The 55,890-nt window shown below is 56.8% G+C and carries 62 protein-coding genes and 1 pseudogene (1 of these 63 cut by a window edge); 40 read left to right on the top strand and 23 right to left on the bottom strand.

Features of this window, described 5'->3' with window-relative positions; genetic code table 11:
* The 5 genes in view from KZZ06_RS17400 to KZZ06_RS17380 are tightly spaced (at most 31 nt apart) and all read left to right on the top strand, a layout consistent with a single transcriptional unit that may run on beyond the window.
* Window positions 1-271, top strand: the end of a protein-coding gene (locus KZZ06_RS17400; protein WP_219581313.1) for an acyl-CoA dehydrogenase family protein. 923 nt of this gene lie to the left of the window's left edge; the window shows 271 of its 1,194 coding nt (coding positions 924-1,194); its start codon lies off the left edge, out of view; the stop codon is at window positions 269-271.
* 12 nt (window positions 272-283) lie between these two features.
* Window positions 284-1,135: an SDR family NAD(P)-dependent oxidoreductase gene (locus KZZ06_RS17395; RefSeq protein WP_138925320.1), complete on the top strand. Its 852-nt coding sequence runs from the start codon at window positions 284-286 to the stop codon at window positions 1,133-1,135.
* Window positions 1,136-1,166: 31 nt separating this feature from the next.
* Window positions 1,167-1,970 carry an enoyl-CoA hydratase-related protein gene (locus tag KZZ06_RS17390; protein WP_219581312.1) on the top strand — a complete coding sequence of 268 codons (804 nt, stop codon included), beginning with the start codon at window positions 1,167-1,169 and terminating at the stop codon, window positions 1,968-1,970.
* 11 nt (window positions 1,971-1,981) lie between these two features.
* A complete protein-coding gene (locus KZZ06_RS17385; protein ID WP_089423374.1) occupies window positions 1,982-2,470 on the top strand; it encodes a PaaI family thioesterase in 489 nt (162 codons plus the stop codon).
* Window positions 2,467-2,868 (top strand): PaaI family thioesterase, encoded by a 402-nt coding sequence (locus KZZ06_RS17380; protein ID WP_138925321.1) that lies wholly within the window; start codon window positions 2,467-2,469, stop codon window positions 2,866-2,868. The genes KZZ06_RS17385 and KZZ06_RS17380 overlap by 4 nt, the downstream gene beginning before the upstream one ends.
* Before the next feature lie 223 nt (window positions 2,869-3,091).
* Here the strand turns inward: KZZ06_RS17380 and KZZ06_RS17375 are convergent, their stop codons facing one another.
* Entirely contained in the window at window positions 3,092-3,343 is a 252-nt protein-coding gene (locus tag KZZ06_RS17375; protein WP_138925322.1) for a hypothetical protein, read from the bottom strand.
* A 352-nt stretch (window positions 3,344-3,695) separates the two neighbouring features.
* Between KZZ06_RS17375 and KZZ06_RS17370 the strand changes: the two genes are divergently transcribed.
* A complete protein-coding gene (locus KZZ06_RS17370) occupies window positions 3,696-3,908 on the top strand; it encodes a helix-turn-helix domain-containing protein (RefSeq protein ID WP_138925367.1) in 213 nt (70 codons plus the stop codon).
* Between the two features lie 33 nt (window positions 3,909-3,941).
* Here KZZ06_RS17370 and KZZ06_RS22580 read toward each other — a convergent pair whose 3' ends face one another.
* Window positions 3,942-4,181 carry a hypothetical protein gene (locus tag KZZ06_RS22580; protein ID WP_138925368.1) on the bottom strand — a complete coding sequence of 80 codons (240 nt, stop codon included), beginning with the start codon at window positions 4,179-4,181 and terminating at the stop codon, window positions 3,942-3,944.
* A gap of 222 nt (window positions 4,182-4,403) precedes the next feature.
* Here KZZ06_RS22580 and KZZ06_RS17365 point away from each other — a divergent pair, with 222 nt between their 5' ends.
* From KZZ06_RS17365 to KZZ06_RS17285, 17 genes are all read left to right on the top strand, one after another.
* Window positions 4,404-4,757, top strand: a complete 354-nt coding sequence (locus KZZ06_RS17365) for a hypothetical protein (RefSeq protein WP_138925323.1) — start codon at window positions 4,404-4,406, stop codon at window positions 4,755-4,757.
* 43 nt (window positions 4,758-4,800) lie between these two features.
* Complete coding sequence (locus KZZ06_RS17360; protein ID WP_219581311.1) at window positions 4,801-5,421, top strand: lytic transglycosylase domain-containing protein; 621 nt, start codon at window positions 4,801-4,803, stop codon at window positions 5,419-5,421.
* Window positions 5,418-5,708, top strand: a complete 291-nt coding sequence (locus KZZ06_RS17355; protein WP_219581310.1) for a TrbC/VirB2 family protein — start codon at window positions 5,418-5,420, stop codon at window positions 5,706-5,708. Before KZZ06_RS17360 ends, KZZ06_RS17355 begins: the two co-directional genes overlap by 4 nt.
* A 5-nt stretch (window positions 5,709-5,713) precedes the next feature.
* On the top strand, window positions 5,714-5,992 hold the full coding sequence (locus tag KZZ06_RS17350) for a type IV secretion system protein VirB3 (RefSeq protein WP_219581309.1): 279 nt from the start codon (window positions 5,714-5,716) through the stop codon (window positions 5,990-5,992).
* A complete protein-coding gene (locus tag KZZ06_RS17345; RefSeq protein WP_219581308.1) occupies window positions 5,982-8,357 on the top strand; it encodes a type IV secretion system protein B4 in 2,376 nt (791 codons plus the stop codon). Before KZZ06_RS17350 ends, KZZ06_RS17345 begins: the two co-directional genes overlap by 11 nt.
* On the top strand, window positions 8,354-8,539 hold the full coding sequence (locus KZZ06_RS17340; protein WP_219581307.1) for a hypothetical protein: 186 nt from the start codon (window positions 8,354-8,356) through the stop codon (window positions 8,537-8,539). The genes KZZ06_RS17345 and KZZ06_RS17340 overlap by 4 nt, the downstream gene beginning before the upstream one ends.
* A 55-nt stretch (window positions 8,540-8,594) precedes the next feature.
* Window positions 8,595-9,683 carry a lytic transglycosylase domain-containing protein gene (locus KZZ06_RS17335; protein WP_219581320.1) on the top strand — a complete coding sequence of 363 codons (1,089 nt, stop codon included), beginning with the start codon at window positions 8,595-8,597 and terminating at the stop codon, window positions 9,681-9,683.
* A 50-nt stretch (window positions 9,684-9,733) separates the two neighbouring features.
* Window positions 9,734-10,498: a type IV secretion system protein gene (locus KZZ06_RS17330; RefSeq protein ID WP_198362929.1), complete on the top strand. Its 765-nt coding sequence runs from the start codon at window positions 9,734-9,736 to the stop codon at window positions 10,496-10,498.
* Window positions 10,499-10,613: 115 nt separating this feature from the next.
* A complete protein-coding gene (locus tag KZZ06_RS17325; protein ID WP_089423396.1) occupies window positions 10,614-11,267 on the top strand; it encodes a virB8 family protein in 654 nt (217 codons plus the stop codon).
* 40 nt (window positions 11,268-11,307) lie between these two features.
* Window positions 11,308-11,964 (top strand): TrbG/VirB9 family P-type conjugative transfer protein, encoded by a 657-nt coding sequence (locus tag KZZ06_RS17320; protein WP_089423441.1) that lies wholly within the window; start codon window positions 11,308-11,310, stop codon window positions 11,962-11,964.
* A complete protein-coding gene (locus KZZ06_RS17315; protein ID WP_089423397.1) occupies window positions 11,961-13,355 on the top strand; it encodes a TrbI/VirB10 family protein in 1,395 nt (464 codons plus the stop codon). The genes KZZ06_RS17320 and KZZ06_RS17315 overlap by 4 nt, the downstream gene beginning before the upstream one ends.
* 3 nt (window positions 13,356-13,358) lie before the next feature.
* Complete coding sequence (locus KZZ06_RS17310; RefSeq protein ID WP_089423398.1) at window positions 13,359-14,345, top strand: ATPase, T2SS/T4P/T4SS family; 987 nt, start codon at window positions 13,359-13,361, stop codon at window positions 14,343-14,345.
* The gene (locus KZZ06_RS17305) at window positions 14,342-14,545 is read left to right on the top strand and encodes a hypothetical protein (RefSeq protein ID WP_037945128.1); all 204 of its coding nucleotides are present in this window, start codon (window positions 14,342-14,344) and stop codon (window positions 14,543-14,545) included. Before KZZ06_RS17310 ends, KZZ06_RS17305 begins: the two co-directional genes overlap by 4 nt.
* Window positions 14,545-14,955: a hypothetical protein gene (locus KZZ06_RS17300; protein ID WP_037945275.1), complete on the top strand. Its 411-nt coding sequence runs from the start codon at window positions 14,545-14,547 to the stop codon at window positions 14,953-14,955. The genes KZZ06_RS17305 and KZZ06_RS17300 overlap by 1 nt, the downstream gene beginning before the upstream one ends.
* A 12-nt stretch (window positions 14,956-14,967) precedes the next feature.
* Window positions 14,968-16,044, top strand: coding sequence for a type IV secretion system protein (locus tag KZZ06_RS17295; protein ID WP_089423399.1), 1,077 nt, complete (start codon window positions 14,968-14,970; stop codon window positions 16,042-16,044).
* Window positions 16,045-16,046: 2 nt separating this feature from the next.
* Window positions 16,047-16,211: a hypothetical protein gene (locus KZZ06_RS17290; RefSeq protein WP_157729107.1), complete on the top strand. Its 165-nt coding sequence runs from the start codon at window positions 16,047-16,049 to the stop codon at window positions 16,209-16,211.
* 322 nt (window positions 16,212-16,533) lie between these two features.
* Window positions 16,534-16,740, top strand: a complete 207-nt coding sequence (locus KZZ06_RS17285; protein ID WP_162797850.1) for a hypothetical protein — start codon at window positions 16,534-16,536, stop codon at window positions 16,738-16,740.
* Here KZZ06_RS17285 and KZZ06_RS22755 read toward each other — a convergent pair.
* The 3 genes from KZZ06_RS22755 to KZZ06_RS17270 form a co-directional block, all read right to left on the bottom strand.
* The gene (locus tag KZZ06_RS22755) at window positions 16,644-16,982 is read right to left on the bottom strand and encodes a cytochrome c (RefSeq protein ID WP_231036370.1); all 339 of its coding nucleotides are present in this window, start codon (window positions 16,980-16,982) and stop codon (window positions 16,644-16,646) included. The genes KZZ06_RS17285 and KZZ06_RS22755 overlap by 97 nt on opposite strands.
* 246 nt (window positions 16,983-17,228) lie before the next feature.
* A complete protein-coding gene (locus tag KZZ06_RS22710) occupies window positions 17,229-17,696 on the bottom strand; it encodes a DUF411 domain-containing protein (RefSeq protein ID WP_074637346.1) in 468 nt (155 codons plus the stop codon).
* Between the two features lie 51 nt (window positions 17,697-17,747).
* Window positions 17,748-18,104 (bottom strand): helix-turn-helix transcriptional regulator, encoded by a 357-nt coding sequence (locus KZZ06_RS17270; protein ID WP_233145769.1) that lies wholly within the window; start codon window positions 18,102-18,104, stop codon window positions 17,748-17,750.
* 44 nt (window positions 18,105-18,148) lie between these two features.
* Between KZZ06_RS17270 and KZZ06_RS17265 the strand changes: the two genes are divergently transcribed.
* The 5 genes from KZZ06_RS17265 (at window position 18,149) to KZZ06_RS17245 (ending at window position 22,211) form a co-directional block, all read left to right on the top strand.
* Entirely contained in the window at window positions 18,149-19,003 is an 855-nt protein-coding gene (locus tag KZZ06_RS17265; protein WP_028284971.1) for a cation transporter, read from the top strand.
* Entirely contained in the window at window positions 19,000-19,509 is a 510-nt protein-coding gene (lspA, locus tag KZZ06_RS17260; protein WP_219581306.1) for a signal peptidase II, read from the top strand. The genes KZZ06_RS17265 and lspA overlap by 4 nt, the downstream gene beginning before the upstream one ends.
* 102 nt (window positions 19,510-19,611) lie before the next feature.
* Window positions 19,612-20,079: a DUF411 domain-containing protein gene (locus KZZ06_RS17255; protein ID WP_112313392.1), complete on the top strand. Its 468-nt coding sequence runs from the start codon at window positions 19,612-19,614 to the stop codon at window positions 20,077-20,079.
* A 247-nt stretch (window positions 20,080-20,326) separates the two neighbouring features.
* Window positions 20,327-20,848 (top strand): TRAP transporter small permease subunit, encoded by a 522-nt coding sequence (locus KZZ06_RS17250; RefSeq protein ID WP_219581305.1) that lies wholly within the window; start codon window positions 20,327-20,329, stop codon window positions 20,846-20,848.
* Entirely contained in the window at window positions 20,838-22,211 is a 1,374-nt protein-coding gene (locus tag KZZ06_RS17245) for a TRAP transporter large permease subunit (protein WP_231036339.1), read from the top strand. Before KZZ06_RS17250 ends, KZZ06_RS17245 begins: the two co-directional genes overlap by 11 nt.
* A gap of 188 nt (window positions 22,212-22,399) precedes the next feature.
* Here the strand turns inward: KZZ06_RS17245 and KZZ06_RS17240 are convergent, their stop codons facing one another.
* From KZZ06_RS17240 to KZZ06_RS17210, 7 genes are all read right to left on the bottom strand, one after another.
* Entirely contained in the window at window positions 22,400-24,391 is a 1,992-nt protein-coding gene (locus KZZ06_RS17240) for a type IV secretory system conjugative DNA transfer family protein (RefSeq protein WP_219581304.1), read from the bottom strand.
* Between the two features lie 8 nt (window positions 24,392-24,399).
* Window positions 24,400-26,661, bottom strand: coding sequence for a relaxase/mobilization nuclease domain-containing protein (locus tag KZZ06_RS17235; RefSeq protein WP_219581303.1), 2,262 nt, complete (start codon window positions 26,659-26,661; stop codon window positions 24,400-24,402).
* On the bottom strand, window positions 26,648-27,229 hold the full coding sequence (locus KZZ06_RS17230) for a helix-turn-helix domain-containing protein (protein WP_219581302.1): 582 nt from the start codon (window positions 27,227-27,229) through the stop codon (window positions 26,648-26,650). The genes KZZ06_RS17235 and KZZ06_RS17230 overlap by 14 nt, the downstream gene beginning before the upstream one ends.
* Before the next feature lie 571 nt (window positions 27,230-27,800).
* Entirely contained in the window at window positions 27,801-28,007 is a 207-nt protein-coding gene (locus tag KZZ06_RS17225; RefSeq protein WP_089423413.1) for a hypothetical protein, read from the bottom strand.
* A gap of 360 nt (window positions 28,008-28,367) precedes the next feature.
* Complete coding sequence (locus KZZ06_RS22750; RefSeq protein ID WP_368858723.1) at window positions 28,368-29,093, bottom strand: SH3 domain-containing protein; 726 nt, start codon at window positions 29,091-29,093, stop codon at window positions 28,368-28,370.
* A gap of 585 nt (window positions 29,094-29,678) precedes the next feature.
* Entirely contained in the window at window positions 29,679-30,608 is a 930-nt protein-coding gene (locus KZZ06_RS17215; protein WP_089423415.1) for a DUF2493 domain-containing protein, read from the bottom strand.
* A 946-nt stretch (window positions 30,609-31,554) separates the two neighbouring features.
* On the bottom strand, window positions 31,555-32,238 hold the full coding sequence (locus KZZ06_RS17210) for a DUF1989 domain-containing protein (protein WP_039965787.1): 684 nt from the start codon (window positions 32,236-32,238) through the stop codon (window positions 31,555-31,557).
* Between the two features lie 306 nt (window positions 32,239-32,544).
* Between KZZ06_RS17210 and KZZ06_RS17205 the strand changes: the two genes are divergently transcribed.
* The 11 genes from KZZ06_RS17205 (at window position 32,545) to KZZ06_RS17155 (ending at window position 42,462) form a co-directional block, all read left to right on the top strand.
* The gene (locus KZZ06_RS17205; RefSeq protein ID WP_009808104.1) at window positions 32,545-33,282 is read left to right on the top strand and encodes a BtpA/SgcQ family protein; all 738 of its coding nucleotides are present in this window, start codon (window positions 32,545-32,547) and stop codon (window positions 33,280-33,282) included.
* A 12-nt stretch (window positions 33,283-33,294) separates the two neighbouring features.
* Window positions 33,295-33,915: a phosphoribosyltransferase family protein gene (locus tag KZZ06_RS17200; RefSeq protein ID WP_009808105.1), complete on the top strand. Its 621-nt coding sequence runs from the start codon at window positions 33,295-33,297 to the stop codon at window positions 33,913-33,915.
* A 52-nt stretch (window positions 33,916-33,967) separates the two neighbouring features.
* A complete protein-coding gene (locus tag KZZ06_RS17195) occupies window positions 33,968-34,900 on the top strand; it encodes a ribose-phosphate pyrophosphokinase (protein ID WP_219581301.1) in 933 nt (310 codons plus the stop codon).
* A gap of 73 nt (window positions 34,901-34,973) precedes the next feature.
* Window positions 34,974-35,858, top strand: a complete 885-nt coding sequence (locus KZZ06_RS17190; protein WP_009808107.1) for a LysR family transcriptional regulator — start codon at window positions 34,974-34,976, stop codon at window positions 35,856-35,858.
* 147 nt (window positions 35,859-36,005) lie between these two features.
* Window positions 36,006-37,145, top strand: coding sequence for a PotD/PotF family extracellular solute-binding protein (locus KZZ06_RS17185; RefSeq protein WP_219581300.1), 1,140 nt, complete (start codon window positions 36,006-36,008; stop codon window positions 37,143-37,145).
* A 71-nt stretch (window positions 37,146-37,216) separates the two neighbouring features.
* Window positions 37,217-38,080, top strand: a complete 864-nt coding sequence (locus tag KZZ06_RS17180; protein ID WP_219581299.1) for an ABC transporter permease — start codon at window positions 37,217-37,219, stop codon at window positions 38,078-38,080.
* Entirely contained in the window at window positions 38,077-38,877 is an 801-nt protein-coding gene (locus KZZ06_RS17175) for an ABC transporter permease (protein WP_219581298.1), read from the top strand. The genes KZZ06_RS17180 and KZZ06_RS17175 overlap by 4 nt, the downstream gene beginning before the upstream one ends.
* Window positions 38,874-39,959 carry an ABC transporter ATP-binding protein gene (locus KZZ06_RS17170; RefSeq protein WP_219581297.1) on the top strand — a complete coding sequence of 362 codons (1,086 nt, stop codon included), beginning with the start codon at window positions 38,874-38,876 and terminating at the stop codon, window positions 39,957-39,959. Before KZZ06_RS17175 ends, KZZ06_RS17170 begins: the two co-directional genes overlap by 4 nt.
* Window positions 39,960-39,964: 5 nt before the next feature.
* Window positions 39,965-40,858: a polysaccharide deacetylase gene (locus tag KZZ06_RS17165; RefSeq protein WP_219581296.1), complete on the top strand. Its 894-nt coding sequence runs from the start codon at window positions 39,965-39,967 to the stop codon at window positions 40,856-40,858.
* Entirely contained in the window at window positions 40,855-41,298 is a 444-nt protein-coding gene (locus KZZ06_RS17160; protein ID WP_009808113.1) for a nucleoside deaminase, read from the top strand. The genes KZZ06_RS17165 and KZZ06_RS17160 overlap by 4 nt, the downstream gene beginning before the upstream one ends.
* Window positions 41,299-41,415: 117 nt before the next feature.
* Window positions 41,416-42,462 carry a GlxA family transcriptional regulator gene (locus KZZ06_RS17155; protein ID WP_308340036.1) on the top strand — a complete coding sequence of 349 codons (1,047 nt, stop codon included), beginning with the start codon at window positions 41,416-41,418 and terminating at the stop codon, window positions 42,460-42,462.
* A gap of 58 nt (window positions 42,463-42,520) precedes the next feature.
* Here KZZ06_RS17155 and KZZ06_RS17150 read toward each other — a convergent pair whose 3' ends face one another.
* The gene (locus KZZ06_RS17150) at window positions 42,521-43,753 is read right to left on the bottom strand and encodes an aminopeptidase P family protein (protein WP_219581295.1); all 1,233 of its coding nucleotides are present in this window, start codon (window positions 43,751-43,753) and stop codon (window positions 42,521-42,523) included.
* A gap of 203 nt (window positions 43,754-43,956) precedes the next feature.
* Here KZZ06_RS17150 and KZZ06_RS17145 point away from each other — a divergent pair, with 203 nt between their 5' ends.
* Entirely contained in the window at window positions 43,957-44,133 is a 177-nt protein-coding gene (locus KZZ06_RS17145; protein ID WP_177170719.1) for a hypothetical protein, read from the top strand.
* A gap of 87 nt (window positions 44,134-44,220) precedes the next feature.
* Here the strand turns inward: KZZ06_RS17145 and KZZ06_RS17140 are convergent, their stop codons facing one another.
* From KZZ06_RS17140 to KZZ06_RS17095, 10 genes and pseudogenes are all read right to left on the bottom strand, one after another.
* On the bottom strand, window positions 44,221-44,853 hold the full coding sequence (locus KZZ06_RS17140; RefSeq protein WP_219581294.1) for a tyrosine-type recombinase/integrase: 633 nt from the start codon (window positions 44,851-44,853) through the stop codon (window positions 44,221-44,223).
* 352 nt (window positions 44,854-45,205) lie between these two features.
* Window positions 45,206-45,745, bottom strand: a complete 540-nt coding sequence (locus tag KZZ06_RS17135) for a hypothetical protein (protein ID WP_240311211.1) — start codon at window positions 45,743-45,745, stop codon at window positions 45,206-45,208.
* Window positions 45,746-45,952: 207 nt separating this feature from the next.
* Window positions 45,953-46,681, bottom strand: coding sequence for a DUF736 family protein (locus tag KZZ06_RS17130; RefSeq protein ID WP_089423417.1), 729 nt, complete (start codon window positions 46,679-46,681; stop codon window positions 45,953-45,955).
* Between the two features lie 219 nt (window positions 46,682-46,900).
* Window positions 46,901-47,092 (bottom strand): annotated as a pseudogene (locus KZZ06_RS17125) (hypothetical protein); the annotation flags it as partial.
* Window positions 47,093-47,198: 106 nt separating this feature from the next.
* The gene (locus KZZ06_RS17120; protein WP_219581293.1) at window positions 47,199-51,455 is read right to left on the bottom strand and encodes a strawberry notch family protein; all 4,257 of its coding nucleotides are present in this window, start codon (window positions 51,453-51,455) and stop codon (window positions 47,199-47,201) included.
* A 113-nt stretch (window positions 51,456-51,568) separates the two neighbouring features.
* A complete protein-coding gene (locus KZZ06_RS17115; protein WP_089423419.1) occupies window positions 51,569-51,844 on the bottom strand; it encodes a type II toxin-antitoxin system RelE/ParE family toxin in 276 nt (91 codons plus the stop codon).
* On the bottom strand, window positions 51,837-52,130 hold the full coding sequence (locus tag KZZ06_RS17110; protein ID WP_089423420.1) for a type II toxin-antitoxin system RelB/DinJ family antitoxin: 294 nt from the start codon (window positions 52,128-52,130) through the stop codon (window positions 51,837-51,839). The genes KZZ06_RS17115 and KZZ06_RS17110 overlap by 8 nt, the downstream gene beginning before the upstream one ends.
* Window positions 52,131-52,198: 68 nt before the next feature.
* Entirely contained in the window at window positions 52,199-52,855 is a 657-nt protein-coding gene (locus tag KZZ06_RS17105; RefSeq protein WP_089423421.1) for a hypothetical protein, read from the bottom strand.
* Window positions 52,855-53,448: a regulator gene (locus tag KZZ06_RS17100; protein WP_089423422.1), complete on the bottom strand. Its 594-nt coding sequence runs from the start codon at window positions 53,446-53,448 to the stop codon at window positions 52,855-52,857. Before KZZ06_RS17100 ends, KZZ06_RS17105 begins: the two co-directional genes overlap by 1 nt.
* A gap of 107 nt (window positions 53,449-53,555) precedes the next feature.
* Window positions 53,556-55,538 carry a ParB/RepB/Spo0J family partition protein gene (locus KZZ06_RS17095; RefSeq protein WP_089423423.1) on the bottom strand — a complete coding sequence of 661 codons (1,983 nt, stop codon included), beginning with the start codon at window positions 55,536-55,538 and terminating at the stop codon, window positions 53,556-53,558.
* Window positions 55,539-55,890 lie beyond the last annotated feature (352 nt).

Below are 55,890 nucleotides of genomic sequence, written 5' to 3'. Positions count from 1 at the left end.
GTCCTTTCGTACTGCGGCAATGTGCGAGGGTCTCGAAGAGGGCGCAGGTGGGCGCGGCGAGATTCACAAATTGACCGCCGCTGCGGTTTTTAAAGCCGCTGCGGCGACATCGTTTGTGCTGGACAGGGCGGTGCAAATTCACGGTGGCGCGGGCTATATGCGCGACACCGAGGTGAACCGGCTCTACCGCACTGGCCGGGTTCTCGAGGTCGGTGCAGGCACGCAGGAAGTGCGCAAGCTGATCATCTCTGGCGAACTTCTGAAAAACTGACGGGCTAGCAACATGATTTCACAGACACACCCACGTTATGCGCCCGACCTGATGGCCGGTCAGGTGGCGCTTGTCACCGGATCGGGCTCTGGCATGGGGCGGGCAACCGCGCTGGAAATGGCCGGTTGCGGGGCGCGACTGGCCCTGTTCGCACGCCGGTCGGAACCATTGGAAGAAACCGCCAAAATGATCCGCGCGCGTGGCGGCGACGCCTTTGTCGTGCCCGGCGACACCCGCGACGAGGACACCATCGAAGCCGCCATGCTGAAGATCAAGGACCACTACGGACAGCTGGACGTGCTGGTCAACAATGCGGGCGGCCAATATATCGCCGCAGCACGTGACATTACCAACAAAGGGTTCGAGGCGGTGATCCGCAACAACCTCATCGGTTCGTGGCAGATGACGCGTGCGGCGGCCGATCATTTCATGTTTGAACGCGGCGGGTCGGTGGTGTTCGTCACAGCGATTTCCGCACGCACGGCACTAACCGGATTTACCCACACCGTTGCGGCGCGTGCCGGTGTCACCGGCATGATGAAAACGCTGGCGGCCGAATGGGGCGAATATGGCATCCGGCTGAACTGTGTCGCTCCCGGCACAATCAAGACCGACGCCCTTGGCCGCTATCCGATTACGTCCGAGCAGTGGCAAATGCTGAACCGCTCGGTCCTGAACAGGATGGGCACAGCCGAAGATATATCGGGCATGATCATCTATCTTGCCTCCAGGTTGGGTGGCTTCATCACTGGCGAGGATGTTTACGTCGATGGCGGTGAAACGCTTCACCTGGGCCACGACGCCCGCGATATGATCAACCCTGAACTGTTTGAACAAAGAAAACGCGGCGACGGCAAAGAATAACTGCCCCACCCCACACTGAAAAGGAACGCAGATGACCGATCCGATCGTCCTGCTAGACATTAAAGACCGTATTGCAACGGTCACCCTGAACGACCCCGACCGGCGCAACCCGATCACCGGCAATAACATGATCGAGGCTATGCTGGACGTCTTTGATCAGGTGCAGCGCAACCCGGATGTCAGCGTGATGGTCCTGACCGGGGCGGGGTCCGCCTTTTGCGCCGGTGGCGACATTAAGGCCATGCACAACAAAACCGATCAATTTGGTCTACCGCCTCTTGACGTCGCGGAGAGCTATATCAATGGAATTCAGCGTATCCTGATCGCGCTTTATAATCTGGATGTTCCGACAATCGCTGCTGTGAACGGCGCGGCGGTCGGTGCCGGGTGTGACCTGACCATGATGTGCGACATGCGGATCGCCTCGGAGAAGGCAAAGTTCGGTGAAGTCTTCCTCAACCTGGGGATTATCCCCGGCGATGCGGGCAGTTGGTTTCTGATCCGTCGGCTGGGCTATCAGATGGCAGCCGAACTGACGTTTTCGGCGCGGATGATAGACGCGGCCGAAGCGCTGGACCTTGATATGGTGCTAGAGGTTGTGCCCCACAACGATCTGATGGCCAGGGCGCGCGCAAAAGCCGCCGTCATTGCCGCCAAGCCGCCGCGCACGGTGCGCACCGCCAAAAGGTTGTTGCGTAATGCCGAGCGCATGGATCTGCCTGATTTTCTGAACACCGCTGCCGCCTATCAGGCACTCATGCACCAAACCGGTGACCATCACGAAGCACTGTCGGCTTTCCTGGAAAAGCGTCAGCCGACATATTCGGGGAAATAGGGCATGCTGCAATGAGTGATACCAAAGATGCAGAACGGTTTGCGATGATCGCAAGCGTCTGGAATTCGAGGGCCAAGGGCCTGATCGCCGAGATGGACTTAAAGATCGAACGCGCCGACCGGCAAGGCGTTGAAATACGGATGCCATTCAACCCAGATTTCTGTTTGGATGAAGAAGGCACAATGTTGCACGGCGGTGTCCTGACAGCACTCCTGGACAGCGCCTTTGGGCTAGCCAACTTTCTGGCGATCGACGACGTCCAGACAATGGCAACCCTCGATCTGCGTGTCGACTATCTGCGCCCGGCAAGTTCGCGTGCCGACGTCATTGTGTTTGCCGATTGCTATCGGCAGACCCGACACATCGCATTCGGAACCGGAAAAATCTGGTTTGACACCGCTGATTGCGAAGAGGTCGCCCGAGGATCGGCAACCTTTGCCCTGACACGCGGAAAGGGCAGTTTGTTGGATAAAATGAATACAGGAGGCCCAGGCGGATGAAGCTCAGCGACATACAGGCGCGATGTGATCGTGTGCCGTTCTTCCGTCACTTGGGTTTTTCAGTAACTGAAGCCAACGACACGCATTTTGTGGCACGTATGCCATTCGAACAGCGACACATAGGCAACCCCGTACTTGATACATATCATGGCGGGATAATTGCAAGTTTTATGGAAGCAATTGCCTCGTTGACCGTGTTGGATGATCTAGAATCACCTCCATCGAAACCGATCAATCTGACCGTTGACTATCTTCGACCCGGGCTGCCGGGCACGTTGAACACACGCGCCACGGTCTCGCGTAAAGGTCGGCGAATGGCAAGCGTCGAAACCATTGCCTGGCTCGAAGATGAGGGAAAGCCAGTCGCAAAGGGCCTATTCCACTTTCTGTTGGTCTGATTCCAATGGACCCTCAAAAGGGCACCTCTAAAAATTGCCCCGGCCTTGGCGCTCCGACATGATGGGACAGTGAACAGGCAGATGGAGATGCATTGATGGCACAGACGGCACTTGCCGATCTTTCTGACCGTTACCCATGCTTGTTTACGAGGACCTCCGCCAGCAAACCTAACATGTGTGCGCTTTTGCGAATTTGGTTCTCTTTCAATCAGCTAGCCCACTATCAGCTGCTATTGCTTGACGGCTTTCGAAGAACGCCAAGAAGGGCAATCACATCTACTGGTGACGTTTTTTTGGCCCTCGCTATCACCTCTGGGCATAATTCAGGATCAATGAACGCGGCGGCGCCTTTCTTGCCAATCCAAAGGATCGACAGCTCAGAAATCTCCCAGGCGTACACCCAACCAACCGTGTGCTTGCCATCGGGTCCAATCAGCCGAGCAATGGGTGATGCTTCTTCGTTAAAATGGGTCACTATCTAATTCACTTTGGACTTGCTGGCCGGATGTCGGGATGCCAGAAAACTGCTTGGTTTCGTGGGTTTGAGAGGTTACCTAAGAGCGGTGGCGCGAGAAATTCGCTGGCTGGAGACCGCCTCGACTTGAATGCTTTTGATCATGAATCCTGAGAGGTACTTCGGCCTCGTTTGATAAAATGGCGTTGTCAAAATTCATGCCCAACCCTCACGTGCAATCTCCACTTTGTACTCGCCTATCATGGCGCTGGACCCCTATTCGGGAAATTACCAGCCGAAGACAATAGTCTACCATACGAATGTAGAATATATTGCGTGGTTAAATACTCTACATCCGGGCTCTGCCTTTGGCATGAAGCTACGGATACAACTTGGTCTAAATATTCAGGAGGCGCGCCGATCCAAGGGGTTCAGCCAAGAAACCCTTGCACATCGCGCAGACATTGATCGCGGCTATATTGGCAAGATCGAGAACGCAAAGCATGCCGCGTCGATCGATATGGTCGAAGCGATTGCGGAGGCATTGGATATTGAGGCGCAAGAACTTCTTAAGCCTAGAATTTGATTGCGTGCCATTTCCACCGCCGGGCGGGCAAGGCTAACGTTCAACCAACCCCAAGAACCGCCCATATTCTTCGCTAACTTCACGCGCTTCCTGAAACGCGCGTGCCCTTTCGCTGTCAAGGCAGCGGAAATAGCTCTGAATGTCCTGAATGTAGGCCTCAAAGTCGTTCCGGATGAGGTCTGCGTATTCTTGAGCAGCTTGCGGGTCGTTCGGCACGAAAGGCCGTGAGGGCGCAAAACAGGTTTCTGCTAACGCACTATCGGCTAGAAACATGAGAGACACGATAACGAGCACACAGCGATTTTGCTGCATACGACTGCGCCAAAACGACCATGTAACCTTGAAAGAATCCACTCTGCATGCCTAATGGGTGCGCAACCACAGTACAGCCGCAACACATAAATATATCTTGCGGATTATAATATACTATCGTACCTCTGGGCTTCAAGTAGAAATGCCCAGCGTTACGCCTTTTGAGAAAGCGTGAGCCGAGCCATGAACTGGGAAGTCGAAGCACCAAATGTGGTCACGGAGGCTAGATTCCGCGAACTTGTGGAAAGCGGCTATAGCGCCGAAATCTTGTGCCAGGAATCTGCGCACAAGAAAGGTCCGAGCTATTACGGCATCTGGATTATGCGTGCCGTTTCTGACGACGGTGTGGAAAAGCTATTGGTCACGGCTCGGACCCGCACAACTCACAACGATATCAAAATCCGCGAATTCAAAACCATCACGGGTGTTGTGTCTTTCCTTGTTGGTATCGGCTTCTCGCATGCCGATGTCCCGCTCGAAGAAGGGCAGCGGACCACGCATAAGCTCAATGCACCCGTTAAAGGCGGCAGCGACTAGCCTTCTCTTCATTTGGCTGCTTGCACCACCTGCTTCAGCCCAAATGGTTCTGGTCATGGAGAGCGACGGCTCACTGACCGCCACGCAATCCCAAAACAGCTTTGCACGGAATTACAACGACGGCGTAGGCCAAGGCTCGGCGGCCGATGCGCTGGCTATATTTGATGAACCTGATGTTGTCCCAACAACAGAAGAAATCCGCATAGCCGCCATCGCGCCGCGTGCTCCCCTGCCCCGTGCGGATGTTCTTACGGCGATTGAGGCCACAGCGCTACGTTATGGCAGCCATACCGGTTTGCGCAGCGCGGGACTTTCGGTTTCAGACTGGCTCGTTCTCTTCCGCGCCAACATAGAAATCGAAAGCGCTTACCGTCAGAGTGCCGTTTCCAGCGCTAGTGCCATTGGCCTTGGACAGCTGATGCCTGCAACCGCCCGCGATCTTGGTGTCGATCCGCGTGATCCGCTGCAGAACCTCGATGGTTCCGCCCGCTATCTTGCCATGATGCTGGAGCTATTCGGCGATCCGCGTCTTGCATTGGCAGCCTACAACGCCGGCCCCGACGCCGTGCGGCAGTACAACGGCATCCCCCCTTACCGAGAAACCCAAAATCATGTGGCCCGCGTCATGGCGGTGGTCGCTCGACTGGAAGGAACAAACCCATGAGACATGTTACACGCGCTTTCGCGGCATCATTGGCGCTTTTCTTACTGATCGCAGACCCTGCAATTGCGCAAAGCATCGACCTCTCCCCAATTCAAAGTTTGCTACAGGGCATCGTCGATGCTCTGACCGGCCCACTTGGCGTCGTGATCGCCACGCTGGCCGTCTTAGGGGTGTTCCTCAGCTGGTTCTTCAACATCATCGATCTGCGGCAAGCGCTTTGGGTTCTGGTTGGCATCGCTGGTGTTGCGGCAGCCCCCACAATCGTCGCAGCCGTATTTGCAGGATAGCAACAATGGCTGAGCGCTCTCCTCTCTTCCTCGGCCTCGTGCGTCCGCCCAAGCTTTTGGGCCTGCCCATCATGTATGCGATGGTCTGGCTCTTTGGATCGGTGCTGCTGTTCGTATGGGTCCAGCACATCGTGATCCTTGGGGTTGCGATCGTGCTCTATCCCCTCCTATGGAAAGCGGCCGATTGGGATCCCCGCTTCATCGACGTGATGATGACGGCGCTGCAGGAAACACCCCCCACCCGAAACAGGCAAATTCATGGCGGCGACAGCTATGCCCCGTGATGAAACCAGCGACGAAGCCCTCGATACCCGCACTTTGACGCCGACCTGGTTCGCGCGTGAAACGCGCCTCGCGCATATGCTGCCCTATGTCAGCTTGGTCGATGACCAAACGGTGCGCACGCGGGTGAACGAATTGTTCCAATGTATACGACTGGACGGGGTCAACAGTTATACAACCGATGATGCCTACCTCGACAAGGTCACCTCCCTGTTTGCCCGTATCGTCGCGCAGCTGGGTCCAGAATTCAGCTATTATGTCCATAAGGTCTCAAAGGCGATTGCGCCGGAGCTTGAACCCGTGCGCGCCGAGAGCTTTGCAGGCGAAGTGGATCGCCAGTGGCGCAAGAAGCTGGCAACCAGCGGGCTGCGCGACAAAACACTGACGCTCACAGTCATGCACCGTCCGCCATCCAAGAGTTTTCTTCCGTTTCTCAATCGCAGCGCACCTGAGCGCTTCAAAGAAGAAACACAAAAACGCCTTCGACGGCTGAACGAGGCCGTGAATGTCTTTGCCTCGGGGCTGGCCGATCTCAAACCGCGCGTGTTGCCTGCGAAGTCTGGTGAACTGGTTGGGTTCCTCGGGGCGCTCAATACCGGTCAGGAACTGCCGCTCTTTCCAGCCAGCACCTACGGTTTCCTATCGTTCAACGTGGCCAACACCCGTGTGACGTTTTTAGAGGATCACTTCGAGCTATCCGAAGGCGTCGTTGGCCATCGCTACGGCAAAAGTTTCACCATCGGCGAATATTCCGAGGCCACATCCTGCACGATGTTCGACATGCTGAACCTGCCAGTCGACATGATCGTCACCCATTCATTCACACCAATCAATTCCAACCTTATGGCGGGCCGGATCAAGCGCCAGAAACGGCAGATGCAGGCGTCACAGGACGCCGCCTTGTCACTGATGGAAGCGCTGGACATCGCCGCTGATGATCTTGAAGCCAAACGCCAAAGCTTCGGCGAGCACCACATGGTCGTGACGATCTTCTGCGACACGCTTGATGAGCTGCAGACCCTGAGCGCCGAGATCGTCAACGCCGCCGCTGCTGAAGGCGTGAAGATGATGGGCGAGCGGGTCGCGGCAAAAGCGCATTATCTCAGCCAACACCCCGGCAACCAACCCAAGCGCGTGCGCGCCAGTGCCATCACCAACCGCAACTTTGCAGATTTTGCAGCGTTTCATCGCACGCAACTCGGGAAAGAGGCGGGCGACGTGCCTTGGGGCAAAGTCATCACCATGCTGCCGACGCCCGAGCAAAGTGCCTATCGGTTCTCCTATCATGAGCAAGGCAGCCCAGACAAAGAACCTACCAGTGGACACACCTTAATCATGGGACGGCCGGGATCGGGCAAATCCGTCCTTTCCGCCTTCCTCATGACCCAAGCCCGTCGAGCAGGCGCGCGGATCTTCGTCTTTGATTACCGACTTGGTATGGAGATGGCTGTCCGCGCCAACGGGGGCAGCTATGCGGCTTTGAAAGCTGGACAAGCCTCCGGCCTCAATCCGCTTTGGACAGAAGTTGACGATCGCGGCACGGCTTGGCTCTCGGACTGGCTGGCCACCCTACTCTACCGTGCGGACAAGCCGCTAACGCCCGTTCAAACCAACCGTATCCAAGAGGTTGTGCGCCAGAACGCGAACGCCACAGATCCAGCTTTGCGCAATTGGAAGGACTTTGCCTCGCTCTTTGTCTCCACCGATGATGGCGGCGATTTGCACCAACGCCTGCTCGAGTGGACCAGCGATGGTCGCTATGGCTGGATATTTGGCCAATCCTTGGAAGATACGTTTTCTCTCGAGGGAGATGTGGTCGGGTTTGATCTTACTGGCATTCTCGACTCTGAGTCTGAGAAGGAACGCATGGCCGTCCTCAGCTATCTGTTCCGCCGCGTTGAGCGTGAGATTGAAGACCGCCGACCCACGATCATCATCATCGATGAGGCCTGGAAAGCCCTCGACAACGCCTACTTTGCCGAACGGCTTTCGAATTGGCTGGTGACGGCGCGCAAGCAAAACACCGTAGCTGTGATGATGACGCAGTATGCCAGCCAGTTGGAACGCACGCGCACCGGCAAGACCATCGTTGAAGCGGTGCCGACGCAAATCCTGCTACCCAACATCCGCGCCCATGCGTCTGACTACGCCATGCTGAACCTATTTGAGAAAGAACTCGACGTGTTGCTGAACACAGGCAGCAATTCACGACTTGCGCTTATTCGCGACGATCAAGGGTCCATCGTTGTTGATGCCGACCTCAGCGCACTCGGCCACAACCTCACCATCCTTGGCGGCATGGAAAAAGGCGAAGCCCTTGTTGGTGCTGACTACCGCGAACGTCCAGATTTTTGGAGACTCACATGACACGCATATTAATCCTTTTCACCGCACTCGGTATGCTCGCCTCCTGCGCACAGTATCAAGAACCTCAAGCCGATTGCTTTACGTTCCGCGCTGCTGTCGCCCCGGCCGAGCCGGTTGCTCCGGTCACACCAGATTGCATCTTTACCCCTATGAACGGGTCGGAGGGTGACGTTGAAGTCTAGTTTTGCCCTTCTGTTCTTGCTCTCAACCGCAGTCAGCTTCGCGCATGCCCAAGGTGTGCCGACGAATGATAGTGGGCTGACGGTACGCGATATTGTAGAGACGGGCGATCGAGACGTCGATCTTGCGATCCAAGCCGACAAACTTACTGTGCAGGAACTCATTGCCGAGATCGAACGCGAACAGTTGGAAACGCTGGCGCGTATCCTCGATGCACAATCAAGCTTTGGCGGCCAAGGCCTGCCCGCAATGGTGTCCGGTTTGGAATCTGGCAGTGGTGATCCTGCCCGGTCGGTGGAGGCCGTCTACGGCTCAGGCGAGGTTGATCCCAATCCCGCAGGGACGCAGATGTTTGGCGATGCAGCCCAGAATATCGAACACCTCATTATCCGCGTTGCGCAAGAGACCAGCGGCTTTGCAGGCGTCGGGCGCGCCGGTCTCTCTCCCGTCCAATGGCGCGCCCTTCTTCAAGCACTGATTTGGCAGGAAAGTCGTTTTACCATCGGTGCGCGTTCTCCCGTTGGCGCATTTGGCCTGACCCAAATCATGCCGGGCACTGCGAGCGACCTCGGGATCAATCCTGCATACTATGACAGCCCCTATTTGCAGGTACATGGCGGCGCGCGGTACTTGGCCACGCAGCTCAACACCTTTGACGGCAACATCATCAACGCGCTTGCCGCCTACAATGCAGGGCCGGGCCGCGTGTTTGAATACAGCGGCGTGCCCCCGTTCCGCGAAACACAACACTACGTCACAGTCATCCCCGAACGCTACAATCTCTATCTCAGCCGGATCGGCGGTATCGAAGCCTTGGGAACAATCGATCCAGCGCTACTGGCCAATGCCAACCTCTCGATCACAGGGCATGGCGCTGCTTTCTACGGAAACAATTCCCCTGCCGCCATCAGACAGGCCGCCTTGCGGATCCGTGACATCGTGGAGCGCATTTCCGAGACAGAGGACGTGTCGGAAAGCATGGCGCTTAACACCTACGCCCGCGCTGAACTCGTGCGCCTCGTCGCTGCCCGCATTCGCCTGCAAGCGGCAAGAACACGGGCCTTGAGCGCGGTTGAATTGGCCCAAGCCTCCGCCCGCATGGCCGAAGGCAACTTTATGAACTTTACAATCGAGGAGTTGGACTAATGCTTAGATCCAAATGGCTTTTGAAGACTGCTTTGGTTGGCACGCTTGCCATGGGGTTCCACGCGGCGTCGCCTACCTCGGTCTTCGCGCAAGGCGTTCCTGTGGTCGACACCCAGAATATCGCCCAAAATATCCAACAGCTTCGGCAGATGATCGAAGACGAGATCCTGCAAAACGAGCAGCTGACGCAGCTGCGCGAACAGCTTGCCACACTCACGGACCAACTCGCAGAGCTGCAACGCACCTATGAGGCCCTGACCCGTCTTGCCGAACTGCCGGAAATAATCCGCACTCAAATGGAGGACGAGCTTAACGGCCTCCTCGACCAAGAGTTCGGCGATATCATCGCGACCATCGAGGCTATCAAGAACGGGGACTTTTCTGGTTTGTCCGGGTCGGGCGCAGGCGAGATCGAAACCCAGATGGACCGCGTTCTGGCCGATCTTGGGTTTGATGACGATACACTATCGGAAATGGCCAGCAGCGGGAACGCAAGTGCCAATCGGATTGCGACCCAAGCCACAACTGGCGCGCTGGTCTCGGCAGCCGCCCAAAATAGCTATGGCGATGCAGGTCAATCGCTTGAGCGCGTGGACCGGCTCGTTGGCCTTATCGACGACATGGATGAGTTAAAAGAAAGCGTCGATCTCAATACGCGCGTGACGGCAGAACTTGCGATTGCGCTTGTTGCCATGTGGCAGCTTGAAGCCATTCAAACCGTCGGCGACGGCACCGGTGGTGTGATCGATGCCGCCACCATTGCCGAAGAGCAGCGGTTCATGGATTTCACCTTGCCCGATCTCAGTGCTGATTAAGGCGTTTCGAAATTGACCAGCAATATCAAATATCGGTTTTCGCGTTCGAGCGAAGCGAGAGGCAGCGAAGAACCGATTCAGTTTATTTCGAAACGCCAAGACCGAGGCGTGATGCATGGCGAGTGAACAAGACATTATTGAAGAAGAACTGGTTTACGGTGCGCTGCGTCGTGAACGTCTTTGGCAGCGGCTTGGCTTGATCGGGCTGATCTTTGGCATTCTGGGGTGTCTGAGTGCTGCGGCTGTCTCGATCCTCGATATTGATCCGCCGCCTGTCGTGGTGCCTTATGATCCCGCGACCGGCTTTGCCCTGCCGGAGGCTTCTGTCGGGGCAACGACCGTCACAGAAAACCAAGCCATTATCGAGGCGGAAGTCTTCCGCTACATTAGCGATCGCGAAGTCTACAACCAACTCGACAATGATGTTCGGGTCCGAAGTGTACTGCGCCGCTCTGATGGCGCGGCCGAAGCATCTTTGCGCCAAATCTGGAACAGTGCGAATGCAGACTATCCGCCCACGCTCTATGGCACGAGCGGCCGCTTGGATGTCGAAGTCTTAAGCATCAACCGGATCGGCACCAATCGCGCCACAGTCCGCCTGCGCAAGCGCCTGAACTCAATCAATGGCGTCCAGACCGGTCTCTTCACAGCAACCCTGCTCTTCGAGTTCCGCCCCGAGACCAGCCGCTCCATCGATCAGGTTTGGTCCAACCCCTTCGGCTTCACCGTCTTGGAATATTCCATCCGCTCCGACAGATTGGAGAACTAGTTTGCTTACAAAGTTGTTCAGTATTCTCGTGCTTGCCGTGATGCCGGGTTTGGCCATCGCTGAAGCCATTCCGCGTGGCGGACCCAATGACAGTCGCGTTCGGTTGGCGACATATCAAGAAGCGCAGGTCTACCGTCTCAGTGTGTCCCTCACACATGTGACAACAGTCGAATTCGGTGAGGGCGAGAGCATTCGCTCGGTCATTGCAGGCGACACCGAGGGTTTTGAAATCGATGGTGTGCCGGGCGGTCAGGCCTTTGCGATCAAGCCAGTTGCGCGCGGCGTCCATACCAATGTGACGGTCTATACCAACCGGCGCAGCTACTACTTCAACGTCCAAGAGGTCCAAAGCCCCACCTTCTATGTGGTCCAGTTTCGCTATCCTGATGATGACGCGAGATCGGCCCGCACAATTGCCCAGCAAGCCCCCAACTATAATTATGGAGCTAGCACGCAGGTCCAGTTCACTCCGACACGCGTCTGGGATGACGGGACGTTTACGTATTTCGCGTTTCCCCGAAATGCGCCTGTGCCAGCCATCTTCCGATACTCCAGTAGCCGTGAGCGCACGGTAAACACGCAAGCCGTCGAGGACGGTGTGATCCGCGTCTCAGGCCTGAACACGCAGTGGGTGTTGCGCCTCGGGGATGAGGTGGTTTGCATTCAAGCAACCCCACCCGCAGGGGCGTCATCATGAGCGATACAGGGGACGCAGAGCTCGAGAAACGCCTCGCCGCACTAGAACAGGGCGGAAATCGCGGGGATTCACCTAAAGCCAGACGCTCGCCCCTTCTGGCCGTCATCGTCGTCGCACTCGTTGGTGCAGGTGGCGCCGTCCTCTACATGATCTCCGGATCAGACGAAGAAACGGCGTTGCCAACAGCCACACCTGATGTGTTTCAAAATGAGGGTGACGGCTTTGGTGCGATCGAAGCCATTCCGCCGCCCCCTGCCCCGGAAACGCAAATTGTCGTAGCCCCCGCCGCACCTTCTGAGCCCAACGCAGAACTTCTTGGTCAACTGGCTGCCCTTCAGGCCCAGATCGAGGAATTGCGCAATGCGCCGGAACCGGTGGTAGAAGAAGATACGGCCGCCGCAGACGCCATTGATGGGCTAACAGCTCAGATCGCGACCTTGCAAACCGCATCGCAGGCAGCCCAACAGCTGTTTCAGGACGAACTGGCGGCGCGTGATCGCGAATTGGAACAAATCCGTATGGACTTGGAGTTGGCCCGACTTGAGGCCAATCGGCCAGTGCCTGCGCCGGTTCCTATTGGACCGTCTGAAGAAGACCTCCTTGCGCGCGAGGCAGAACGGTTGCGCCGCGAAGAGGAGGCACGTCGCATGGCTGATCTGGAGCGCCGCGCGGCAGAAGAACGTGCGTTTCAGGATCGTCGCGTTACCTCCCCTACAATTGCATTTGGCGGCACGTCAGGAGCGAACGAAACACCGCTTACCGAGCGCACATTCGGCGAAGTGACAGACTTTGTGTTGAACGGCGCGTTGCCGACCACCGTCACACAAGCCGAAGTCATCGCCAATCCTTCCAACACCATCATTCAAGGGACTATGATCCAAGCCGTGATGGAAACGGCTCTCGACAGCTCCCTGCCCGGCCAAACCCGCGCGGTCGTCTCCGAAGATGTCTTCAGCTTTGACGGATCGCGCCTTCTTATCCCACGCGGGTCGCGGCTGATCGGGCGCTATCGCTCGGGGCTAGATATTGCACAGCAGCGCGTCACCATCGCCTGGGACCGGATTATCCTGCCAGACAATCAAACCATCCGGATCAGTTCCTTTGGTGGTGATGAGCTGGGCCGTTCGGGTGTTACGGGTTTTGTCGACACCCGCTTTGATGAACGTTTCGGCTCCGCAGCACTGATTTCTCTCATCTCTGCAGCCCCGAGTGCTGCTGCGGCCTCTGTTGAAGATGAAGCCGCCGCAGATGTGCTCGAGGATGTTGGCGATGACCTGGCCGATGCCACAGACAGCGTCATTGGCGACTACCTCTCTATCGGCCCCGTTATCTATGTCGATCAAGGCGCACGTGTCACCGTCATGGTTGACCGTGATCTAGAGATCTTTTGATCCATGTCACTGAGCTATCTCCAGACCTCGCTTGATAAGCTGGACGCCGCATCCCGCAACGATGTCATCGAGATTTGTATCAATCCGGACGGCACCTGCTGGGGAGAATTTCAGGGCGATCATTTTATGCGGTTGCTGGACCAGCGGCTGTCAGAAACGGAGGTCAAAGATCTGGGCAATCAGATTGCCTCCAGTGCAAACACCACCATGAGTAAGGACAGGCCCATCGTATCGGTCTCGATTGCCTACAAAGATCGCCCGATCCGCGCACAGGTCATCACGCCGCCCGCCGTCATGTCGGCCATGTCGATCAGCTTGCGGTTCTTCTCAAGCCTTTCCCTCGAAAAAATTGAGCTGTCGTTTCTGTTTGGCAAGGAACGCAAGCTTGAAGAGGTGCGGCAAGAGAAAACCCAAGAATTGCGCGCAGTCGTGGAAGCCGGCGTGATCGACGATGCGCTGGCCTTTTGCGTTGAGAATAGGCTCAACATGATCGTCTCGGGTGGTACCTCGACAGGCAAGACCGTGGCAGCCCGCAAGATACTTTCGTATGTCGGCGCTGAGGAGCGGATCATCACGATCGAGGAGGCTGCCGAGCTTCTGCCCGCTCAACCAAACGTGGTGACGCTGATCGCAAACCGTGATGCAGCGTTCCAAACCGCAGACGTTCTCCTCACCGCGACGCTGCGCATGCGGCCGGACCGGATCATTCTTGGCGAGGTCCGCGGTAAAGAGGCCATGACCTTCCTGGAAGCCATCAACACGGGTCACGGCGGATCAATGACCACGCTACATGCCGAAACCCCGCAACTGGCGGTGCAGCGATTGGCGATCGCCGCCCTCAAAACAGAAATCCCGATGACCTATGCGGACATGGTTCGATACATCGAGAATTCCATCGACGTGATTATCCAAACCGGGCGTCACAACGGTGCGCGCGGCATCACCGAATTTTACCTCCCTGGCATGGAGCAGATTGGAGCAACCGGATGAAAACCTATGAATACGAGATCCTGTCGTTCCCGATGGATCGCAAAAATAGTCTGATTGAAATGCAGGCCGCGTTGAATGCGAAGGGCCAGATCGGGTGGGAGGTTGTCTCAATCAGCTCGTCCGAGTTTGCCAATATCGGGCACACAGCTTTCCTGAAACGTGAATCCTTCGAAGGCGCAGATGTTGGTGGTACCCGATGATGCATCGTACTATCCGTCTCACTTGGCTCACGATTGTTTTGGGGCTGACTGCACCGCCCTTGGTGGCGGAGCGTAATCTAATCCCCAGCCTCGAGAGCATTCCGGATGTCTGCTCTGAGCGCCCAAACGAACCCAATTGGATGGAGAACATCGCGCTGCGAGACGCCTACCAGCGTGTCTTGGTCCAAGACATCTATCGAGCACAGAGCATGGAGCGGGTCGTTGAGACGGGATCCTGCGACTGCGCCGCGCGCTTCCCAACTTGGGATTCAGCCGAAGGCACCTTCCGAGAAAACCATGCCGGAGCGAACCGTTCAGAAATGCTGCAAGCCTCGGACATCTACAACCGCCGCGCAAATGAACTTCGGCCTCAAGCCAAAACGATCTGCGAAGCCGCAGGCAATTGGTAGGGACATCCTGAAATGAGCGTCGTCACCTACTTCGTTGAAACCTCCCAAGGCTATCTCGACACCGCCGCCGAAACGCAATTCGGATCTGTTGCCGCTACAGTGGGTACGCTGCTCGTCCTTGGAACAACGGTCGTCGTGATCTTCGTCTTCCTGAACATGATCTACCAATACAAAGCGATGGACGGACGAACGGCGTTCTGGCTTGCGGTGAAGATCGGGTTGATTGGAATATTTGCGACCAATTGGGTGCAGTTTAATGCACTGTCATCAGCCATACTAGCTGGCATCGATAGCATCGCTGGCGCGCTTGTTGCTTCGGTTGGTGGCGGCGTGCCCGGCCCCTCCGGCACCTTCGCCGAAGAGTTTGACAGGCTCATTGCCGAGCTCGGGGAGTATCTGAATGCGGCGGGGTCGGAGCTCAACTGGATGGCGGGCGCGATGCTCGATATCGTCGGGGTCCTGATGCTGTCGATTTTAGGTGGGCTTGCGGCGTTCATTTTGGTGGCTTCGCGTCTGATGATCGCCCTGCTTATTGGCATCGCGCCGGTGATGATGTTCCTGACGCTGTTTGACGTCACCAAAGACTACTTTGCTCGGTGGCTCTCCGCGCTGATCTCTTTTGCCATTTATCCCATTGTCGTGGCAGGTGTATTTGCAACGATCACAGGTGTTGCCTCCGCATTGATCGGGGAACTTGGTGATCCTGAAGGAGCGACGAACATCGGCGCGCTCATCCCGTTTTTTATGATGGTTCTCATGGCCAAAGGATTTATCGTCGCAACGCCATTCATCGTGCGGGCGATATCGGGGAATATCATGATGCCTGCGCTGTCGGGTGGCCTGAGTGGAAGCTATGGATTTGCCCGTGCGGCCATGGGCAATCAACAGGCTTACAATCGCTATCTCGTTGGAGGTGCCAGCGGGGCAGAATACGCCGCACTCAGAGCGCGTCAGATGTTTGGAGTACAACAAATGCCACAACGGCCGGGGATGGCAAATGTGACACCCACAGGAAGCAGTCCATCGACCGGAACTGGATCGCAAATGCTGGCTCAGCTTGCGAGGCTTGGCAGATTGGGGAGACGATGAGCATGCCCGACCCAGACGCGGAAATTGTAATTAAGGAGCAGGCCGACCTATGGGCCATGTCGCATGGGTTTTCTGATGCAGACGAAATGAAGCAGTGGGGCGAGCAAATGGAACGTGAGCGCCTTGCAAAATTTGCCTTAAAAGAGGTGACTGAGAATGAACAATAGTAGAGTAGCAGATCGCCTGGGTGGCTTTATCATCGGGCTTCCAACAGTGGCATTTCCCATATGGATTGCGGGTTGGTCGCCGTGGCTGGGCGTAATTACGACGACCCTGTTTTTGGTTGTAGCCGTGTCTTACGTTTGCGGCGCTACGCCTAAATGGTTTCAACATGGAACTGCGAAGTAAGCGCAGCTTAGACAACACTTTCCGATGACGCGTTTACCTCAATATGTTGCTGATATGGGGTTCTCTGGTAGGGGCAGGACCATATATTAGTGAAACCAGCCGTTCGTGCGTGATGCAGCGAAAGAGGAAAACGAGCCCAGAGTGAGCGATGCTGCGCGCTCCACCAATGTCAGTTTTGGTGGTGATCGGCGAAATTGTGTATTTTTGGAAGCACCGCCAAAAGCTCTACAAAGTGTTCGCGGTGCGCGGTATCACGGGAACCCCGCACGCATGTATGCGATGATTTTCCAGATTTCTTCTTCAGTCAGCGCTTCCCTGAAGGCTGGCATTTCTGTTCCGAAGCGCTGACCGCCCTCAGAAATTGCCCAGAGCAGATACTCGTCTCCCGACATCGGCATCTGAACAAACCATCTAAGGAGAGCCGGAGAAGGCACGAGAGACCGACCGGCCTCACCATCCCCGAGACCCTCGGCTCCATGACAACTTGCGCAGTTCGCTGTGTATAGCGTCTGGCCTTCCGCGATAACTTCAGGCGTCGCGCGAATAGTGCTCCGAGCGCCCCGATAAGCTGCGGGCACGCACTCGTTCATGTAAGTCCAATGTCGTTGCATGCGCTGTTGCTGGCCCGGACCCATGTTGCCGTGTCCCCAGCCAGGCATGCGTTCAGACCACATGTGGTTCGGTCCCATTGGCCCGTGACCCCACCCAATCGCCTCGCTGCTGCTGTGCGAAGGCTACAGTAGCAGAGATCATACACACCGCAACCATACCAAAATAGCGTGATTTATGCTGCTTCATAGTCTTCTCCTTATGGTTTCCGATCAATGAAATTGCCGTCAGGCTGCTTCGTAACTCGTGAACACTTCGGTGTTACCGTCGCGCCGGATCAGAAATACATCGTAGGCTTCACGCTGATCTTCTGGCCCCATTCCGTGTGATCCATAGGGCATGCCGGGAACGGCGAGACCGACTGCGTCTCGGCGTTCGTCCAGAAGGCGACGAATGTCTGCTGCGGGCACATGGCCCTCGATCATATAGCCTTCGATCTCGCCTGTGTGGCACGATATCATCTCTTGGGGGATGCCATTGTCCAACTTGTGTCGGACCAGCAGTGTTCCAAAGCTGCGCTCCTCGGTCACACGGAAGCCTTCAGCCCGAAGAATATCAGCCCAAACCCGGCAACAGCTGCAATTCGGGTCCTTAAGAACGTGGATCGACGGAGCTCCCTGCGCAATCGCGGCGAAGGGTGCAATGCTGGTAAGACCTACAGCGGCTATAATAATTTGACGGCGCGTTACATCAATATCAGTCGTCCTTTAGCTCTGTCCTAGTCTATTTCATCGCTTAGTGGCTGCTTATCTCCCGCGATAGTTGTCGCAGGCCTCAACGCCCCCTGCGACCACATCGAGAAGTGCGTCCACATCGCTCAACAGCGTTGCGATACGTGCGCTACTGATACGGTAGCGGATGAAGCGCCCATCTCGGTCGCTGTTAACTAGCCCGCACTCCAACAAGCATCGCAAGTGGTTGGATACGTTTGGTTGTGATAGTCCCGTACGCTCGACGAGTTCGTGAACAACCAGCGGCTCCCCGCACAGCGCGCCGAGAATAGACAAGCGGCTTGGGTCGGCAAAGCCGCGAAATAGTTTTGCGCGTTGTTCAATGGTACCGACCTTGCGGTCCACAACGATCTGCGTCATATCATTGCTCACTGATATATTATCCTTTGATCCACTTTAGCAGGAGAACTGCGATCATGGCCAACGCTGATAGCACCGGTTCGGCGGCAGATATCCCATCCTTCCGTTACCGCGTTTCCGGTATGGATTGCGCCAAGGATGCCGCCCAGATCGAGCGGGCGGCGCAATCTGCAGGTATCGCGCCTGACGCCGTGAAAGTGTCTACTGCAACGCACATAATGACTTTGACAGCTCCCGAAGCGCGCTTGCCGGAAATTGAAAAAGCCGTCGAGACAACAGGGTATGGGTTTGACCGCATCGAGAGCGACGAAGATATTCAGCAAGGTGCGGCCCATCAGGACCCTGGCTATCGCCGCGCGCTCTGGATCGTTGTGATCCTGAATGTTGGTTATGGCGTTCTTGAAATGATCGGCGGGTTCATTGCCGGGTCACAGGCCGTGAAGGCCGACGCGTTGGATTTCATCGGCGACGGCGCAATCACCTTCCTCGGCCTGTTGGCCATCGGCTGGAGCCTCGCTTGGCGAGCGCGGTCGGCTCTGATCCAGGGCATCTTCCTCGGCCTGCTTGGTCTTGGAGTCTTTGGCACGACCATCATAAGGGCATTCGAGCCGACAACCCCAGACGCCACTTTGATGGGGATTCTGGGCCTGATTGCTCTTGTGATAAATGTCATCTCCGTGCTGCCGTTGCTGCGGTACCGCAAGGGCGACGCGAACATGCGCGCTGTCTGGCTGTTCTCGCGCAACGACGCCATCGGCAACGCCGCAGTCGTTATCGCCGCCGGGCTGGTGGTTTGGCTAGGCAGCGCATGGCCCGATCTCATCGTAGCCTTCGGGATCGCCGGACTGTTCCTGCACTCGTCATGGGCGATCATCCGCGACGCGCGGGCCGATCTGAAGGCGGTGGCATGAACAGCCGCGTTCTCGGTGGGCTTTGCGCCATCGCCGCGTTTGGTGTTGATCAGGGCACCAAGGCTCTTGCCCTGAACTCCCCGGCGCTTGAGAACGGGGTCGAGGTTCTGCCCTTTCTCAACCTCGTGCGGGTTTTGAACGATGGGGTCAGCTTCGGTATGCTCGGCGGGGTCGTACCCTGGTGGGGTCTGGTCGCACTTGCTGCCGTGGTCGTGGCATGGCTGCTGATCTGGCTGTGGAAGGCTCCGGACAGGCTGACAGGTGCGGCGCTCGGTCTGATCATCGGAGGCGCGCTTGGCAATATCCTTGACCGTCTGCGCTATCAGGCCGTCCCTGACTTTCTCGACTTCCACTACGGGTCATACCACTGGCCGTCCTTCAACTTGGCTGACGTGGCGATCTTTTGTGGGGCAGCATTGCTGTTCTGGGACAGCTTTCGCGCGACGAAAGGTAAGCCGGGACATCAGGTACAAGACCAACGCGAGGGAAATATCACGGGGAGATAAACGATGTCCGGCATACCATCCGCAAAGGGCTTCGACAGCACGTTCGCCCAACTGCGCAACCCAAGGCCCGCACAAGACATGCCATCCAAAAGGAGAAATGCGATGCACATAACGCGCCGCCAAATTTTGACCGCCGTCGCTGGCATTGCCAGCGCCGCGCCGCTTGCGGCATTTGCGCAAGTTGCACCAACAATCCACGTTCTCAAAGACCCTAATTGCGGCTGCTGTCGCGCCTGGGTCGCCATTCTTAGGCAGGAGGGCTTTCGCGTCACCGAGGAGCGGAGCTTTGGGACTCTTATGATGCGTCACAAGCTGGACAACGGCATCCCGCAAAGAATGATATCGTGCCACACGGGCGAGATTGAGGGTTACATGATCGAAGGGCACGTGCCGGTCGCCGACATCCGCCGCCTGTTGGCTGAACGGCCAGATGCTGTCGGTCTCGCTGTTCCTGGCATGCCCTATGGGTCGCCTGGAATGGGCCCAGAAGATCAGCGTGAAGCTTATGATGTGTTCTTGATCCGCCGGGATGGTAGCAGCGAGGTCTTTACGAGCTATTCCGCAGCTTAGAACTCGAATGAACTCTGGGCCAGAGGCTTTATGAGAAATGACCGTTTTGATTGTGTCCTTCTGATGGAACTTATCCAAAAACGGTGATGCACGTTCCGATCTGAAGGCGGCGGCATGAACAGCCACATTCTGGGTGGGTTCCGCGCAACGGAAGACACACCGGAAAAGCCCGAACAAAGGCCACCGCAAGGGGAATATCAAGGCAGATAACAGCTAACAGGCAAAGTATTTTGGGAAAGGACTAGGCTTGAGATTTTGGGATTGGATTGACCTTGGCATTCGCGGCATCGGCGTCGTGACTGCATGGCTGACCGTTGTTTCGATTGCCGCTTATGGCGCGCTTCAGATGCTGGATCGCAAGCTACACCTTGGCGTGTCGAGCTATTTGCCGGACCTGTCCACGTCACTGCTGTTCATCCTGATTTTCTTGACCTTTGGGTATACCTATCTGCGCGACGGTCACGTGCGCGTTGATGTTCTTCGCAGACATTGGTCCGCCCGCCGCATTGCTTGGATCGAACTGATTGGCGGCCTTTTTGTCCTTCTGCCGCTTGCTGCCATCCTGACCTACTACGGATGGGACGGTTTGATGCGCACCACGAAATACGCGGAAACCCAGTTGTGGGCACAACGCATTGCCGGGGTCATCGGCCCCATCTTGCTGGCTCTTGCCGGGATGATCGTAGCCCTTCGCAACATCGCCTTTCTGACAGGGAGACGTGCGCAAGGTGCACCGGAACAAGCAAGCGGCCTGCACAATGGTGAATGAGGTCTTCACGGTTGCCATGCTTGTCGTGATGGCCATCGGGGTCTTCAGCGGCTTTCCGGTGGCTCTGGTGCTCGCGGGGACAGGCTTCTTGGGGTTTGTGGCTGCGGTTTGGGTGGGGATCACTGATTTTCAGCATCTGGGGCTGATCTACCTGCGAGCCCGTGGTGTACTGACCAATGAATCCGTCCAATTCACCAGCGTTCCAATGCTGATTTTTCTTGGCCTGATCCTGAATGCCAGCGGCGTTGCCGAAACCATGTTTCGCTTGCTGGGGCGTCTTCTGACAGGCGTTCCCGGTCGCTACGCCATTGCGACTTTGCTGATCGGCCTCGTTCTTGCGCCCGCCGCCGGGGTGATCGGTGCTTCCGTCATAACTGTGGCGTTGGTGGCCTATGCCCCGATGATGGCGTCGGGCTACGCACCGCGAACCGCAGGAGGCGCTGTCGCAGCTTCTGGAGCATTGGGTGTCGTGTTCCCGCCAGCCGTGATGCTGTTCTTCATCTCGAACGTGTTCTATCTGCGCATCGGATTGATGTATGTGGCCCTCATCGTACCTGTGCTTCTGATGGTCATGGCCTTCGCGGTCTACTTTGCGGTCACCTTGAGAAAAACGGTCGAAATCCCGCTGGACGCACCCAAGACCAATCTTGTGTCAGACCTCTTGTTTGTACTCGCGTCTGTCGCGGTTATCGCATCCATTCCGCTCAGCATCATTCTGGGCTTTGCGACACTAACAGAGGCGGCTGGAGTAGGGGTGTTTGGCGCGCTTTTGGTTGCTCTGGCGCGAAAGCGTCTGTCTTTCTCGTCGTTAAACTCTGTCACGGTGCAGACAAGCACGATGACGTCGATGGTCTTCTTCATCGTACTTGGCGCATCGGTGTTTTCGCTCAGTTTCCACCTCGTTGGTGGACCAAATGTGATCTTCGACTGGATATCCGCATTCGATCTCACCCGGTGGGAACTGTTGGCCATGCTCCTTGGCGTGATCATCATACTTGGGTTTGTTTTTGACTGGATCGAGGTGCTGCTGGTCTTTGTACCCGTACTGATGCCGATTATTTCAGAGCTCGACTTCGCAGATCACGTCGGCTCTGCCTACTTTGCACAAATCTGGATCGCTGGCCTGATAGCCTTGGCGTTGCAGACGTCTTTTCTGACGCCCCCTTTCGGTTATGCCCTGTTCTTTGCCAAGATGGCCGCACCGAAGGGTATCAATCTGTCTGATATCTATCGCGGAGCGGTACCCCTTGTTGCCATTGAGATTGCATTGATCGCGGCGCTGATCTCGTTTCCTCAGCTTATCACTTGGCTGCCCGAAATGGCCCTTGGGGATGCCGATGCGCCGCAATTGATACAGCGGTGAGTGATGTAGCCTGCAGCGGGGGAAAGCATTCCCTTGTGGGTTCTCTAGGTTTAACCGTTTTTTCGGATTGAGCTGAAGCGGCCACTGGCGCAGCCGCAGCGAAATGGTGCTTAGTCCCGCTCTGCCGTCCTTCAAATCTGGTGCGGCGAACGACTGGTTCGGTGAATTACGCGCGCTCAATGGTTGCGTTACTCCTGATCCATCTCCGCCTGCTTCAACTGGTCTTCCAGCCCTCCCAGATCATCCACCGCCAGATCGAGACGATCTCGGTCGCCACCGTCGCGTTCCTCAAGTTGCATTTCGCCTTGATCGGCAAAGTTCATTTCCTGCTGTCGTTGCCCTTCTTCGACAACGACTTGAACAGCCCACGAACGTTTTTTGAGGCGAGAGGCCGATTTAGCAGCACTCATCTCCTGCGGGCCATTTGAGCGCTCCCCAGGCCTATGAGGCTGAGCGCCAATGCCGTCTCGTTTCGAACTCTGCCCTGAACCTCCCGATTCAGAGCCTGATCCATCTGCCCCACCTCCTCCCATCACTGGAAAAGGCAGCTCCCCCCTCTGCGCCCCATGGATCGCCGCAAACAGCCGATCATCAAAATACTGGATCCGTTTCGCCCGCACTGGCATCTGCGCATCCACAACCATAATAATTTCATCGAGCGGCAACCGGCGCGCTTCATCTTCGGGCAATAGAGAAGTTTCTTCTGTCCGTGTGGACTGACTCCGCCCCTCGAACGGGTTCTTACCGATGGATCGCGACCGCGTGATGACCGTCTTTGTCGTCTTGCCCACGGCTTTACTCAACTCCTCAATGGTCTTTTCATCCGAAGGGGTGAGATAGAGCTTTACGCCTGCGTTGCCCTGCAACGCGCGGCGGGTATTTTCACCATAGATCTCATCGAGGGCGGGGATGGTTTGAGTCACAACCGCCAAGTGACCACGGTAAGTGCGCAGGGTTTCAATGCTCTCGACCACAATCGGCATTTTGCCAAGACGGTTGAACTCATCGAGCATGATCATCACGGGCCAGGGCTCATCTTTGCTCGGTTCCTTCTCTTGCATCGCCGAGAGAAGGTCTGAGAAAAACAATCGGATCAGCGGCGCGAGTGGCTTCACCATCAGAGGCTGCACGACCAAATACACAGTGAATGGCTTTTTGCGGATCGTGCGGAAATCAAAGTCGGAAACCTGCGTTGCCTCGTCAATCGCGGGGTTCTGCCATTGATCCAGACCTGACGTCATCAGAAGCGAGACATAAGACGTCAGCGTATCGTTGTTGGTGGACGCCAGCCGCGTAAAGATCAGCTTTGCAGCTTTGTTGTCAATCTCGTGGCTCCGCGCCACATATTCTTTCTGCTTGTTGCCACCCGAGGCCGCGATCCGGTAGATCTCGCCCAGGTTCGGCTTCTTGCGCTGGAAGGCCAGCAAGCCTGCCGCCACGAAGAGATCGATACCGCCCTTCAGAAGACCCTGCACACGGTCATTGTCGCTTTGCAGGAACAGGGTCGCCAGTAACTGCAATTCCATCTGCTGACGTGCGGGGTCTTTCAGTTCATAGATGCGCAAAAGCGGATTGTAGCGATGCGCCCGCTTGCCTTCCCAGTCCGTGGGCGCAAAGCGGTAGACCTTGTCGCCCTGGGCGGCACGGTGACGCGCCGTGGCTTCAAAACACTCGCCCTTTACATCCAACGTGACGGCAGACCCCTGCCATGTGAGCAGGTTCGGGATCACAAAGCCGCTGGTTTTACCGCGCCCCGTTGGTGCCACGATCAGGGCATGGGGAAAAACCTTAGAGGTGATGTAGCGGGCCCGCGACTTTGGGCTGCCCAATTTGCCCAGAATAAACCCGGTGCCGGGCTTTCCAAAGAACCCGTTGGCTTTCATCTCGCCGCGCTTTTGCCAATGGGTCTGGCCAAAGCGTGTGAGGGCGGAGCCGGACATCGCAAGGCTCATCATCAGCCCGGCGACGGCAGCACCGCCGATGATCAAGTTGATCAACTGGAAATCATCCGGCCGTCTGTCTCTGATCCAGAGGTAGTTCTGCGCGATATATCCAAAATCGATATCGGCGCTGAACCCAAGTGCCTTAAAGGTCAGCACAGCCGAGGCAATGGTGTAGCCCATCGCGCCTGCCACCAAAGTCACGAGAACCACCCCGATGGCTATCCGCAGCCTGCCCATGGATCCACTCAATGGACCTGGCCCCGCTCCGTCTCGCCGTCCACGTCTGCCGCGCGGTGTCTCTCGACTTCAACGTCTGCCAACTCGTCGACAACCTGTCGCAACGCCTCCGAGTTTGCCGTCGCCGCATCCGATTGCAAATAGACCTTTGCGGCATAGAGCCGGTCGAGGCGATCTTCGATGACATTTTCCAAAGCGTCGCTGTCGCCCTCCTTCAGACGATCCAGATGCCCATCATCAAGAACCCGCGCTATCTCTTTGCGGAACCCCTCGCGATCAGACTGGGTTTCGAAGGGCGATGACAGCTCTCCCGCCAGTTCATGGGCGAGAACACGGGACAGTTCGGGCGTCTCATCCCGGTCCGTCTCGCGCTCCGTGAGGTTTTCCTCCCGTTCAGCGTCGCGCGCTTCATAGACACGCGCGTATGTGTCGCCGAGGCCCTCCGCCAGCTGCTCGGGCATATCAGGATACCGGACCTGCAGATCGCGGGCCACGGAAACTGAGATTGGCGTCCTGCTGTGTGCGCCCAAACGCGCAGCTTCAACCTCAACGATAACCCGCTCTGCAGCGGCCCGATCTACGATCACCGCCCTGCCCTCCTCATCCGTGCGGATCACATCGGTCGGGCGTGCAATCAGCTCTGGATGGTCGCGCAGATAGTCCCGCTGTTCGTCCTCCAAACGCTCTACGGCACGGCTTTCGATCACCGCTTCGTCCCGATCTTTAGTCCCGGCTTCAATTCGAGTCTCGATGCGAACGGCATTGGCAGTCGTTTCAATCTGGGCCTCAGTCACATGCGCCTGCACCTCTCGGGCGTCTTCAATGACCCCGTCACGGCGCAGAACGCCCTCCCGCTCCAACATGGTCCCCAGCTGCACATGCACATCATTGAGAACATCCCGCGCCTGTTCCAAATCCGCACGGCGCTCAAGGTTCAGATCCTTCGCCTCGGCCACCTTGGACAGGTCATCCGCGATCCATTGATGCTCAAGGGCCGCGTTTTGCGCTCCTGTTTCTATGCGAGCCACAACTTGCGCTGTGCTGATCCCCGTGCCGCGCAACGCCGCATCGACGCGGGCGCACACCCGTGGGTCAGATAGACGCTCCAACTGGCCTTGTTGAATATTGGCCTCAGAATAGACTCCACCTTCTGACGGGACCTCCGAGAGGGAATTGGACCGTAGCCCGAGCGGCTGCATATGCTGCACCCGCCCTTGAATTGCGTTGAGGGACTTCTCCAGCGCGGGCCGCTCCGCATCCGGCTTTGCCGCGATCAGGTTTGTGATGTTGGCGACCTTTTCCGCGTAACGGCTGCGCAGATACTCGAATGACTCATCTTCGGCCATGTAAATGCCTCCTGCGGTTTCAACGTGACCACCCTTTGCCAAAACCTCCCCCGCACGGAACAGCACTTCGGCAATATCCTCGCGGTTCTCAGAGGACGCCTCGGCAGCCAGCGAGTGGAACATGATTTTGGTGTTTGCTATCTCGGCAAGCGTGCGGGTCAGATCTTTGCCCACACGTTCACGCTCCATTGGCGTCCTGCCTTCTTCCTTGGCGGCATAAATCTCGCGAGTGCGGGGAGGGTAATGTACCTCGCCGCGATCAACCCGCCGCGTGGCTTCCAGCCGCACGCCATACTTTTCCGCTTCCTCGACCATCGCCAAGCGAAAGTCGTCGTAGTTGAACCGGTGGTTGCGCGCCAAATAGAAGAACTCACCCTCTTGCGAGCGGCGGTTCAAAACGAGGTGCGCATGCGGGTGGTCGCGGTCCTCATGCACCGCAATGATGTAATCGAAGTGCCCCTCATCGGTTTGGAAGAACCGCTCGGCCACGTCGGTCGCGATGTCGCGCACATCCTCTCCGCGCGTGCCAATCGGGAAGGACATTAGCAGATGCGTGGTCTGCCCGAGCTTGGGTTTGAAGCCGCCGTCCCACCGCTTGGCAAAACGCTCTGTCAGGTCTTTGATCTCGCCGCGATCAAGCTTGGATTTGCCATCCAGGAACCCGCTGCTGTCGACGATGTGGGTGGACTTCGTCGTGAGATATTCGAGCTGGTTGGACAGCTGGGATTTGTTCTGCGTCCCACCCCCCCGGATCGCCTTGAACACGGCTGCCCGATGTCCCGCAGCGGCGCGCACCATCTGCTTTTGCTTGGAGACATGCAGACCTTGCATCGAGCCTCGGATCCGGCTCCACCCATCGCGGAACACCTCACCCGTAACAGCGTCTACCGCAGCGGCGGCCCGTGTCGCATCATTCAGCCGCATGCGCAAACTCCCTCAAAGCGGCTGTCGCTTCCAGCTGCATCGCATCCCGACGGCGGCGCACAAGCAGGTCAATCTCGTCTGCACTGTCGAGGATGAAGCGCGCCAACCCGCGCATCTGCGCAAGCCGCAACTCGGAGAATTCGGGGCCAGATCCCTGCCCCGCCCGATTGGCCTTTTGCATCTGCTTGGCAATCTGGGCGACACCGTTTCCAACGTCATTCAAGGAGGCGCGATAGCGCGCCATCTCTGCCGCCAACGATGTGTCCGCCACAAAGGTGCCACCTGCCGCTTGCATCAAACGGCGCAGCCCTTCCGAGCGCGTCTCGATCCCCGCTGACGCAAGCACCGCATCGAATGCATCCATCTCCTCAGATGTCACTTTCACACTCACCGCCAAGACCGGCACGGCGGTATCGCGCTGGCGCTCTGCGTCACTCTTCACTGCGTATTGAACCGCCCGGGGCGTCACCCCGAACCGCTGTGCAAGCACGGACGTTGGCACTCCGTCCGCAGCTTCACGCACGATCTCCATGCGTTGCGCATCCGTGAGACGTTTTGAGCGAGACATGCGAAGAAAGACCCCCTATTTCCTGCCACCTTCATACAAGGCTGCACCTACCATACGAAACTATACTAATCTGTCAATAATATACTTACGGTGATTAAGGGCGCAGGCAGCCTTGTATTCCGTTTAACGCCGAGCACCGCAGGTGCGAGGCCGCGCCCGAGAGGGCGCCAACCAACACCAGCCACAGGCTCTAACATGGGCCGCTCTCAACAGTGTCCGCGCCTGATGTCTGTCTGAACATGTAATGTTCGGACGGAAACGAAGGGGCGGGACAAACCCCCAGCGACGGGGCTGACAGACAGGGTCAAGGGAGGCCAGAATTGGCGTGCCAATTCTCTGCCGCAAAAACCTGAAGGCATCGCCGATCGGTTTTTGGGGATGGCCCCCTTGAGGCTGGCTGGCGGCTCTGTCACCGCGCAGGGTCAAATACAACAGGAACCATCAGGACTGCATTGCAGTCCTGTCACCCGGAACCGTGACCGCGGCCTATGGCAGAGGTCTCAACGGACCGCACAGCGATCTCTGGAACAGAGATAGGGCCGCCTAACGGCGACCCATCCTCGGGGAGGATTTACTCTTGGGGTTCCTTTGAGCTTGGTGGGAACATCACCAGCTCTTGGACGCCGACGGGGAAGTCGAGCTTGAGGCTGAAGAACTCCGAGCCATCCCCGTTGCGGGTGTTGCGAAACATGGCGCCGACGCGTTGGAAGCGGGTGCGCTCCTGGCCTTCGCCATCGGTGTATTTGACGGGAACTGTTGCGACGTAGTGGTTGGTCATTTTAGTCTCTCCTTTTTGCGATGAGGATCAAAAAGCACGGGGCATCAGGACCGGTCGCAAGCGCAAATGCGGAGGGTCCGCGCCACAGGCGTGGAAGCCGTATTTGTGCTTGCCGGAGCGCAGCGTAGGGAACGGCCGGTCCGACCCCATGCGATCCACATCAATGAGCAAAAAGAAGAGACCAAAATGTTTGCCCCCACATCGCAGTCGCCACGGTTCTCGTTGATCTCGATGGAGGTGAAAGTCGGGTGCGCTCTGATGCAACGTGTTGAGGTTTGGTCTGTCGCGCGCATCGAAAGGCAGGGCGGTTGTTCAGCCTCGGGCGAAGATCAATTTCTCGGTGTTGAGATGGTTGTGATGTTATCCGCACCAAGCTTGAGGACGCGGAGGACAGCTGGTCCGGCCGCACCGGTATGGCACGGCCAGTCCTTCCCCAACTAGAGTGCGTCCAACATCCTGACCGTCTACGAACAGCGATCCACATAGGCGTCCAAAGTTACAACGGTCAGTACCTTCGGTTCCGGGCCTGCACGAACATGCCACGCGTTCAAATTCTATCGATACCGCATTCCGCACCAGTTGGCTCAAACGCGCCGTTGCGCGTTCCCCGACCTGACGCTCTGCAGCGCAGGAAGGCCGCCACGTCTCAGGAGCATTGAATCCGACAAGGCGTACGTTCGCCGGCAGCCCGCGAATATCGACGGTATCACCGTCGATGATCCGCACATCGCTTGAACGGAGGGTCCGATCCTGTGCTGTAGGTTGCGCCACGGCCGGCCCATTGAGAGACAAGAAGCTGGAGGACATCCAGCCGGTTCCCAAGTCAGACCTAATTTGCGCCCATTGTCCTTGGTCACGAAGCAGTTGAACCTGTGTGCCTTCAACCAGAACGCCCATGACCCGATCAGACGTGGACGGCCCGTCCCGTTGATTGACCCGTGTCCCCGTCACATAGACGTAAGTTCCGCTCGTCGTTTGCGGTGCGGACGTCGCTAGTGGGCTGTAGGATGTGGATCGCGATGATGTTGTATCGGACAAAGATCCAATCAGCGCGAAGAACGCCACCGCAATAACGAGCGGCACCATGATTTGTCGCTGAGCCCTACGGACCGCCCGCCGCGGTGCAGTGATTGCACGGGTTACAGACATCGGTCGGGTTTTTGGTTGGTAAGATTTGGTGCTGCGCTTCGGAGCCGGACGCGGAGGGCGTTCGTTGGCCTGAGATGAGGTCCGCGATGATGGCTCACGTTCCAACTTCAGGGCTTTATGCAGGCTGGCATATTGGGCCTTACTCAGACGTGTTTCGGTTCCGTACTGCTGAAACCGCGCGGCCATGTTCGTGAGAAACGACACCTCCCAATCGTTCGCCTGCCCAGACTGCAAACGCGCATCAATGCGCGATTGAATCTCTTTGGTGCGGTCTGGAGAAAAGGGCATCGACTGAAAAACCTGCGCGCATGATATGCTGTCCAACAAAAGTCATTTGTGGCGCGGACACAATAGACAGGGATTACATTGAGATAAGGTCAAGCTAATCGCAAAACGGGAAAATCGCACATCCACCGTCATGACCTAAATGAACCCTTGCTGCAGACCATCAACGTGAATCTGAACTTGGACCCATGCTTTTGAGAACGAAGGAAGGGCCACCCGAAGGTGACCCTCTCTGACTTATGCTTCTGCCTTCTCCTTCGCTGGATCCGCGACTCGCATCACCGTCAGACCCTTCGCTTCGGCTTTCTGGCCGAGGTTCAGTGCGACCCCGTTGCCTCCAAAGAGGACAACTCCCGTAGCGGCGAACTTATCGTCCAGCATCTCATCGTTGCACTTGAAGGGTGCCGCGCGTCCGTGTGCGGACCAGCGCGGATCAAAGCGCGCTTGATTGATACCCCGCGCACGTGCCCACCGGGCCGCGATCATTTCCGCCCCATGCTTGCCGCCTTTGTGGCAGAGGAAGATATCTTGATTGCGGTTTTGCTTAATGCGGTCGCGCACCTTATCGAGTGTCTGGAAGATGACATCGATATCTGTCCAATCGGTTGCACCAGAGACGATCAGCGGCACACCTTCGACTTTCGACTTGGCGGCAGTTTCCCGATCATGCTGCTCCAGAAGCTGCTTGGCCTCGAAGACGGCTCCCGTCTCTTGCGCCCGAACGCTGGCGCGCGATCCCGCTGCCGGGATGAAGGCATTTCCTGTCTCTACCTCGTAGCACTCTGCAGCGGCCTCCCCCATCGTCTCGATGGCATCCACGATCTCGCGCAATTGCACGAAGCGCGCTTGCGCCTCTTCCAGTGCGGTCTCTGCGATCTCTGATCCATCGTGGCATTTTGCCAATGCGCCGATCTTATCGGCTGTGCGGTCGACTTCCTTACCGAGGGCAACCTTGCGGCGCTGCAGGATTGTCGCCAACCCGTGCGCGAGAGGTTCGATCTCTCCTTCAAGTCCGGTATTCCGCAATTGCCCGAGCAGGGTCTCGAAGGCTTCGCGGATGATGCTGTCTTTCAGGATATCGTCCTGCGGGATTGGCAGGTGTGCATCTTTCTCCGTCAGGCCGAAGAGTTCGATTGTCTCGTATGTTGTCGCTTGATCGTAGGCCATGGGTTCATCTCCAATGTTTGAGTTTGATGACCACCACGTGAGTGTGGGGGCATGGCCGATTTCTGGTTCACCGAATCTGTTCGGGTCAGGGACGGCGTAGCCGCCAGCTTGCTGGGCGCAAAAGTTTTCCAAGCGCCGCTGCTCACAACAAGCGCACCCTCACGCGCGCGACTGACCCCCCCACACAGCCAACTCTCGCCGAAAAGTTTTGCGATCCTTGAGGCGGGCTGATTTGGGGGCCATCCGGAGGATATGCTTCCATACTCATGTGTGTGTGTTTTGACGCAAGGTTTGCCCGACGCGAGCAGGCAAGCGGTGGGAGTGGGACACGCAGGCGGGTGCAGCGGCGGGATCGTTTTGCCTCGGCAAAACAGACCAGAGCGAAGACCGCAGGCGTGGCCGAGACCCGCCGTGCTCGCGAGACGGGCAAACCGGGACCCACAGTGCGACATCGCGGTAAGGCCGCATGGCCGCATGCGCGACGGACCGCAGGGCCGTTCTCACCTGTGACACGCGAAGCCGAGCAGGTGAGGCCGTTAGGTATTGCGTCAGGGGTTCAGTTGATTGGCGAGCACGTCGGAGCGGACTTTGAAATTCTATCGCTAAAGGTCAACAGCGCGGGACTTTGCCGACATTGATGTTTAGCCATGTTGCTGGCGCAGCATTCATTCGCTCTTGCAGCACAGCCATCGCTGCGTTGCGGCCCAAGCCGCCAGAGCGGACATTCAGAATGCGTCAAGCTCCAGGAGTCTGCTACACTGCTGCATGACCGAGGTGAGCCCATCGTTCCAAGTGCTGAACCTTGCGCGAGCAACCTCTAAGCGTCGCCTGTTCCAGCTATGCAAGCGCCATCGGAGCTGAGATCTATCGCCGTAAGCTCTTGACACAATGACAGCGCAACTTCAGCGACGGCATTAATCAACTCCTTTTGAATTGGTCGGATGCGTTAGGTGCCTGTGACGTAGAACTCCAGAATGTCTGGCGCGACACCCACGCCGTTGACCGGCGTGACATCTTGAGGGCAAGCCGACATCACGGCGATGACGTCCATATCGGCGCGAAAGGCCATTTGATCACCCGGCTTTGACACTGGCGGCGCGAAACTGGTGCTTCCGTCAGCCTTCACAGGTACGTTCATCCAAAGATTGAAAGGGGCGGGAATAGCAGGCGCTTTGAGGCCGATGGCCATCAGCGCCTGTCGAAGATTATCAGCACAATTATCGTGATATACCGTACAGCCCAATTGCTGGTACCGGGCATGATCGCAGCACGCAATGATCGTGTCGTGCACACCAACCGATGTGTCTTCCATGATTGTCATCAATGGGCGACGCAGGTTGGAGGTCACACCGTCACCTACTTTAGGGAAGATCGAGCCTAATGCGGTGTGCAAATGCTCCATCGAAGAATACTCGCCCACATCATCTGCTGCAAATACCCAGAAATCGCACACTTGATGGCCGCTGGGGTTTATTACTGCCAGCTGCTGCCCTGCGCGGACACGCACCGCCACACCGCATCGCGCGTCGATCGTGTAGGTGTGGTTCATTTTAGGTGTACCGTCAGCGGAAATAGCAATCTCAAGACTGCGGTTCGTACCATCAGGACTAGAGGGGTCGAACGATGCCATTGGCAGGGGCTTTCATGGATTATGTATAGACACTTGCATTGCGTCGGCGAGGGACCATGCACAAAGGAGAATAGACAACTCTCAGCACATTGGAATGAACCAAACGCGCACCTTCACTAAGACGTTCTGGCGATCAGCCCCCTTGCGTGGTCCAGTTTGATATTCCTTGGTTTGCAGGACCGCCGGCGGTCTCTTAGCAATTCACTTTCTTCATTTCCAAATCATATGAACGAATAAGCACAATAAATTTTCTAAATCCCACTGCCAATGGTAGCGTCCCAGCAACAACCGAGATTGAGAATTGAGATGGATCGAAACGACTTTAAACAGAATTTTGGCGCAACTGGTCCAGTTATCCTTCCTGTAATTCATGTCCTTGACAGCGAACAGGCAGAGCAAAACATCAAAACAGCGGTTGCTGGCGGTTGCTCGGGCGTTTTTCTGATCAACCATGACTTCGAGAAGGAGAAGCTGGTCCCAATCATCAAGGAGATGCGGCAGGCGTTCCCCGATATCTGGCTTGGCGTAAATTTCCTCGCCGTGACCGGCAAATACGCCTTCCCCATTCTCGGGGAACTGCAAAAAAATGGGTGCAAGGTCGATGGCTACTGGGCCGACGACGCACGTATGGATGAACGCCGCGCGGAGCATGATCAGCCCGAAGCAGATGAGATCGACGCAATCCGCGACTCCAGCGGTTGGACCGGGCTCTATATCGGCGGCACCGCGTTCAAAAAGCAGCGAGACGTCGATCCAGCACAGTATGGCAAAAGCGCGCGCATCGCGACGAATTACATGGACGTCGTTGTAACCTCCGGCGTGGCGACCGGTCATGCAGCCGACGTGAGCAAGATCGACACATTCCGCGAGCATTGCGGCGACACTGCGCTTGGCCTTGCATCCGGCATCACACCTGAAAACGCAGCACAATACGCAGATGCGGTAGACCTTTTCATGGTCGCGACCGGCATCAACCATGACGGCGATTTCTACAATATCGATCCTGAGCGCCTGAAGCGGCTCATGGACCTCACACAGACATAAGGGAGAGAAAAGATGGCTCAAGACAAAGGACCCAGATACGATCGTTGGTACTTTTCGCTGATGGCACCGAACACCAAAGGCGACAAGTTTGCATGGCTCGATCCGACTTCGATCTACATCAATGGCAAAGCGTATCATGATTTGCTTGACGACCTTGTTGCCGATCTAGATGCCGATGAGATTGACGTCATCGCTGGCCTCGATGCGATGGGCTTCGTCTTGGCGGCGGGCATTGCGGCCCGTATCGGAAAAGGATTTCTGCCCATTCGCAAACCCGGAAAGCTCTGCGTGGACACAGACAGCGCGTCTATGACCAACTACTCGGGTCAAACCCAGTCGATGGAAATGCGCCTGCCGGCCTTTGCACCGGGAACGCGGGTGTTGTTGGTGGATCAGTGGGTCGAAACGGGCGGCACGATGCATGGTGCTGTCCAGCTGGTTGAGCAGCAAAAGGGCACGGTTGCAGGCATGGTGGCGATTGTCATGGAAGAGAATGACAACACAAAGTCCTACCGGGAAAAATACAAGGTCGTCACCGCGATCCAGCCCGGCACCGAATGGCAGCGTCAGGCAAACGCGCAATACCTTGAAAGCTTCAAGACTTACAAACCCGAGATGGCGTTCCCAATTTAGGGGACTTATCTGGCGCACATCATCACACACTCACTCACGAGGGGCTCGACAGATGAAATTGATCTGTGGAAATAGTAACCGTCCGCTTGCCGAAGCGATTGCCGCGCATATGCGTGTCCCTCTGGCAGAGTGCAATGTGCGCCGGTTTGCTGATGAAGAAGTCTTTGTTGAAGTACAGGAAAACGTGCGGGGAGATGATGTCTATGTCATTCAATCCACCTCCTATCCCGCCAACGACAACCTGATGGAACTGCTGGTGCTTATCGACGCGCTGCGCCGATCCTCCGCCGGGCGCATCACCGCTGTGATCCCTTATTTTGGCTACGCACGACAGGATCGCAAATCAGCACCCAGAACGCCGATCACAGCGAAGCTGGTTGCGAATATGATAACTCAGGCGGGTGCACATCGGGTTCTGACAATGGATCTGCACGCAGGGCAAATTCAGGGATTTTTCGACATCCCTACGGACAATCTTTATGCGGTGCCGGAAATCGTCCGGGATATCGAAAAGCAGAAGGACCGAGACAATGTGATGGTCGTCTCACCAGACGTGGGGGGCGTAGTGCGCGCCCGCGCCTTGGCGAAACGTATCTCGACTGGCCTGGCAATCGTGGACAAGCGCCGCGACAAGCCCGGCTCGTCTGAGGTGATGAACATCATCGGGGACGTTTCAGGCAAGTCATGTATGTTGGTCGACGACATCATCGACTCTGGCGGTACACTTTGTAGTGCTGCAACGGCCCTTTTGGAAAGCGGAGCCGCAGAGGTTTCTGCCTATATCACCCATGGTGTTTTATCCGGCAAAGCAGTCGACAGGATCAACGCTTCTGATCTATCGTCCTTGGTTATCACCGACACAATTGGCGCAACCGACACGGTCACTGCATCATCGAAAATCCGCGAGATTTCAATTGCGCCGATGTTCGCCAAGGCCATCACGCGTATCGCCAATGGAGAATCTGTCAGCGTGTTGTTCGAATAGAGGGTGACCAAGCGGATTACATAAAGCAAATTTATCGTTGCCCGCGCCTGATTTTCAGCACTAATGTTTTTGTATGGGCGCGGTCAACCTTTCAACAGAGCTCCTGAGAGCCTTCATCACCGTGATTGAAGTGGCAAGCTTCACGCGCGCGGCCGAGATACTCGGCCGGACACAACCGGCGATCAGCCTTCAAGTGAAGCGCTTGGAAGAAGCTGTTGGCTATCCGCTTATTGCGCGGAAAGGCAAAGAGATCTCGCTGACGGAACGGGGTGAGGCCCTGGCAATACATGCGCGTCAGATCCTCCGCCTGAACGATCTGGCGATGGCAGAATTTGAGCAACGTGATCCTGCTGCAAGATTGCGGGTCGGGTTGCCTGTGGACTATGCAGTAAACACCCTGCAAGCCTGCCTGACAGATGTCGTCCGACAATTCCCGGATACACAGATCGAAATTCGATGTGACCTGTCAAAGCATCTGCTGATGGCAATGCGCAGCAACGAAATCGACATCGCCGTGGCGCTGTTTGACGGTGACGACCAACAGTTTTTGTTCCGCAACTGGAAGGAACAACCAACATGGGTTGGTGCCAACGCATTCGAAATCCCGGAAAACACCGATATCCCTCTCGTCGCTCATCCCTATGGCTGTGTTTACCGCGATCGCATGGCCACTGCTTTGAAGTTGGCAGGAAAGAGTTGGCGCATAGCCTACTCCAGCCCCGGCATTGGCGGCGTTCAACGTGCGGTCCAGGATGGCCTTGGCCTTTCTTGCCTCACCGCTCCGACGGTCCAAAGCGGTATGCGCACGTTCTCTGAACAAGACGGCCTGCCGGTTCTCGCCCCTTTGCACATCGGGCTTTTCGCACGACAGGCTCAGTTGGGCGCAGGCGGATACGCTGCCATGGATGCCATGATCAACACCTTGGAGCAGCGTTCTTCGAGTGCCGTTGATGCATAACCGCTCATTATATGAGCATATCAACGATAAATTTCCCAGAAGTCCTGTTTTACCATACCATTTAAAAAAAATCGGACTGAACACTATGGTTCAGCGAAAAATCAAATGCTCTTTTGCTGGGAAAGAGCGACCAAATGGGAGACACAAATGTACAGACCGACCGTAACTTCATCACTATTTGGCTTGAACCGCCGCCAGCTTCTGAAAGCCGGCGGTGCAGCCGTTTTGACAACACCTTTTGTCAGCCGCGCTTGGGCTGCGACGACTGAGATCAACATGCTCGCCTGGTACGGTCATGGTGAGCCAGACGTTGTTGCCGAATACGAAGAAGCCAACAATGTGAAGTTCGTGCCAAAGTACTACGCTGGTGGCGACAACATGCTGGCACTGATCGCGCAATCGCCTCCTGGTACCTACGATCTGATCCTGTCGGACGCTGAATTTGTGCAGCAATTGAACGCAGCTGGCTACATCGAAGAAATGAACGCGGCAGATTATCCGCTGGATGACATGCTGCATGAAGACTTCTCGCAGTTCCCCGGCCACTGGGCAGACGGCAAGATGTACTCCATGATCCTGCGCGGTGGCCATCTGGGCGTGTCCTACAACAAGAATTCCGTGACCGAGGAAGAAGCCCAAAGCTATGCCTGCTTCTGGAAGCCAGAACTTGAAGGCAAAGTGGGCCATTTCGACTGGCATCTGCCCACGCTGGGCATGATGAGCCTTTATGACGGCAACGGCGCAGGCCTTTGGGACCTGAACGACGACCAATGGGCGAAGGTGCAAGAAACCACGATGAGCCTGCGCAAACAGGTTGGCGGCTTCTTTGACTATGGCGGCACGTTCAACGGCCTCAAGAACGGTGAGATGCAGGCGATGTGCGGCATCGGCGACTGGATCACCGGCGTTCTGGAAAAAGACGGCGCGCCCGTGGCCTCCGTGATCCCGAAGGAGGGCGGCATCCAGTTCACCGAAAGCTATTCCATCGGCAAGGGCAGCGAAAAAGCGGATGAAGCCAAGAAGTTCATCCAGTACATGATGTCTCCTGCTGGTCAGGTGAAGTCTGCTCAGATGGCAGCCTACCCTGGTTTCTGCGTCACCAAAGCGGGCCGCGCGGCCCTGATCGAGGCGGATATGGCGGAAGCCAAGCGTTCGCATCAGATTGATGGTGATTCGCAGGATCCGATCACGCTGATCAAGGAAGGCCGGATTCACTACCGCGACATCCCCCAGCAGCAGACGCTGGAGGACTGGAACGACTTCTGGTCCGAGTACAAGAGCGCCTGATCTGACGGCCTAAAGACACCAAAGCGGGCGGCCCTGTGGCCGCCCCTTTTTCCCAGACACGCGAAAGTCCCATGTCATCCAATCCTGAACAACGCCCAAACCTTTATGCGCTGACCTGGCGGCTGCCGATCATCTTCTGGCAGCTGATCTTCTTTGTCGGGCCGGTCCTGTTCATGGTCGCGATGTCGTTCTTCCTGGTAAAGAACTACCGCATGACCGAAGCGTTCGAGTTCGTGAACTGGTCACGGATGCTGACGCGAGGCTTCTTCTGGGACAGCTATTGGTACACGATAGGCATCGCCACGCTGTCCACTGTCTGCGCGATGTGCATCGCCTTTCCCGCTGCCTTTGCACTGGCCTTCCGCGCTTCTGAAAGCACCCAACGCTGGGCGATTTTCCTGCTGATCATTCCGTTTTTCACCAGCTATCTGGTACGCACCTTTTCATGGTTCGTTATCCTGTCCGAAAGCGGCGTGGTCAATGCCATGTTGGGTTATGTCGGCCTGGGCCCCTACACGATGCTGAACACGAACTTCGGCACGCTGGTGGGCTACATGACCCTGACGCTGCCTCTGGTCGTCATCCTGCAAACCGTCACGATGGCGAACATCGACAAGAACCTGATTGAGGCCGCGCGCAATCTGGGCTGTTCGCCCCTGCGCACGATCTGGCAAGTGATCATTCCGCTGTCCAAGACCGGGCTGATTATCGCCGCGATCTTCTGCTTTATTCTGTCCTTTGGTGACTTTGTCGCACCCTTCTATCTGGGCGGATCGCAGGAACCGACCCTGCCGATCTTGATCCTTGATACCACCAAGTCCGGCCAGCAATGGCCTCGCGCGGCCGTTGTTGCGATCATGATGATGGTCACGCTCTTCGCCATCGCGTTCACCGGCATTGCTTTGGCCTACCGCAAAGGGAAGGGCGCCAAATGAAACAGAGCCGCACCCTGAACGTGATCCTTGGTCTTTACGTTGTCCTGATCTTTGCCTTCGTGTTCGCGCCGATCATCTTCAGCATGATCTTCTCATTCAACTCGCAGCGCTTCCCAACAATCCCGTTAGGTGAGTTTTCAACCGAATGGTATGCAAAGGTACTTGCCGATCCCGACATCTGGAAAGCGGCCCGCAACAGCCTGATCGTCTCCTGCTCAACAGCCGTGATCGCGACATTTCTGGGGTTCTGCACCGCCTATTCCGACTTTCGCTACAATTTTCGCTTCAAGGGCCCCTACCTTGCGCTGATCCTGCTGCCGCCCACGATTCCATTGATCATCATGGCGCTGGCGATGCTTGCCTGGTTGTCCAAGATCGGCATGTCCGGGCAGCTTTATTCGATCATCATCGCGCACAGCGTGCTAACCGCCCCTTTCGCGATGGCCGTGATCCGGTTGCGCCTGAACCAGATGGACCCGGACCTAGAATCAGCCGCATGGAACCTTGGCGGCTCTGAATGGCAGACCATGCGGCATGTGATTGTGCCGTTCTGCAAGCCTGCCATTTTCTCAAGCCTATTCTTGACGGCGGCCGTATCTTTCGACGAATTTGCCGTTTCCTGGTTTGTCTCCGGGCTGAACTCTACGTTACCCGTAGTCGTTTTGGAAATTGTTCAGGGCAATATTGACCCTCAGGTCAATGCCATCGGGACTTTCGTATTCCTTACCTCAATGACGCTGGTTGTGCTGGCACAGCTCTTCTTCGCCAGCCGCCAAATTAAGGGCATGCACGCATGAGCAAACCGTTGGTCGTCTTTGACAAAGTCCAAAAGCACTTCGGCGATTTCGTCGCCGTAAAAGAGCTGGATTTCGAAATCCGCGAAGGCGAGTTTCTGGCGATCATGGGGCCGTCCGGCTGCGGCAAAACTACGACCTTGCGCATGCTGGCCGGTCTAGAGGCACCAACCTTCGGTGAAATCCGATTGAACGACCGCGTGATGAATGACGTTGCCCCCCATGAGCGCGACACGCCGCTGGTCTGGCAATCGCTGGCGCTGTTTCCGTTCCTGACGGCGCGCGAAAACGTCGAATTTGGTCTCAAAATGCGCGGCGTTGACAAGGCGGAACGCAAAGAGCGTGCGTTCAAATGGCTCGACAAGATGGGAATTCTCGAATTTGAGAACCGCCATATTTCGACCTTGTCAGGTGGTCAAAAGCAGCGCGTCGCATTGGCCCGTTCACTGGTGATGGAGCCACAAATCCTGCTTCTGGACGAACCGCTATCAGCTCTGGATGCGCATTTGGTCATCCGCATGCAGGCTGTGCTCACTGACCTTCAGCGCGAGTTGGGGATTACATTCGTCTATGTGACCCACTCGCAATCCGAAGCCTTTGCCATGGCAGACCGCGTCATCATTATGGGCAAGGGCGAGATCGGCCAAATCGGCACACCCAAGGAAATCTATCGTGCGCCTGCGAACCAGTTTGTCGCCGAGTTTGTGGGTCGCAACAATATTCTGGCGGGCAAAGTCAAATCTGTTGACGGCGGCACGGCCCGGATCACGACACCTTCTGGTGAATTCACCGTGCCCACGAACGAGGTGAATTTGGTCAAAGACCACAACGCCAGCTTCGTGATCTCCGCCGATCTGGTGCACATCGCAACCGAGGAACCCGACGGTGGGAACAAGGCCTATTGCAAGCTGATCTCTGAGGAATTTGTCGGCTCCATGGTCACCCTGTTTCTGGAAGACGCGCAGGGCCACGAGTTCAAGGTCCAGATGCAGGAACGCGAATTGTCCAAGTTCGATCTGCATTCGGGCGATGAGATCTGGCTGTCCTGGGACACCCAAAGCGCCCATGTGTTGAACGAAAGCTGACCGAGGTGCTTCGAAACCCCATTCCTTGGCCAAATGGCGCCAAATGTGCCGTGGCAATCACCTTTGACATGGATGCGGACAGCCTGATCCATATCGCTAAGCCTGAGGACAGCCATGACCGGCTCTATCCCATCTCGATGGGCCGCTATGGTCCTTTGGTTGCACTGCCCCGCATCCTCGACACCTATCGTCGTTTGGGGCTGAAACAATCGTTCTTCATCCCTGGCTGGTGCCTTGAAACCTACCCGGATGTGGCCGAGGCGATCCTGAAAGATGGCCATGAGATCGGGCATCACGGCTACTTGCACGAGGATCCTATCAAGACACGAGGAGAGCAGCGCGAGTGGTTCGAGCGCACGCTCGATGCGCATTTGCGCATTTGCGGGCAAAAGCCTCGTGGCTACCGTGCACCGGTCTACAATATCACTCACGAAGTCGTCGATCTGATGATCGAGCACGGAATGCGCTATGACAGTTCAATGATGGCTGACGACATCCCCTATCGTTTGGATACCGAGGGCGGGTCTCTCTACGAAATGCCCGTACATTGGGGGACCGACGATTGGCCACCTTTCGCACATTACGACGAGATTGGGTACATGATGCCGGTGCGCGGGCCGTCTCAGGGCTTGGCCGGGTTCTGGGAGGAGTTCGAGGCGCAGTACGACGCCGGTGGTTTCTTCATGCTGATCATCCACCCATTCCTGACCGGGCGATTGGCCCGTTGGAAACAGGTCGAAGCATGGATTGCCAAAACACAGGAAACCAAAGACGTCTGGTTTGCCACCCTTGACGAAATTGCCGATCATATGGACCATTTGCAGAAGGACGGCATCTGGACGCCAAGCGTTGAGCGGCTGCCCTATTATGACGGGCCAATCCTGGGGGACACCACATGAACGCTGACGACACACGCCTGCTGCGCATTGCTTACGAGGAGGCCAAAGCCGGGTTTGACGAAGGCGGGTGCCCGATAGGTTCAGTGCTGGCGCGCGGTGGAGAGGTTGTAGCACAGGGGCGCAATCAGCGGGTGCAAAAAGGCGACCCGATTGCCCACGGCGAGATGGATGCATTGCGCAAGGCCGGCCGCCAGAAGACTTATCGCGACACCACGCTCTATACCTCGCTTAGCCCATGCATGATGTGCACCGGGACAATCATTCAGTTCGGTATCCCGCGCGTGGTGATCGGTGAAAACAAAAACTTTGGTGGCAACGAAGAGTTCTTGCGCTCGAAGGGCGTTGAAGTGATCGTCGCAGATGACCCGGATTGCATCGCTCTGATGCGTAGGTTTATCGATGAAGAGCCGGAACTATGGGCTGAGGACATCGCAGAGTAATTGCGTCCTGCACGCAACCTCCCTGGTCAATAAGTCTTGGAAATTCGATGTGCCGGGCCCGCCTTCGGACAGATTGGTTCCCGATACTGTTGGAGAAAGCGAGCTAAGAGGGCAGGTGTGATCAAAAACGAGAGCAAGACTGTGGATCGACCGGATCTCGTGCCATCTGGGGCGTTCAGCTATCCTGTCAAAGACCCTCAGGAAACCCGGTGGTTCGGATTCCTGCTGTTGCCCCAATTCACTTTGCTTGCTTTCAGCGCTGCTTTGGATCCATTGCGTATCGCGAACCAGCTTGCCCAAAAACCACTCTATGGATGGCTGGCCATCTCAGATAACGGCAAGGCTGTTTCGTCATCCTCCGGCATCGATATTGATGTGCATGGCAGCCTGAACGATCTGAACCCTGATACCTACCTTTTTGTCTGTTCCGGCAACAACGGTGTTCAGGCGGCCTCAAGCGACGTTTTGGGGGGCATCCGCCGCCACGCCCGGTTTGGCGGTAAACTCGGCGGCATTTGCACCGGTGCTGCGACCCTCGCACGCGCGGGTTTTCTCACGGATAAGACCTTTACACTTCATTGGGAAAACCAGCCCGGCTTCGTCGAGGAATTTCCGGATTTGGAACCCACACGACAGAGGTTCGAAAGGGACGGAAGTCTGCTGACATGCGGCGGCGGTGTGGCGGCAACTGAAATGATGATTTCGATCATCGCCGAAGACTATGGCGAAGATTTTGCAATCGCTGTTTCGGATATGTGTTTGAACGGTCCTGATGTCGCGACCCGCAGCGAACAGCGCTCCTCAATCGCCAAAGCCATCAGCTCGCGCAATCCACGTATCCTTGCGGTTCTGCGGGCCATGTATGACAATATCGAAGATCCACTGACACTCGATGAACTTGCCAAAAGCGCGGGTATTTCGCGCCGCCAGATTGAACGCCAATTCAGACAATTGCTGAACGAGGCCCCGGCGCAAACCTATCGCAACATCAGATTGGAGCGTGCGCGCACGTTGCTGATAGAAACCAACCTGAGTGTCATGGAAGTTACCATGGCATCAGGGTTCAATTCGAACAACGTATTCTCACGACACTACAAAGAAAGATATGGCGAAACACCATATGGGCACCGAGGGCGGCTCAAAACAATGGATAGCAACAGATAGTGTCGCGCTAGAGCCGGTATGAGCAGCCGTAGCCGCTCACACCATGGAACAGGGCTGGTTATCCGACGACGTTGTGCTCCGGTCCGTAGGGGAAACCGGTGATGTTCTCGTTACCGTCTTCGGTGATGACCAGAATGTCATGCTCGCGGTAGCCGCCTGCACCCAGCTGGCCATCGGGGATCGTCAACATTGGCTCCATCGAAATCACCATGCCGGGCTTAAGCACCGTGTCGATGTCTTCGCGCAATTCAAGACCTGCCTCACGACCGTAATAATGCGACAGCACACCAAAAGAGTGGCCGTAGCCAAAGGTCCGGTATTGCAGCATGTCACGTTCCGCAAAGAAATCGTTGATCTTATGCGTGACCTCGGCGCAGGACGCGCCGGGCTTGAGCAGGCTCATTCCATATTCATGGGCAGCGACGTTCGCTTCCCAGACCTTGAGGCTCGCACCATCCACCTCCTCGACGAAGAGCGTGCGCTCCAGAGCCGTGTAGTAACCTGAGATCATAGGGAAGGTATTGAGGCTCAAGATATCTCCGCGTTCAAGTTTGCGACAGGTCACAGGGTTGTGTGCGCCATCGGTATTGATGCCGGATTGGAACCAGACCCACGTGTCGCGGATCTCAGAGTCTGGGAAACGCTTGGAAATCTCCAGCTCCATCGCGTCACGGCCCGCCATGGCCACGTCGACCTCGCGCGCGCCTACCTTGATCGCTTCCTTGATGGCATAGCCACCCACATCCGCAGTCGCAGCACCGGCACGGATCAGCTCAATTTCTGCGGCAGATTTGTGCATGCGCAGACGCATCGTGGCGGGCGCAATGTCCTTCTTGGCCGAGGGTGTCAGGAATTCATCCATCAGGCCCAGTTGCGTGTAAGAGATGTGATCCCCTTCGAAACCGATCACCTTGCCCGACCCTGTCACGGAGTGGATCGCCCGCCAGTAGTTGTTCCGCTGCCAGTCGGTGTAGGTGATGTTGTCACCGTACCCGCGACGCCAAGGCTGTGCCGCGTCGATGCCTGCGCTGAACGTGACGGTTTCGGTCGCCGTGACGACCTGCGCATAAGGCCGCCCGAAGGCACAATACAGAAAACCCGAGTAGTAGGAGACGTTGTGCATAGACGTCATCACAACGGCGTCAATGCCCTCGTCCACCATGACCGCACGCAGCTTGGTCAGACGTGCTTCGTATTCGGCGTCTGCAAAAGGCAGCACCTTTTCGCCTTGGTGAAAACGGTAAAAATCGGGGCGCTGTCCTGCAACGCCAAACTCGGATATTCCGGCCATCGGACTACTCCTGTTCAGGCCGAGTGTGCTGAGGTGGAGTGCCAAACATACCGGTTGCACCTTCCCTCACCACACAGCGGCAAAGCAAGATCCCGGCGTTCAGGATGGTTGGGTAGGGATGCTCTAATCGGATGTCGACTAGTGACGACGCCATCGTCAATCCCACGATCCGTCAATAGACGAAAAGCATCATCCGATCAAGAATGGTCACCGCCGAACTTTTGAAAAAACGCAAGCTGTTAGCTGCCTTTGGACGCGTCCTCTTTCGCGCTCACCCTGACGACGACGGGAAAGTCCCGCAACTCTGTGAATTCAACCAAACCCAGATTTTGCAGCCGCTGGGAAAAGCGCAAAGCGGGCTGCGACCGCAGCATCCGTGAATATGGGCTTGCATTTCGTTTTCGCCGCCACGTGATCTCAAATCTCTTGTGATCTGGCGAACGGCAAGCACCGTTCGCCAACATTGCCTAGATATCTATGCGCTCCGCAATACTCAGAGCATCTTCCAACTCAACGCCTAAATATCGCACCGTACTATCAACTTTTGTGTGACCAAGTAGAAGCTGCACCGCGCGAAGGTTGCCCGTCTTGCGGTATATCTCGGCAGCTTTGGTCCGGCGGAGCGAATGAGTGCCGTAACCGCTCGGTTCCAGTCCAATTGCAGTCACCCAATCACGAACAAGTCGACCATATTGCCGCGTGGAGATGTGCAGACGGTCGTGAAAGCGGCTGGGAAACATGAAAAGGCAGCCGATCATTTCAGGCGACCTAACCCAAGCAGTAATCGTTTCTCTCGTGTTTCCGGTCAGTTCAAACCGAACCGGTTTTTTGGTTTTGCTCTGGATCACCGAAACTCGTTCGCGAACGCGATCATCTTTGACCAAATCGGTCACGGCGAGTTTGACTAAGTCGCACCCTCGCAACTTGCTATCAATCGCAACGTTGAACAGTGCGAGGTCGCGAAGGTAGCCTGCAATCTCGAGCCGAGCGCGGATTGCCCAAACCTGTTTGGGAAACAGCGGTCGTTTCTGGCCGATGATCCGCCCTTTGTTCCAAGCTTTGCGTTTTGGGGTGACTGCGGGAAGTTGGACTCGTGGCATAACATGCCCTCCAATCCTCCCTCCAAACCCTGACGTCAGCACCGCGCTGACGTCTGGAGCATAGCATCGGGTCGACACACTGTGGCCCGTCAATGGTGCTTAGGTTTTTTTGCTTGGGATTTATGCGGCGGGAAAGCTCCGCGACTTGATCTTTAACTGCCATATCCATGCTCCGGGTTGTGCGAATGGCTGCTTCTTACGCCGTATTGCAGCATCAAAACCTTCGCAAATGCAGCACATTCCGTGCTGCAAGCGCACGCAGCACAAAATAAGGACTTCCGCTGTGGGCTCCGAGCAGTCATTTGCCGCAGATTTAATGAATGTCCGCTGTTGGCCAGACAACGTCGGCAGCTTAGACAATTCGACCCAGCCGCAATGGAACGCGCTCACGCTCCGGACGCTTCAGTGCTTCCGCATACTTTCTGGCATTGCCGTCGATCCCGTCATGCCAAAGCTTCGATACAAAGTCGCGGGCATCCTGCACCGTCATATCTTTGAGTATGGGAGAGAGGGCCATAAAGAGCTCGTCCTCGGTGAGGGATGCCGCGCGACACATCGCGTCCTGATAATAGGATGGATCGTTCAGGACATATTCGCTCAACGGCATCAACGCGACATTCTCTGCCGGAATCGCCAAGAAGATCGTATCCTGAATCGTTTCTAAGAAGTCGCGACGGGACGTGGAAACCGGTTTGCCCTTATTTTTCGCGTCGGCGTAGGCCTCTTTCGTTTGACCCAACTTCGACGCCGCATAAGAAAACACCATATCCCGCTTTTTGTCTGGTAGCTCAAACTTGGTACATGTCTCAATGCGCGTGATCAGCGCAGTGATTTCCGCTTCGAGGTCAAAGTTTTCGAACCAAACCCGGTCCATTTTCGGTTTTCTAGCCATCCGCCCTCTCAAAAACCACGCTACGATAGTATATCCTTGTAGCATAATGGGGTTCTTCGACAAGTCCGGAGATCACAAGCGATGGTGTTGTGGGTGCCAATCAAAGCACCGGGTTAGGCACGGGTGTCTTTCAAGCACACTCACACAAAAAAGGGGAACCGCGTTGCCGCAGCTCCCCTGCACTGTCTGTCGATGGTCACGATCTGATCAGGCAACCAGTGACAATCCACTGCTTGCGTCCGGCTGCTCATCCCCGCTCTGCACAAACGGAATGATCGAGAACGTCTGGCCACCCCGTTGCTCTTCGTTCTGCACGGCATTGACGCGCAGATCACCATCAGGCGTGTTGATCAGCAGCGACAGATAATCGTTGCCGGTCCGGGTGCTTTTCGCCATCCAAGCAGAACCGACGCGGATCGCTTTGCCTTTTGGCGAGCTCACTTCGATGCGGTAATCTGGGTGCGTCTCTTCCGTCTTGTAGTCATTCTCAATCAGCATGAAATCCAGATCGAACATCATGTTGGCGATGTAACCCGCAAATGCGTTGTCAGCATCCATTGCCGTCAGTTCGCCGGAGATTGAGCCGGATTTCATCGTGCCGTTTGAGACCAACGGGATGATCTCGAAGTCTTCACTCTTGGCTTTGCGGGCTTCCTGCGTTTGCACCGCATTAACGCGGAACGGGCCAAGTCCAACATCGATCTGCATCGAAATGTAGGGATTACCACTGGTATGGCCTGTCTCGTTCCAAGCCGTGCCGATACGCACCTTGCGACCAGATTTGTTGACGGCGGTAACGTCGAAGTCCGGGCTGCGCTCGGACATCTTCGGGCGCGTCTCCAGCTGGATCGCGATGTCGAACTTGGTGTTGTGGATTGTGCCGGTGAAGACTGCGGCTGCGGTGTCGGCGGTTTTGGTAAGGGTTCCTGCGAACATGGGTCTTATCCTTCTTGGGTTATCGGGGCCCGACATCTTGCCAGACCATCCGAGATTGCTTTTCGACCCCTCATGGAGTCACAAAACAGAAAGCCTGCTTTCAACTTTCTCCCGGCCCCTCAGACGGTGCAGAGCCCTAAATGGACGCACGTCGCCACAACACCAGCGCGACCCATTCTTTGCCCAATGGTCTGTTGGGATGTTTCAGACATCACGATCGGAAAGGAAGAACTCCTCTTCCTGACCATTCAGCCGGCAACCGCTTTGGTCGGTCAGACCAATGGCACTGCCGTTGTGCTCAAAGACGATGAGATACTGGCCCAGTGTATCCTTGCGGACCACATATCCCTCGTTTGACCAGTGAACGGACTTCCCTGCGTCCGCAGCTGTTTTGATTTCTGCGATGTTCATGTGTCTTTCCATCTAGATTGAGTAATGCCTGCCGCGCACCCGCCTCTTTGGGCCGGTGCTTGCTTTGGTGCGTTTGAAGAATTGTGATTACAGTCAACACTTTGGGTCAGGCTGCGTCGCGGATACGCGCATGCTCATCGCCAACGATGCGGGTCAAGATCGTTTCCGTATCGACCCCTTCACCGTGCGGGACAAAAACCCGCAGCTGGAAAGCGATGATTTCCGTGAAACATCCGAGAGCTTTGAGACACTCAATCGTGCCCTTATCCGCCCCATTGATCTCCAGGCGCACATCGCCAGCAACGCGGCGGCGCGTGAGCGTCAAGCCGCGCCCCAGATCGACTGGTGCTGTCGTGCCAAGAACAGCTGTCAGCATCTCCCCCGGTGTTTCAGGAGTCCCCGTCATGAACCGCGCCCGAAGGGCTGCGGCCCCCTCTTCACTAAGTGTGCGTCCGATCATGCTCGCACAGCCCTCGGGCGTGACCCGATAGATACGCTCGTTGCTTGTGGGGATGGTCTTCCAGATCGGCAGCAGGAGACCCGTGAGCAGGTAGAGTTTTGTCCTGGTGGTTTTGGGCAAGCTGTCGGCCTCATCGTCCCAGAGCCGGATGAACTCTGATTGATCAACCGCCTCCCAGGCCGAGGTTTTGAGCTTGCCCTCCTCCAGGTAGGATTTGCCAGATGGTCTGACGACCTTGCGCATGAGAGTGACGATGTCTTCATCATACATCTGCATCGGGCGTTTTGAGATGAGCCCTACCCGCCCAGAGGCCCGATTGACCATCGGGACTTTGTCAAAGTTGTTGCCGAGTGTATCATCGGCGCGCGCAATGTGAACAGGATCTGTCACCTCCAATCCGATGATACGTGTCACCGCGCCAGATTGCGGGCAGGTCCAGAGATCTTCCGCCGAAACCTGTTTGATTGTCTCGCCCCGCAGCGTTTCCACCCCGAGATCGAGCGTACCTGCGTCCCTTGCACGTTCAGTTTGGTCCGCGATGCGCTGCATAAACTCAGCAAAGAGTGCGTTCTGCATATGGATCGGTAACGCCAGCACCCGGTTGAGGAACCGCTGGATGGGCGGCAGTTCTTCCAGCAGCACGCCATCCTTGTCGATTAGCCTCAAAGCCGTCCAATCGGTAAAGGTCTCATAACCCATCGCCTCAGCTCGCCCCGCGGCAAGATCGGCGTAATATCCGCGCAGCGCGGATCGCGCGATAGGGCTTTCAAGATTGTCCTCTTCGCGGAACATGCCTTGCGAGCCTGTCTCACGTTGGCCTTTGGTGAGCGCACCAAGCTGATCAAGACGTTTGCTGATTGTTGACGTGAAGCGTTTTTCACCGTGCACATCCGAGGTGCAGACCCGGAAGAACGGCGCGCTGACCTGCGCGGAGCGATGCGTGCGCCCAAGTCCCTGAATGGCTGCGTCCGCGCGCCAGCCGGGCTCCAACAGGTAGTGCCGCCGACGCTTTTGATTTTTTGCTGTTTGCGCCGCGTGATAGGATCGTCCAGTGCCACCCGCATCCGAGAATATCAGGATGTTTTTCTCCCCATCCATAAACGCCTGCGTCTCGGACGAATTGCTACTCGCGGCGCGCTTTTCGATAAAGAGCGCGCCGTCGCTGGATTTGAGCGGGCGAATAGATCGCCCTGTGACCTCAGCGACTGCCTCATCCCCGAACGCCCAGAGGATTTGATCCAGTGCCGCAGGGATCGGGGCCAGCGCCATCAGGTCCATCATCGCCTCGTCGCGCAGGGCAAGCGCTTCGCGAGAGACAACCAAGGCCCCGGTTTCATCCCGCAGTGGCTCTGCGACGACATTGCCGTCAATCTCGACCAGCTTCTGGTTGTGGATCGGAAAGGCTTGTTCGAGGTAGCCGAGCAAGTAGTCGCGCGGCGTCAGCGCGCCTTCGACCAGCTCATCATCGGGGTCCATCACCTCCAGGCGCCGTTTCAAAAGGCTTTCGCCCGTCGAGACCACTTGGACGACGCAGGCATAGCCGTCGGATAGGTCCTGCTGAATCGCCCTGACAATCGACGGGGCCTTCATGCCCATCAGCAGATGATTGAAGAAGCGCTGCTTTGTGCTCTCAAATCGCGACTTGGCGGATGCTTTTGCGGCAGAGGCATTTGACTCTCCCGAGGCATCATTGACGCCTGTCGCGGTCAGTGCAGCCTCTAAGTTATGGTGAATCGTGCGGAACGCGCCCGCATAGGCGTCGTAGATCTCTGTTTGGGCAGACGTCAGTGCATGTTCCAGCACATCGTATTCGACCCCGTCAAAACTCAGCGCCCGCGCGGTGTAGAACCCGAGTGTTTTGAGATCGCGGGCCACAACTTCCATGGCGGCCACACCACCCGCCTCCATCGCTGAAACGAAACTCTCGCGGCTGGGGAAGGGATATTCAGGTCCTTGGCCCCAGAGCCCGAGCCGGGAGGCATAGGCGAGGTTGTGAACGGATGTGGCCCCCGTCGCCGAGACATAGAAGACGCGAGCACGTGGTGTGGCGAGTTGCAGGCGCAGACCCGCAAGACCCTGCTGGGATGGTTTTGCCCCCCTGCCCTGCTCCGATCCAGCCGCATTTTGCATCGCGTGGGCCTCGTCAAAAGCGAGCACGCCATCGAAGTCGTCTCCCATCCAGTCGAGAAGCTGGTTCAGGCGCGTAGTGCCGCATTTGCCGGCGGAGCGCAGTGTGGCGTAGGTCACGAACAGGATGCCATCGCCCATGGTGACTGGTTGGTCTGGCTTCCATTTCGAGAGTGGCTGGATATCTGCGGGCGAACCACCAAGATCGGTCCAGTCGCGCACGGCGTCCTCAATCAAAGTTGCGGATTTTGACACCCAAACGGCCTTGCGCCGACCGCTGAGCCAATTGACCAGAATAAGGCCGGCGCACTCGCGGCCCTTGCCGCAGCCAGTGCCGTCTCCAAGGAAATATCCCAAGCGGTAGGCACGTGCCTCCGCATCCTCATCACTGCGCAGCATCTTGGTCTGATCCTCATCGATAGTGAACTTGCCGGGCAAGTCCCGCGCATGGGCATCGTTGGCCATGATGATGGTTTCCAGCTGGGCCTCTGAGAGATGACCCTCTGCGATCAGGCGGTTCGGCAAGCGCAGCCCCTCGGCGGCGTGCAAGGACGGCAAAGGCGGCGCGACCGAGGCCATGGCAATGCTTTCAACCAGCGGCGTTGGGTGTTCCTGTGCACCCGCAATGTCGATCCGCTGCGGGCGGTAGCGGGCGTAGATCTCGGAAATGGGGGTGTTTTCGCGCGGTGTCACAAACGTGGTGAACGATAGCGGTGTTGCTGCGTGTTTAGGTGTTTTGGCGTTTGATGCGATAGGCTTGCGCGCCTTGTCAGGCGCAGATCGCGTCAGAGGGCGCCCGACATGCAATGAGCGTGCGGCCGTCACCGGCGCTACAATCGGGCGCGCCCTGGCGACCCCGTCCACGATGTTGACCGCTGCATCCAGATCATCAACGGAGGTGCGGATCAACTCGACGTCATTATCGACCTTATCAAAGACCATCAATTGCGTATCCACGCTGGTGCCAAGCTTGCGATAGACATGGCCGGGGATGGTCAGGGCCAACCGCGGAGCTAAAAGACTCATCGCGCGGGCCCAATGTGCTGCGTCGCGCTCGGGGGTGAAGCCCATCGGCATGATCGCAACAAGACGTCCACCGGGTGCCAACCGTTTCGCGGCCCCGATAAGATGTTTGGCCGCAATGTGCTTGTCGCGGGAGCGATCGACCGAGGATGCAAACGGCGGGTTCATCACGATAACGCTGGGGGCGGTTGTTGACGTCAGCAGATCATCGATATGTTCGGCGTCATGTCCCGTCGCCTGCGCGTTGAACACCACATCGAGCAACCGCTTGCGAAACGGATCAACTTCGTTGAGCATGAGCTTAGCCCCTGCCCGCTTCATGAGCCCCGCCAGCGAACCGGTTCCCGCGGAGGGTTCCAGCACAGTCTCACCTGTCCGGATCGCCGCCGCGCGTACGGCGAGGGCAGCGTAAGGCAGCGGGGTCGAGAACTGTTGCAGGCGGATCTGTTGCTCGGAACGGCGGGTTTCGGTCAAGAGCCGCATTGCAAAGTTCTTTGCGGCCCCAAGAGGGTCTGATGCGCCCGCGTCCGTGCAAATCACTTGCACTGCAGCAGCCTGCATCATGTCGTAGGCCATGCGCCAGCTCCATGCACCGCTGGCATCGCTGCAGCCAAAGGTGTCGCGCATGATCTTTGAGAGAGCGGAGCTGCGCAGAGCATCGCGCGCGATCTCGACGGCGATCAGCGACAGGGCTGATTTAAGCTGAGCGTTAGATGGGATTTGATTTGAGTGCTTTTGGTTGGGATGGGCCATGATGTCTGTCCTTTGTGATCCGGGTTGAGGTTCACAGGACAAAAAGCCCCCTTTGCACTTTGTGAGTGCCGAGAGGGCTTTCACTTATCTGAGTGGCTTTGAAACAGGCCTACCTACGGCCACTGCTGAGCTGCGTGCAGCACCCGCAAGATCATTATGGCACTTGGGTCGTCAGCATAAATCACGATGTAATTTGGACGCACGACCATTTCACGGGTGCCGTCAACACGTCCCACGCGGTACATCTGGGGGTGCTCTGGCAATCGTGACGTCTTGGCCTCGATTTCGTCCTTGAGAGCTTGGGCCGCATCTGGATTGTCGTCAGAGATGTAGTCGATAATCGCCAGCAGATCAGCGATGGCCGTGGCCTTCCATTCGAGATCAGGCACGGCGCTTCTTATCAATCAGTGCCTGAGCGTCTTGCATTACCTGAGCATGCGGTGTTGTCGGCTTTGGGTCGTCCAATGCTTCCTGCACTTTGGAACGGAACCATGCGTCATAAGCGTCTGGATCCGCGGTCAGTCCCGCTGGCAATCCGCCCTCTGCGGCCACGCGCGTCAAGAGGATGCGTACGGCATCCGAGAGCGTCAGGCCGACACCCGAGAGCGCATCCGAGGCCTGCGCTTTTAGCTGATCGTCAACACGGACATGGATCATGGATGTTTGAGCGGGCATATGAATCTCCTTTGGTTGTTATTGTATCTCAAATGAGATACGAAATCAAGGCGGTAGAGAGTTTCACTCTAAGCCCCCTGCCCCGCAAAAAACTCTGCCAACACTGCACTGCTCTCAGCTATTTCGCGACTGATGAGCTTCGATCCCGCCAGTGACGCCTTTGAGAGCCGCACAAGGCTGCCGGTTTCCTCGATGCGGTAGCACCGCCGTTTCTGACTTCCACGTCTGTAATGAGTTGCTGTAACGATCTGGCAGGTACTACCATCGCTGAGTGTCACAGGGGCGACCAGCTTGATCTTGTCGCCCTCAGCGTAATCAGGGATCGCAGCCCAGTCCCGACACCGTTGCCGCCAGGCGTGGGCATAGCTGTCGGGGTCTTTCAACTCGGACAACAGATTGAGAATGCTCAGCGGCGCGCGGGATTCACAGGGGCCAGCGCTTTCCTCCATGTCCTTGTAGCCCCAACACCCGTCGTCAATGCGCGTCAGGAACACTGCACCAAAGGTGAACGACCCATCTTTGTCGATCACATATGTTCGATCCTCCAAAGGCGCCGCATAAAGGCTCTCAACTTTTGCTGCCGCATACCACGTCGAGCCAACCTTACTGGCTTTGACCAGTGTCGTGCGGCGCGTATCTGTCTCGAAGGTGCAGAGACGCGTGATCTCTGCTTTCTCATCGGCGTAGGTCTGAACCCGCCGGTCGGTGTAAAACAACCAGCCCACTATGCCGCCCTACGGTCTTCGAGCTCAATGAGAGCATCGAGAGGCACGCGGTAGGGCTGCATCGCATCGAAGTCCTCGCAGTTGCCGTAATTCTGAACGATGGCAAAGGTGTCGCAGGCGTCCTTGAGGACCACTCGGAATGTGCCACCCAAGCCTGACGGAACCTCATAGGTGCCACCAATCAGGAAGTCTGAGGCGCGACGGACGAAGACACGGATAGAATGCCCATCGGTGGCCAGTCGAATGGCCCCCTGCCCGCGATCGATTAGTGTCTGCACATCGTCAAGGATGTCTGTGTAGAACTGCCCGGTCAGATCGCGGAACGCAATTTGACGCTGTGCCATCCAATCCCTGTCCCGAAACGGATCAACGCCGTTCGCAAAGGCAAAGCTGGGATCAGACTGTTCGGTGGTGACAATACGGGTGGTAGAACCATCGATACCGTTGGAGCGAAGGTGCACGCCGTTCCCAACGATGAGGATCAGGGCGGGCTTGTCGACCGGCCCGTTCCAATTCGGCAGGAAGGTTGAACAGGAACGCGCATGCGTGATTTGCGCCGCAACAGCGGACGCGGAGAATTTGAGAATAGCCATGGGGATGTCTTTCATAAACGGCGGTCTGAGCCGCATGTTTCTGGGAGTTGTTGGGGAGTCGGATGACCCGCGTCTGATTGTTTCCAAGCACGGGTCACCTCATTGGATCAGGCGGCTTTCGCTTGAACCGTCTCGGTTTGAGCGGCGCTTTCTTCCGCATCGACAGCCGAGCTGACGCCACCGGTCGTTTGCATCATCGGCGGGCACCAGGCCGCAACCGCCCGGAGCTGCGCCTCCGTGAGGGTCGCAAAGGGCTCGGCAAAGAGCTTGTCGCAAAAGGCGACGATCTCCTTCTTGCTCATGGAGGCAAGCGTCACCGCCTCCTGCGCAAGGCCGAGCTCTTCACCAAGGATTTTAAGCAGCCATGCCTTTTTGAACCGGTTGAACAGCGCCGCGTTTGGCGTCCAATGCGCGCGAATGTCAGGCATCACCTCGATCTCGAAGTCATGCATTAGGCTGTCGCCCTGAGCGCTGCGGGCAAAACAGGTTTGCGTGGTGCTGGCCGTGGCATAGGCGACCAGTTTGGCCTTCTCGCCCGCCTCAAGGGCACGGAACGATGCAAACTGATCTGCCGGAGACTTCGCCTCATCCGCCCAGGACAGATCGAGTGCGTCATGCGCCTCGGCCACCTGTTCCAGTGATGTGCTATCGATCTCGTCCATCTTGGCGTGGCTGCGGTATTCTTTGCGGGCCTCGACCTTGACAGCGTGGGTTACGCTCATGCCGCCAAGCACGTCCGTGACCAGCTTAAACAATGTCAGATCAAGCGTGGCTTCCGGATGCAGCGTCATCGCCGCTCCGAGGGCCATTGCCCGCTCTGTCTTGAGGTCTTGGGTCAGCGATGCTGGGTAGACGATTGCATCTGCGCCCTGTCCGTCTACGTCGGTGGATGGGCCAGCAGCGCTTGCTGCCTGTGATGTCGCCTCAGGCTTGTCCTCTGGCCGCACCAAACCGACATGCAGGGTAATCTTGCCGTTCGACCAGGATGCGATGACGCCAGCACGCGCAAGGTCTTCGGCACTATAGGCCTCCTGCAGATCCCGCGCCTCTTCTTCGAGCGCATCCACGCGGTCGTAGATGGCGTTGTAGGCATGCGTTTCGAGGGTCTCGTCCTCCATGTCGAGTTGGAGTTTCTCGAGCTCCTCGGTGATCTCATCCACGCGCTTTTGACCAGCGGCGTCAGGCTCGACCGGACCGGGATAGACGCGGCCATAGTCTGCCATCGCTCCATAGTCGTAGCGCACCAACGCCTCGGCCCACGCAAACCCCATTTGGACCCGTGCCTCTTCGGCGGCGGCGGTGAGTTTTTCGACCATGATGGCCTCGACCAGTGCTGTATCTTCCAATACCGAATGCTCCTCGAGGAGATCGGCAGCGATGGGACCACCCCGCGCCTCATAGTCCTCGCGCACGAAAGCCCCGATATCGTCGCTCACCTGCACACCGCGGGTTTTGAGCGCCTGACGCACTGTATAGGCCTGCACATAGCTGTCATCGCTTGTTAGAGCCTCGTACACCTCAAGCTGCACGGCCTGGCTGGGATGATCCGCAAAAGCCTTCATGGTATCGAGCGTGATGTCCTTGGCGCGGGCTGCCGCGCGGATGTCGGGATGTATGAGGCCATAGCGTAGGCGACCTTTGACAGCGGCGACTGTGGTGCCGAACGTCTTGGCAATCGTCTCAGGTGACTGCCCATCGACTTCCATCATACGCGCAAATGCCTCAAACTCGTCGATGGCGTTCATCGGGGCTTGGGTGATGTTCTCGGCCAACGATAGGGCCGTGGTCACATCGCAGTTGTCCGGCACCAAGCGACATTCGATCTTGGTTTTGTTGGTGAAGCCCTTGGCGGTCTTGTCAGCGACCAGTTCGTTCAAGGCGGCGTGACGTCGACCTCCTGCCAACACGCCGAACTTGCCATCGATCTTTTGCACAAGCAGCGGCTGTATGATGCCCAGGACGCCGATGCTGGCCGTGAGGTGAGCGATAGCCTCTGTCTCGTAAGTTTCAGGCGAGTTGCTGCGCACGTTGGCAGGATGCGACGTGAGATCACCAATGGCGACCGAGATGGATTTGAGAGCATGTGTCATGTGATGTCCTTTTGAAATGTTGCGCCGCTCCAACATTCGGAACGGCCTGACCAATCCCCTGGTTTGAGGATCACATGAAAAAAGGCCCGCTTCCGTAATGGGGCGGGCCTCTGTCAAGGGTTTCGGGCAAGTCAAAAATCCCGGCGAAGTTCTCATTCCTCACCAAGTTTAAGACACAAATTCAAAAGCTTACTTTTCCTTTTTCACTGCAACCGCACATCAGGACTGAGGGACATCCCCTACCCGGGCTTCGTTCTTCCGTCCGTAGTCAGCCTCATAGCTGCCACTCTATGCCTGGTCCAAATCTGGTCCTGGGTGCCCATCTTTCCCGCGTATTCAGCATCTGCTGATA

The organism is Sulfitobacter sp. CW3 (genome assembly GCF_019392245.1).
GTDB lineage: Bacteria > Pseudomonadota > Alphaproteobacteria > Rhodobacterales > Rhodobacteraceae > Sulfitobacter.
This window is presented reverse-complemented; position numbering and strand designations above follow the sequence as displayed.

Excerpts from the sequence above, each read along its gene's own strand:
- KZZ06_RS17395 (WP_138925320.1), top strand. The coding sequence starts at position 284 with ATGATTTCACAGACACACCCACGTTATGCGCCCGACCTGATGGCCGGT.
- KZZ06_RS17390 (WP_219581312.1), top strand. The coding sequence starts at position 1,167 with ATGACCGATCCGATCGTCCTGCTAGACATTAAAGACCGTATTGCAACG.
- KZZ06_RS17385 (WP_089423374.1), top strand. The coding sequence starts at position 1,982 with ATGAGTGATACCAAAGATGCAGAACGGTTTGCGATGATCGCAAGCGTC.
- KZZ06_RS17380 (WP_138925321.1), top strand. The coding sequence starts at position 2,467 with ATGAAGCTCAGCGACATACAGGCGCGATGTGATCGTGTGCCGTTCTTC.
- KZZ06_RS17370 (WP_138925367.1), top strand. The coding sequence starts at position 3,696 with ATGAAGCTACGGATACAACTTGGTCTAAATATTCAGGAGGCGCGCCGA.
- KZZ06_RS22580 (WP_138925368.1), bottom strand. The coding sequence starts at position 4,181 with ATGTTTCTAGCCGATAGTGCGTTAGCAGAAACCTGTTTTGCGCCCTCA.
- KZZ06_RS17365 (WP_138925323.1), top strand. The coding sequence starts at position 4,404 with ATGAACTGGGAAGTCGAAGCACCAAATGTGGTCACGGAGGCTAGATTC.
- KZZ06_RS17360 (WP_219581311.1), top strand. The coding sequence starts at position 4,801 with ATGGTTCTGGTCATGGAGAGCGACGGCTCACTGACCGCCACGCAATCC.
- KZZ06_RS17355 (WP_219581310.1), top strand. The coding sequence starts at position 5,418 with ATGAGACATGTTACACGCGCTTTCGCGGCATCATTGGCGCTTTTCTTA.
- KZZ06_RS17350 (WP_219581309.1), top strand. The coding sequence starts at position 5,714 with ATGGCTGAGCGCTCTCCTCTCTTCCTCGGCCTCGTGCGTCCGCCCAAG.
- KZZ06_RS17345 (WP_219581308.1), top strand. The coding sequence starts at position 5,982 with ATGCCCCGTGATGAAACCAGCGACGAAGCCCTCGATACCCGCACTTTG.
- KZZ06_RS17340 (WP_219581307.1), top strand. The coding sequence starts at position 8,354 with ATGACACGCATATTAATCCTTTTCACCGCACTCGGTATGCTCGCCTCC.
- KZZ06_RS17330 (WP_198362929.1), top strand. The coding sequence starts at position 9,734 with ATGGGGTTCCACGCGGCGTCGCCTACCTCGGTCTTCGCGCAAGGCGTT.
- KZZ06_RS17325 (WP_089423396.1), top strand. The coding sequence starts at position 10,614 with ATGGCGAGTGAACAAGACATTATTGAAGAAGAACTGGTTTACGGTGCG.
- KZZ06_RS17320 (WP_089423441.1), top strand. The coding sequence starts at position 11,308 with ATGCCGGGTTTGGCCATCGCTGAAGCCATTCCGCGTGGCGGACCCAAT.
- KZZ06_RS17315 (WP_089423397.1), top strand. The coding sequence starts at position 11,961 with ATGAGCGATACAGGGGACGCAGAGCTCGAGAAACGCCTCGCCGCACTA.
- KZZ06_RS17310 (WP_089423398.1), top strand. The coding sequence starts at position 13,359 with ATGTCACTGAGCTATCTCCAGACCTCGCTTGATAAGCTGGACGCCGCA.
- KZZ06_RS17305 (WP_037945128.1), top strand. The coding sequence starts at position 14,342 with ATGAAAACCTATGAATACGAGATCCTGTCGTTCCCGATGGATCGCAAA.
- KZZ06_RS17300 (WP_037945275.1), top strand. The coding sequence starts at position 14,545 with ATGCATCGTACTATCCGTCTCACTTGGCTCACGATTGTTTTGGGGCTG.
- KZZ06_RS17295 (WP_089423399.1), top strand. The coding sequence starts at position 14,968 with ATGAGCGTCGTCACCTACTTCGTTGAAACCTCCCAAGGCTATCTCGAC.
- KZZ06_RS17290 (WP_157729107.1), top strand. The coding sequence starts at position 16,047 with ATGCCCGACCCAGACGCGGAAATTGTAATTAAGGAGCAGGCCGACCTA.
- KZZ06_RS22755 (WP_231036370.1), bottom strand. The coding sequence starts at position 16,982 with ATGAACGAGTGCGTGCCCGCAGCTTATCGGGGCGCTCGGAGCACTATT.
- KZZ06_RS17265 (WP_028284971.1), top strand. The coding sequence starts at position 18,149 with ATGGCCAACGCTGATAGCACCGGTTCGGCGGCAGATATCCCATCCTTC.
- lspA (WP_219581306.1), top strand. The coding sequence starts at position 19,000 with ATGAACAGCCGCGTTCTCGGTGGGCTTTGCGCCATCGCCGCGTTTGGT.
- KZZ06_RS17255 (WP_112313392.1), top strand. The coding sequence starts at position 19,612 with ATGCACATAACGCGCCGCCAAATTTTGACCGCCGTCGCTGGCATTGCC.
- KZZ06_RS17245 (WP_231036339.1), top strand. The coding sequence starts at position 20,838 with ATGGTGAATGAGGTCTTCACGGTTGCCATGCTTGTCGTGATGGCCATC.
- KZZ06_RS17240 (WP_219581304.1), bottom strand. The coding sequence starts at position 24,391 with ATGGGCAGGCTGCGGATAGCCATCGGGGTGGTTCTCGTGACTTTGGTG.
- KZZ06_RS17235 (WP_219581303.1), bottom strand. The coding sequence starts at position 26,661 with ATGCGGCTGAATGATGCGACACGGGCCGCCGCTGCGGTAGACGCTGTT.
- KZZ06_RS17230 (WP_219581302.1), bottom strand. The coding sequence starts at position 27,229 with ATGTCTCGCTCAAAACGTCTCACGGATGCGCAACGCATGGAGATCGTG.
- KZZ06_RS17225 (WP_089423413.1), bottom strand. The coding sequence starts at position 28,007 with ATGACCAACCACTACGTCGCAACAGTTCCCGTCAAATACACCGATGGC.
- KZZ06_RS22750 (WP_368858723.1), bottom strand. The coding sequence starts at position 29,093 with ATGGTGCCGCTCGTTATTGCGGTGGCGTTCTTCGCGCTGATTGGATCT.
- KZZ06_RS17215 (WP_089423415.1), bottom strand. The coding sequence starts at position 30,608 with ATGGCCTACGATCAAGCGACAACATACGAGACAATCGAACTCTTCGGC.
- KZZ06_RS17210 (WP_039965787.1), bottom strand. The coding sequence starts at position 32,238 with ATGGCATCGTTCGACCCCTCTAGTCCTGATGGTACGAACCGCAGTCTT.
- KZZ06_RS17205 (WP_009808104.1), top strand. The coding sequence starts at position 32,545 with ATGGATCGAAACGACTTTAAACAGAATTTTGGCGCAACTGGTCCAGTT.
- KZZ06_RS17200 (WP_009808105.1), top strand. The coding sequence starts at position 33,295 with ATGGCTCAAGACAAAGGACCCAGATACGATCGTTGGTACTTTTCGCTG.
- KZZ06_RS17195 (WP_219581301.1), top strand. The coding sequence starts at position 33,968 with ATGAAATTGATCTGTGGAAATAGTAACCGTCCGCTTGCCGAAGCGATT.
- KZZ06_RS17190 (WP_009808107.1), top strand. The coding sequence starts at position 34,974 with ATGGGCGCGGTCAACCTTTCAACAGAGCTCCTGAGAGCCTTCATCACC.
- KZZ06_RS17185 (WP_219581300.1), top strand. The coding sequence starts at position 36,006 with ATGTACAGACCGACCGTAACTTCATCACTATTTGGCTTGAACCGCCGC.
- KZZ06_RS17180 (WP_219581299.1), top strand. The coding sequence starts at position 37,217 with ATGTCATCCAATCCTGAACAACGCCCAAACCTTTATGCGCTGACCTGG.
- KZZ06_RS17175 (WP_219581298.1), top strand. The coding sequence starts at position 38,077 with ATGAAACAGAGCCGCACCCTGAACGTGATCCTTGGTCTTTACGTTGTC.
- KZZ06_RS17170 (WP_219581297.1), top strand. The coding sequence starts at position 38,874 with ATGAGCAAACCGTTGGTCGTCTTTGACAAAGTCCAAAAGCACTTCGGC.
- KZZ06_RS17160 (WP_009808113.1), top strand. The coding sequence starts at position 40,855 with ATGAACGCTGACGACACACGCCTGCTGCGCATTGCTTACGAGGAGGCC.
- KZZ06_RS17150 (WP_219581295.1), bottom strand. The coding sequence starts at position 43,753 with ATGGCCGGAATATCCGAGTTTGGCGTTGCAGGACAGCGCCCCGATTTT.
- KZZ06_RS17145 (WP_177170719.1), top strand. The coding sequence starts at position 43,957 with ATGGTCACCGCCGAACTTTTGAAAAAACGCAAGCTGTTAGCTGCCTTT.
- KZZ06_RS17140 (WP_219581294.1), bottom strand. The coding sequence starts at position 44,853 with ATGCCACGAGTCCAACTTCCCGCAGTCACCCCAAAACGCAAAGCTTGG.
- KZZ06_RS17135 (WP_240311211.1), bottom strand. The coding sequence starts at position 45,745 with ATGGCTAGAAAACCGAAAATGGACCGGGTTTGGTTCGAAAACTTTGAC.
- KZZ06_RS17130 (WP_089423417.1), bottom strand. The coding sequence starts at position 46,681 with ATGTTCGCAGGAACCCTTACCAAAACCGCCGACACCGCAGCCGCAGTC.
- KZZ06_RS17120 (WP_219581293.1), bottom strand. The coding sequence starts at position 51,455 with ATGGCCCATCCCAACCAAAAGCACTCAAATCAAATCCCATCTAACGCT.
- KZZ06_RS17110 (WP_089423420.1), bottom strand. The coding sequence starts at position 52,130 with ATGCCCGCTCAAACATCCATGATCCATGTCCGTGTTGACGATCAGCTA.
- KZZ06_RS17100 (WP_089423422.1), bottom strand. The coding sequence starts at position 53,448 with ATGGCTATTCTCAAATTCTCCGCGTCCGCTGTTGCGGCGCAAATCACG.
- KZZ06_RS17095 (WP_089423423.1), bottom strand. The coding sequence starts at position 55,538 with ATGACACATGCTCTCAAATCCATCTCGGTCGCCATTGGTGATCTCACG.